General features: G+C 73.7%; 51 protein-coding genes and 1 pseudogene. 32 read left to right on the plus strand and 20 right to left on the minus strand.

From position 1 onward, the window contains the following. Positions 1-1,842: pseudogene (locus TR50_RS17580) on the minus strand (hypothetical protein); the annotation flags it as partial. A 178-nt stretch (positions 1,843-2,020) separates the two neighbouring features. Continuing rightward, complete coding sequence (locus TR50_RS17585; RefSeq protein WP_042421909.1) at positions 2,021-2,383, minus strand: hypothetical protein; 363 nt, start codon at positions 2,381-2,383, stop codon at positions 2,021-2,023. A gap of 149 nt (positions 2,384-2,532) precedes the next feature. On the opposite strand from TR50_RS17585, the gene TR50_RS42615 reads away from it, so the two are divergent. The 4 genes from TR50_RS42615 to TR50_RS17605 are packed head-to-tail and all read left to right on the plus strand — an operon-like array spanning position 2,533 to position 9,155. Beyond that, the gene (locus TR50_RS42615; protein WP_201776837.1) at positions 2,533-4,068 is read left to right on the plus strand and encodes a helix-turn-helix domain-containing protein; all 1,536 of its coding nucleotides are present in this window, start codon (positions 2,533-2,535) and stop codon (positions 4,066-4,068) included. A 25-nt stretch (positions 4,069-4,093) separates the two neighbouring features. Next, positions 4,094-4,717, plus strand: coding sequence for a toll/interleukin-1 receptor domain-containing protein (locus TR50_RS42620; RefSeq protein ID WP_052441062.1), 624 nt, complete (start codon positions 4,094-4,096; stop codon positions 4,715-4,717). Between the two features lie 44 nt (positions 4,718-4,761). Then, positions 4,762-5,547, plus strand: coding sequence for a hypothetical protein (locus tag TR50_RS17600; protein ID WP_152648454.1), 786 nt, complete (start codon positions 4,762-4,764; stop codon positions 5,545-5,547). 11 nt (positions 5,548-5,558) lie between these two features. Then, complete coding sequence (locus tag TR50_RS17605) at positions 5,559-9,155, plus strand: CHAT domain-containing protein (RefSeq protein WP_042421913.1); 3,597 nt, start codon at positions 5,559-5,561, stop codon at positions 9,153-9,155. A gap of 43 nt (positions 9,156-9,198) precedes the next feature. Here TR50_RS17605 and TR50_RS17610 read toward each other — a convergent pair whose 3' ends face one another. From TR50_RS17610 to TR50_RS17625, 4 genes are all read right to left on the minus strand, one after another. Next, the gene (locus TR50_RS17610; protein WP_042421914.1) at positions 9,199-9,843 is read right to left on the minus strand and encodes a MarC family protein; all 645 of its coding nucleotides are present in this window, start codon (positions 9,841-9,843) and stop codon (positions 9,199-9,201) included. A gap of 79 nt (positions 9,844-9,922) precedes the next feature. Further along, complete coding sequence (locus TR50_RS17615) at positions 9,923-10,180, minus strand: hypothetical protein (RefSeq protein WP_042421917.1); 258 nt, start codon at positions 10,178-10,180, stop codon at positions 9,923-9,925. A 58-nt stretch (positions 10,181-10,238) separates the two neighbouring features. Continuing rightward, positions 10,239-10,475 (minus strand): hypothetical protein, encoded by a 237-nt coding sequence (locus tag TR50_RS17620; RefSeq protein ID WP_042421919.1) that lies wholly within the window; start codon positions 10,473-10,475, stop codon positions 10,239-10,241. Between the two features lie 45 nt (positions 10,476-10,520). Continuing rightward, positions 10,521-11,090, minus strand: a complete 570-nt coding sequence (locus TR50_RS17625) for a hypothetical protein (RefSeq protein ID WP_236654459.1) — start codon at positions 11,088-11,090, stop codon at positions 10,521-10,523. A gap of 203 nt (positions 11,091-11,293) precedes the next feature. On the opposite strand from TR50_RS17625, the gene TR50_RS17630 reads away from it, so the two are divergent. The 7 genes from TR50_RS17630 to TR50_RS17660 all read left to right on the plus strand — a co-directional run bounded on the left by TR50_RS17630 (position 11,294) and on the right by TR50_RS17660 (position 20,526). After that, on the plus strand, positions 11,294-12,856 hold the full coding sequence (locus tag TR50_RS17630) for an MFS transporter (RefSeq protein WP_042421921.1): 1,563 nt from the start codon (positions 11,294-11,296) through the stop codon (positions 12,854-12,856). Positions 12,857-13,240: 384 nt separating this feature from the next. After that, the gene (locus TR50_RS17635) at positions 13,241-14,605 is read left to right on the plus strand and encodes a hypothetical protein (RefSeq protein WP_042421924.1); all 1,365 of its coding nucleotides are present in this window, start codon (positions 13,241-13,243) and stop codon (positions 14,603-14,605) included. A gap of 62 nt (positions 14,606-14,667) precedes the next feature. Next, the gene (locus TR50_RS17640; RefSeq protein WP_042421927.1) at positions 14,668-15,912 is read left to right on the plus strand and encodes an AAA family ATPase; all 1,245 of its coding nucleotides are present in this window, start codon (positions 14,668-14,670) and stop codon (positions 15,910-15,912) included. Then, a complete protein-coding gene (locus TR50_RS17645) occupies positions 15,909-17,144 on the plus strand; it encodes a vWA domain-containing protein (protein WP_042421929.1) in 1,236 nt (411 codons plus the stop codon). Before TR50_RS17640 ends, TR50_RS17645 begins: the two co-directional genes overlap by 4 nt. Positions 17,145-17,619: 475 nt before the next feature. After that, positions 17,620-18,258, plus strand: a complete 639-nt coding sequence (locus TR50_RS46740; protein ID WP_160311126.1) for a hemerythrin domain-containing protein — start codon at positions 17,620-17,622, stop codon at positions 18,256-18,258. A 99-nt stretch (positions 18,259-18,357) separates the two neighbouring features. After that, on the plus strand, positions 18,358-18,930 hold the full coding sequence (locus tag TR50_RS50095) for a hypothetical protein (RefSeq protein WP_369405749.1): 573 nt from the start codon (positions 18,358-18,360) through the stop codon (positions 18,928-18,930). Positions 18,931-19,128: 198 nt separating this feature from the next. Further along, complete coding sequence (locus TR50_RS17660) at positions 19,129-20,526, plus strand: aldehyde dehydrogenase family protein (protein WP_042421933.1); 1,398 nt, start codon at positions 19,129-19,131, stop codon at positions 20,524-20,526. Positions 20,527-20,554: 28 nt separating this feature from the next. Here the strand turns inward: TR50_RS17660 and TR50_RS17665 are convergent, their stop codons facing one another. Then, positions 20,555-21,682: an NADH:flavin oxidoreductase gene (locus TR50_RS17665; RefSeq protein ID WP_042421935.1), complete on the minus strand. Its 1,128-nt coding sequence runs from the start codon at positions 21,680-21,682 to the stop codon at positions 20,555-20,557. A 172-nt stretch (positions 21,683-21,854) separates the two neighbouring features. Here TR50_RS17665 and TR50_RS17670 point away from each other — a divergent pair, with 172 nt between their 5' ends. Continuing rightward, the gene (locus TR50_RS17670) at positions 21,855-22,442 is read left to right on the plus strand and encodes a YbaK/EbsC family protein (RefSeq protein WP_042421937.1); all 588 of its coding nucleotides are present in this window, start codon (positions 21,855-21,857) and stop codon (positions 22,440-22,442) included. Positions 22,443-22,566: 124 nt separating this feature from the next. Here TR50_RS17670 and TR50_RS50510 read toward each other — a convergent pair whose 3' ends face one another. After that, complete coding sequence (locus tag TR50_RS50510) at positions 22,567-22,644, minus strand: hypothetical protein (protein ID WP_500799094.1); 78 nt, start codon at positions 22,642-22,644, stop codon at positions 22,567-22,569. Between the two features lie 155 nt (positions 22,645-22,799). On the opposite strand from TR50_RS50510, the gene TR50_RS17675 reads away from it, so the two are divergent. After that, the gene (locus tag TR50_RS17675) at positions 22,800-23,258 is read left to right on the plus strand and encodes a GreA/GreB family elongation factor (RefSeq protein ID WP_042421938.1); all 459 of its coding nucleotides are present in this window, start codon (positions 22,800-22,802) and stop codon (positions 23,256-23,258) included. Between the two features lie 87 nt (positions 23,259-23,345). Next, positions 23,346-24,188: an SAM-dependent methyltransferase gene (locus TR50_RS17680; RefSeq protein ID WP_084700489.1), complete on the plus strand. Its 843-nt coding sequence runs from the start codon at positions 23,346-23,348 to the stop codon at positions 24,186-24,188. A gap of 69 nt (positions 24,189-24,257) precedes the next feature. Here TR50_RS17680 and katG read toward each other — a convergent pair whose 3' ends face one another. After that, the gene (gene katG / locus TR50_RS17685; RefSeq protein WP_042421940.1) at positions 24,258-26,483 is read right to left on the minus strand and encodes a catalase/peroxidase HPI; all 2,226 of its coding nucleotides are present in this window, start codon (positions 26,481-26,483) and stop codon (positions 24,258-24,260) included. Between the two features lie 116 nt (positions 26,484-26,599). Here katG and TR50_RS17690 point away from each other — a divergent pair, with 116 nt between their 5' ends. Further along, a complete protein-coding gene (locus TR50_RS17690) occupies positions 26,600-27,073 on the plus strand; it encodes a Fur family transcriptional regulator (RefSeq protein WP_042421942.1) in 474 nt (157 codons plus the stop codon). 56 nt (positions 27,074-27,129) lie between these two features. Here TR50_RS17690 and TR50_RS17695 read toward each other — a convergent pair whose 3' ends face one another. Then, the gene (locus TR50_RS17695) at positions 27,130-27,321 is read right to left on the minus strand and encodes a hypothetical protein (RefSeq protein ID WP_042421945.1); all 192 of its coding nucleotides are present in this window, start codon (positions 27,319-27,321) and stop codon (positions 27,130-27,132) included. 117 nt (positions 27,322-27,438) lie between these two features. Here TR50_RS17695 and TR50_RS17700 point away from each other — a divergent pair, with 117 nt between their 5' ends. Next, on the plus strand, positions 27,439-27,717 hold the full coding sequence (locus TR50_RS17700; protein ID WP_042421947.1) for a DUF2277 domain-containing protein: 279 nt from the start codon (positions 27,439-27,441) through the stop codon (positions 27,715-27,717). Between the two features lie 28 nt (positions 27,718-27,745). On the opposite strand, the gene hemC is transcribed toward TR50_RS17700, so the two are convergent. The 3 genes from hemC to TR50_RS17720 form a co-directional block, all read right to left on the minus strand. Next, on the minus strand, positions 27,746-28,675 hold the full coding sequence (gene hemC, locus TR50_RS17705) for a hydroxymethylbilane synthase (protein WP_042421949.1): 930 nt from the start codon (positions 28,673-28,675) through the stop codon (positions 27,746-27,748). Between the two features lie 401 nt (positions 28,676-29,076). Further along, a complete protein-coding gene (locus tag TR50_RS17715) occupies positions 29,077-29,439 on the minus strand; it encodes a DUF952 domain-containing protein (RefSeq protein ID WP_042421953.1) in 363 nt (120 codons plus the stop codon). 213 nt (positions 29,440-29,652) lie between these two features. Further along, positions 29,653-30,927: an FAD-dependent monooxygenase gene (locus TR50_RS17720; protein ID WP_042421955.1), complete on the minus strand. Its 1,275-nt coding sequence runs from the start codon at positions 30,925-30,927 to the stop codon at positions 29,653-29,655. Positions 30,928-31,167: 240 nt separating this feature from the next. On the opposite strand from TR50_RS17720, the gene TR50_RS17725 reads away from it, so the two are divergent. The 6 genes from TR50_RS17725 to TR50_RS17750 all read left to right on the plus strand — a co-directional run bounded on the left by TR50_RS17725 (position 31,168) and on the right by TR50_RS17750 (position 37,330). After that, entirely contained in the window at positions 31,168-31,452 is a 285-nt protein-coding gene (locus TR50_RS17725) for a hypothetical protein (protein WP_042421957.1), read from the plus strand. Between the two features lie 152 nt (positions 31,453-31,604). Next, the gene (locus tag TR50_RS17730) at positions 31,605-31,805 is read left to right on the plus strand and encodes a hypothetical protein (RefSeq protein ID WP_042421958.1); all 201 of its coding nucleotides are present in this window, start codon (positions 31,605-31,607) and stop codon (positions 31,803-31,805) included. A gap of 120 nt (positions 31,806-31,925) precedes the next feature. After that, positions 31,926-32,744, plus strand: a complete 819-nt coding sequence (locus TR50_RS17735) for an isocitrate lyase/PEP mutase family protein (protein ID WP_042421960.1) — start codon at positions 31,926-31,928, stop codon at positions 32,742-32,744. Positions 32,745-32,881: 137 nt separating this feature from the next. After that, on the plus strand, positions 32,882-35,443 hold the full coding sequence (locus TR50_RS17740) for an ATP-dependent Clp protease ATP-binding subunit (protein WP_042421962.1): 2,562 nt from the start codon (positions 32,882-32,884) through the stop codon (positions 35,441-35,443). A gap of 2 nt (positions 35,444-35,445) precedes the next feature. Continuing rightward, positions 35,446-36,192 (plus strand): uracil-DNA glycosylase, encoded by a 747-nt coding sequence (locus TR50_RS17745; protein ID WP_304941204.1) that lies wholly within the window; start codon positions 35,446-35,448, stop codon positions 36,190-36,192. A 154-nt stretch (positions 36,193-36,346) separates the two neighbouring features. Then, a complete protein-coding gene (locus TR50_RS17750) occupies positions 36,347-37,330 on the plus strand; it encodes a hypothetical protein (RefSeq protein ID WP_042421965.1) in 984 nt (327 codons plus the stop codon). Positions 37,331-37,396: 66 nt separating this feature from the next. On the opposite strand, the gene TR50_RS17755 is transcribed toward TR50_RS17750, so the two are convergent. After that, a complete protein-coding gene (locus TR50_RS17755; protein WP_042421967.1) occupies positions 37,397-38,173 on the minus strand; it encodes an AraC family transcriptional regulator in 777 nt (258 codons plus the stop codon). Between the two features lie 105 nt (positions 38,174-38,278). Between TR50_RS17755 and TR50_RS17760 the strand changes: the two genes are divergently transcribed. Further along, complete coding sequence (locus tag TR50_RS17760; RefSeq protein ID WP_042422102.1) at positions 38,279-39,151, plus strand: sulfite exporter TauE/SafE family protein; 873 nt, start codon at positions 38,279-38,281, stop codon at positions 39,149-39,151. Positions 39,152-39,155: 4 nt separating this feature from the next. On the opposite strand, the gene TR50_RS17765 is transcribed toward TR50_RS17760, so the two are convergent. Continuing rightward, complete coding sequence (locus TR50_RS17765; protein ID WP_042421973.1) at positions 39,156-40,007, minus strand: SAM-dependent methyltransferase; 852 nt, start codon at positions 40,005-40,007, stop codon at positions 39,156-39,158. A gap of 382 nt (positions 40,008-40,389) precedes the next feature. On the opposite strand from TR50_RS17765, the gene TR50_RS17770 reads away from it, so the two are divergent. The 5 genes from TR50_RS17770 (at position 40,390) to TR50_RS50385 (ending at position 42,734) form a co-directional block, all read left to right on the plus strand. Further along, a complete protein-coding gene (locus TR50_RS17770; RefSeq protein ID WP_042421975.1) occupies positions 40,390-40,650 on the plus strand; it encodes a hypothetical protein in 261 nt (86 codons plus the stop codon). Then, a complete protein-coding gene (locus TR50_RS17775; RefSeq protein ID WP_042421978.1) occupies positions 40,622-41,146 on the plus strand; it encodes a DUF6879 family protein in 525 nt (174 codons plus the stop codon). The genes TR50_RS17770 and TR50_RS17775 overlap by 29 nt, the downstream gene beginning before the upstream one ends. A gap of 21 nt (positions 41,147-41,167) precedes the next feature. Further along, entirely contained in the window at positions 41,168-42,016 is an 849-nt protein-coding gene (locus tag TR50_RS17780; RefSeq protein WP_042421980.1) for a helix-turn-helix domain-containing protein, read from the plus strand. Positions 42,017-42,121: 105 nt separating this feature from the next. Continuing rightward, positions 42,122-42,481 carry a hypothetical protein gene (locus TR50_RS17785; protein ID WP_042421982.1) on the plus strand — a complete coding sequence of 120 codons (360 nt, stop codon included), beginning with the start codon at positions 42,122-42,124 and terminating at the stop codon, positions 42,479-42,481. After that, positions 42,447-42,734, plus strand: a complete 288-nt coding sequence (locus TR50_RS50385; RefSeq protein WP_439654229.1) for a DUF6980 family protein — start codon at positions 42,447-42,449, stop codon at positions 42,732-42,734. Before TR50_RS17785 ends, TR50_RS50385 begins: the two co-directional genes overlap by 35 nt. Here the strand turns inward: TR50_RS50385 and TR50_RS17790 are convergent. Then, complete coding sequence (locus TR50_RS17790; protein WP_042421984.1) at positions 42,712-44,163, minus strand: aminotransferase class V-fold PLP-dependent enzyme; 1,452 nt, start codon at positions 44,161-44,163, stop codon at positions 42,712-42,714. The genes TR50_RS50385 and TR50_RS17790 overlap by 23 nt on opposite strands. A gap of 85 nt (positions 44,164-44,248) precedes the next feature. Between TR50_RS17790 and TR50_RS17795 the strand changes: the two genes are divergently transcribed. Together TR50_RS17795 and TR50_RS17800 are read left to right on the plus strand one after the other, a co-directional pair. Next, a complete protein-coding gene (locus TR50_RS17795) occupies positions 44,249-45,889 on the plus strand; it encodes an ABC transporter permease (RefSeq protein ID WP_042421986.1) in 1,641 nt (546 codons plus the stop codon). A 64-nt stretch (positions 45,890-45,953) separates the two neighbouring features. Beyond that, entirely contained in the window at positions 45,954-46,688 is a 735-nt protein-coding gene (locus TR50_RS17800; protein ID WP_042421988.1) for a class I SAM-dependent methyltransferase, read from the plus strand. Positions 46,689-46,695: 7 nt separating this feature from the next. Here the strand turns inward: TR50_RS17800 and TR50_RS17805 are convergent, their stop codons facing one another. The 3 genes from TR50_RS17805 to TR50_RS17815 all read right to left on the minus strand — a co-directional run bounded on the left by TR50_RS17805 (position 46,696) and on the right by TR50_RS17815 (position 50,045). Continuing rightward, a complete protein-coding gene (locus tag TR50_RS17805; protein WP_042421991.1) occupies positions 46,696-47,418 on the minus strand; it encodes an alpha/beta fold hydrolase in 723 nt (240 codons plus the stop codon). Between the two features lie 70 nt (positions 47,419-47,488). Next, the gene (locus TR50_RS17810; protein WP_042421993.1) at positions 47,489-48,520 is read right to left on the minus strand and encodes an alpha/beta hydrolase; all 1,032 of its coding nucleotides are present in this window, start codon (positions 48,518-48,520) and stop codon (positions 47,489-47,491) included. A 121-nt stretch (positions 48,521-48,641) separates the two neighbouring features. Then, complete coding sequence (locus TR50_RS17815; RefSeq protein ID WP_042421996.1) at positions 48,642-50,045, minus strand: MFS transporter; 1,404 nt, start codon at positions 50,043-50,045, stop codon at positions 48,642-48,644. 261 nt (positions 50,046-50,306) lie between these two features. On the opposite strand from TR50_RS17815, the gene TR50_RS17820 reads away from it, so the two are divergent. Continuing rightward, positions 50,307-50,840 (plus strand): hypothetical protein, encoded by a 534-nt coding sequence (locus TR50_RS17820; protein WP_236654460.1) that lies wholly within the window; start codon positions 50,307-50,309, stop codon positions 50,838-50,840. A 62-nt stretch (positions 50,841-50,902) separates the two neighbouring features. On the opposite strand, the gene TR50_RS17825 is transcribed toward TR50_RS17820, so the two are convergent. After that, complete coding sequence (locus tag TR50_RS17825; protein WP_042421999.1) at positions 50,903-51,304, minus strand: SHOCT domain-containing protein; 402 nt, start codon at positions 51,302-51,304, stop codon at positions 50,903-50,905. A gap of 296 nt (positions 51,305-51,600) precedes the next feature. On the opposite strand from TR50_RS17825, the gene TR50_RS17830 reads away from it, so the two are divergent. Further along, the coding region (locus TR50_RS17830; RefSeq protein WP_042422106.1) for a winged helix-turn-helix domain-containing protein at positions 51,601-53,966 on the plus strand (2,366 nt) is incomplete at its 3' end.

The raw sequence follows: 53,966 nt of genomic DNA on the forward strand, positions 1-53,966 counted from the left end.
TTGGGCGGCGGGTGTCGTTGGGGTCGGGGTGGGGCGTGGTGCGGCGTCCTGTCCGGGGCGGGATGCGGGGGGCTGCGCCCGGCCTGGCTCCGAGGCCCCGCCGGAATGTGGGCCCGAGGCCGCCTGGGCTGAGCCGTGGACCCGGTCCTGCGCGGGCTCCTGCGCTGCGCGCGGTGCAGGGGAATCGGCCGGGCGGGGCTCGGAGTCCTGGGCGGGGCGTGGCGGCCGGGTCTGCTTGGGGAGGGACCCGGCCGCGAGAGTAGGGGTGCGGGTGCCGTTGGGGGAGGCGGGGGCCGGGGGCGCGGGTCTCGCGTCGGGGTCGCCGGGCTCCGCGACCGCCGGGGCGGTTGCCGCCAGCGGGACGGCGGCGAGGCGTTCCAGCGCCTCGACGAGGGCTGCGACCGCCGTGCGGGACTCCGCGGCGGAGGCCAGCAGGCGCTGCTCGGAGGCGAGTTCGCGTTCGAAGCCGCGCTCGCGGGCGCGCTCCTGGCGTGCCAGGAGGCCGTCGAGGGTGTCGATGCGGTCGGCCAGAGCGCCGCTGCTGCGCTGCACCTCCGCGTAGAGGGAGGCGGCGAGCGCGGTGACCGCCGCCTCGTAGACGGTGCCGATGTGCTCGGCGCCGGAGTCCGCCGCGTCGGCGAGGCGGTCGGGCAGGGCGGCGACGTCGCGGCCGAGCGAACTCGCCGCGTCGCCGAGAACCGTGCTGGAGCCCTCCAACGCCGCTCGCGCCGAAGCGAGTTGGAGGCTCGCCTGTTCCGCCTGGCGTTCCGCCCGCTGATCCGCCTCGGTCAGCCGCTCGGCGAGGAGCCGGTCCATCTGCTCGGCCCGTTCCTGGGCCTGCTGCGCCAGGAGGTCCAGTTGGCGGGTGCCGCGCTCCGACGCCGTCGCCATCACGGCGTCGAAGCGGTCCGCCGCGCGTCCCGCCGCGTCGGTGAGGCTCTGGCCCATCGCGGTCGACGCCTCATCCGCCGCCCGGGACAGGGCCGACGCGGTGGCGCTCACGCTGTCGCCGAGCCGCGTGGTCTGCTGCTCCAGTTCGCGGGTCGCCGTCGTGGCCTGTTCGGCGCTGTCGGCGATCCGCCGGGTGTCGTCGGCGAGCGAGGTCGCGGCGGACCGGAGCGCCGTGCCCGCGAGGGCTATCTGTTCGGTGGCCTCCACCGTGCGGTCCAGCAGGGCGGCCGTCCGCGCGTCCGCGACCGCGGCGAGCTTGAGCAGTTCCCGCAGTTCGGCTGCCGAGTCCTGCAACTGCCGCACGAAGGTGACCGGTTCGGTGTGGGCGGCGGCGGTGGCGCGGGCCTCGGTCTCGGCGAGGGCGCCGGCCAGTTCGCGCAGCAGCTTGCGGTCGTCCTCCTGGTCGCGCTCCTCGACGGCCTGCCGCCACAGGGTCAGCGCGACCAGCGCGGCCAGCAGCACCACCGTGTACAGCACGAGGAAGTCGAAGCGCAGGAAGGCGATCAGGTGGCCGCCGAAGCCCTGCTGCCACAGTTCGAGGAAGGTGCCGGTCGGGTGCGCGGAGCGGTCGCGCTGCTCCGCCCGGTAGGCGAGGACCGCCGCGCCGAGGCCGGACCAGGTCAGCAGCAGCGGCAGGAAGACCAGGACCGAGGAGGCCAGCCCGGCCCTGCGGGCCCACACCGAGGATCTTCGGCTGCCTGGTGCGAGCGCCTCCGGCCCCGCGTGGGCCGCGGCGAGACCGCCGCTCGACCACTGCGACAGACCCGTTCCGGACTCGACCGCGCGGGCGAGTCGTCCCAGCAGGGGGCTCACCGCCGCCAGGCGCGGCTCCCGCGCCAGCGCGTCGAGTCTTCGTGCAAGTGTCCCGCTGTCCGGAACCTGAAGTGCCATCCTCACCGCCTCCCTCCGGAGGGCTCGGTCGTTGCCAGCGTAGAGACCCGATCGGGGAAATGTGAGGGATTTGCGTTGATCGCGTCACCGTTCCTTCAAATATGTTCATGAGCCGCTGCTGACACGGGAGTTGAAACCAGTCCCGGGCGATCCGGAGATGGTCGGACGCCCCGTGCGCTCAGCAGCCGGGAAGGGAGATGCCGGTGAGGTCGCTCAGGCGCTGCCGGGTCTCCTCGCTCAGCGTGGCCAGGGCGCCCAACCCCACGGTGAGCAGCACCTGTTGCAGCGCCTCCCGGACCGGCCTGGAATCGGTGTCGCGGCGGTCGGCGGCGGTCCACAGCAGTTCCAGTCGCACGCGCAGGTCCTCACGGGACGGCGCCGTCAGGTTCGCCCACAACGACCGGATCTGGCCCTGTAGTTCGTGGATGGCGGCGATGTCGGCGTCCACGCAGGACGCCGCCGGGGTCTGCGCGCGGCCGGGTGTCCGGTCCTCCGCCGCTTCGGGGTCGCCCGCGTCCTCGTGCGCGTTCTCGTGCTGCACGGCGTGTCCCTTCGCTCGTTCTCGGTGTCTCCAACGTAGGGAGCCGAGTTGGAGCCGGACAGCGTTGCCCGTCTCCACTCGCCGTGCCGGCGGGACCGGGCCGTGCGAAGGAGGCACGAGCGTCGAAAGCCGAACGTATGCTCATTTTCGTGAACCGATCGGATCGCGAATGCCCTGCGCCGCCAAGTGGCGGCCTGCGCGCACGACGTGAGGCCGCCGGTCTGAGCCTCCAGGGCCTCGCCGTGCGCAGCGGCTACAGCAGGTCGTACCTGAGCCGGGTAGAGACCGGACGCCGGGCGCCGACGCCCGCCGTCCTCCGGGTCTACACCGAGCTGCCCCTGGCGGAGACCGGACGCCGACGTCCGGCCGAGCCGCCCGGTCGGCCCGCCGCGGCCGGGCCGCGCCCGCGGCTGTCCGCGGACGGCGCGGAGCTCGGCATCACCTGGTTCGGTTCGGAGGTGCGGCGGCTGCGTATGGCGGCGGGCAAGTCCCTCGACGTCCTCGGTTGCGAAGTCTTCCTGTCCCGGCCCTACTTGGGGAAGATCGAGCAGGGCGACGCCCGCGGGAACTACCAGCTCGCGCTCTCCCTGGACGCGGCTCTCGGCGCGCAGGGCCGCCTCACCCGGCTCTTCCTGGAGGAGTGCGCGCGGGTCGGTCCGGTGGCCCCGGACACGGACATCCTCTTCCGCGGGCCCCGGTCCGAGCCCGAGCGTGCCACCGGGGCCGCCGCGGACCCGGCCGAGCGCGCCGCTGCGGCCGCCGCACGCCTGGAGGCGCTGCGGGTCCGCAGTCACCGGAGCGGACCGCACTCCATCGTGGGCGAGCTCGGCGACGGCGTCGTCGAACTCCACCGCCTCGTCGACGGCGCCGGCCACCGCCCGCCCTCTCCCGCCAACCCTGCCTGGCCGGTGATGCTCCGTTACGCCGAACTGCTCGGCTGGACGGCGCAGGAGACCGGACACGACGCGATAGCCCTGCGTTGGACGCATACGGTGGGCGACTGGGCGCGCGCGCTCGGGGATGCCGACGCGCTGGGCTACGCCCTGATCCGGCACTCCCAATGGGCCCGGCGGCGCGGGGACGCGGGGACGGCCGTCGAACTGGCCCGCCGGGCCGGATCCGTCCCCGGGATCGCGCCGCGCATCGAGCAGTTCGCCGCGCAGCGGGAGGCGCAGGCGTGCGCACTCGCACGCGACGAGACCGGGTTCCGCCAGGCCCTCGACCGCTACCACACGCTCCTGGCGGCGCCTGCGTCCGGCGGGTCGTCCGCGGAGCCCACGCCGTGGGGTCCTGCGCCGGACCCGGTCTTCGAGGGCTCCCGTCTCTTTGAGGCGACCTGCCTGGTGGACCTCGCCGACTTCCGCACCGCCGCGTCGCTGTTCGATCGGGGCATGAGCCGCCTCGGCGCGCCGCGCACCGGATACGCCCGGCTCGCCGTCCGGCAGGCCATCGCCTGTGCGCACGTCGGTGAACTCGACCAGGCCTGCCACGTCGTGCGGGAGTCCCTGCCGACGGTGTCCCGCCAGGGGTCGGCGTCCCTGCGCGGTGATCTCAAGCTGCTGATCCGGGTCCTGAACCGGCACCGCCGCTCGTCCGCCGTCCGTGCCCTGCTGCCGGACCTGACGTCCGTCGCACGCGTCACCGGCGGGACGCGCGCCGCCGCACCCGCCGCCGAAGGCCCCTGAGAAGACAACCGAGGAGCAGCCGTCCATGGCCGTCCGGAGGCACCTGATCTTCATCAACTACCGTGGATCCGACCAGAACTGGGCCACCGAGCTGGTCTACGCCCGGATGACGGAGGCGTTCGGCGTCGACGCGGTGTTCAAGGCCGGCAACGCGATCCGCGTCGGCGAGGCGTTTCCGCCGGTCCTGCGCCGACAGGCGGCCGCCTCCCCCGTCATGCTGGCCTGCATCGGCCCGGGTTGGCTCAGCGCGGGCCCACCCGGCGGCGGACGGAGCCTCGACTCGCCGGACGACTGGGTGCGGCGGGAGATCGCGATCTCGCTCGCGGCCGGGAACCACGTCGTGCCCCTGCTGATCGGCAACCACGACGAGGTGGGCGTCCCGGCCGCCGACAGCCTCCCCGAGGACATCAGACCCCTGGTGTACCACCAGGCCTGGCGTCTCGCGCCCGGCGCCGGTCTCGACGTCACCGTCCCCATGCTCGTCGACCGACTCGCCGAGCTCGTCCCGGAGTTGGGCGAGCGCCGAGCCGGGGTCGGCACCGGTGCTGCTGCCGACCCCGGTGCCGGCAGCGCGCCGCGACCGCGCGCGGCCGAGCCCGCACCGCTGAGCCGCGCCCTCGACGACGTGGACCACTACGGCGACTGGTGACAGCGCGACACCCCCGCAGCCACCCCACACCCTACGGAGCCGCGATGAGCACAGCAGCACGGAGACCAGGCGAACCGGCCGGGTTGCACGCCTTCCTCGTCGAAGCGGATCCGTCCCCCGTCGGCGGGGCCGAACGGGCCGACGGATCGGACAAGGCCGACGGAAACGCCGCGCCGCTGGCCGAGCGCGCCTTCTACTTCGACCCTGAGGCGCGCGGCGTCCGGTCGCGCTTCGTGGCCGCCGGCGGCGTCGCGTTCAACCGGGCCGTCCCCTACCGGGTGCCGATCGAGGACCTCGAACCGATGGCGCGCCGCCGCGAGAACGCCGACGAACTACGCCTGGAGCTGCTGAAGTTCCACTTCACCGTCCGTGAACTGCCGCGCGGCAGCAGCTACGAGACGGTCCGGATCCGCATCACCCTCGATCCGCCCCACCCCCTGATGCAGTTGCGACCACGCGACGAGAACGCCCAGAGGCAGCAGACGCAGTCCTTCAGCCAGGACGTCGAGCCGGCGCTGCTGAAGCTGATCCAGCTCAACCTCAAGTACAACTCCACGACGAGCGTCAACCTGACCGACACGCGGCCGGTGGTCACGGCGCTCGATCTCAACGCCGAGGGCTTCGGCTGGACGTACCAGGCGCAGAACGGCGCTCCGCTCTCGCCCGGACTGCGGCAGACGATCGCGGTCCTCGAACTCGCCCCGGGCACCCGCGAGATCACCGGTGTCTTCGACGCCGAAGCCACGGTGACGCGGCGGCTGCTCGGCCTCGTCGGCCGCAGTTCCACGGTGCCGGCGCAGCCGCCCGTCCCGTTCCGCATCACGCTGTGAACGGGTCGCGCGTGTCAGCGGCGGCGGAGGCGGGGGAGGAGGAGTTCCTCGCCCGGCTGCGGCGCATCGGCGAGGACCCCTCGGGCGAGGGCGCCGCGGATCCGGCCACCGCGCGCGCGGCCGGGCGGTTCCTCCGGCGTGAGTACCGGGAGCACGGCGGCGTGCGCCCGGCGGCGGCCTACCCGCTCGGGCTCTACTACCTGCGCCACAGCGTGGCGCGTGGAGTCTGGCCGCGCCGGCCGGCGCGCGAGATCGCCGTCGGACTGCTGACCCCGATCTTCTTCGCCGACGCGGAACCCGTCCCCGCCGACCTGCTTCCGGTGGTGCTCGCCGAGGCCCGGAAGCGCGCCGCACGCGCGCTGCGCGCCGCGCTGGGCACGGGCGATCCGGACCAGCTCGACGGGGTCGCCGCGCAGTGGCGACGCATCGCCGCCGTGACGCCCTACGACGCGGCGGAGGCCGTCGACGTCGCCGAAGGACTCGGCGTCGCCCTGGCCAACCTCTTCGACCACACCGGCGAGAGGGCCGAGCTCGACGACGTCGTCGCCTTCTGCCGTCCCGTGCTGGAGCATCTGCCGGCGGGAGCGTCGCCCGGCCCGGTGCGCGTCATCCTGGCTACCACGATCGCGGTGCGCTGCGAGCGGTTCGGCTCCTTCGACCTCGTGGGCGATCTGGACCAGTCCATCGCACTGATGCGCGCCGAGCTCGCGATCCGCGAAGGACGCGACAGACCGCCGCTGCTGTCGTCGCTGGCCGCCGTGTACCTGAGCCGGGCCGAGTCGGCCCAGGATCCCGCCGACGTCGACGAGGCCGTCGCTCTGGCCCGTCAGGCCGTCGAGCTGGCCGGGCCGCGCCACCCGCTGCGATCGTCACTCGAAGCGAGCATGACCGCGGCCCTGTTGGCGCGATACCACCTGTGCGGAGATCCGGCCGACCTCGCCGAGGCGCTCACCTTCAGCGCCGGGGCCGACACACCCGTCGGCACGGGTTCCGTCTCCTCGGTCTCGGGCGGGCGCATCGCCGCGGCGCTCGCTCTGGGGCAGAGCGCACTGGCGGACAGCGCGTCCCCGGACCTCGACCGCGCCGTCGAGCTGCTGCGCACCGCCGCGTCCGACCTTCCGGACGCCAGTCCGGTCAAACCGCAGCTGCTGCAGACCCTCAGCGCGGTGCTGCGGCACCGCCACATCGTCGGGAGCAGCGCGGCCGACCTGGACGCCGCCGTCGACGTCGCCCGGCTCGCGGTGACCGTGGAGCAGAACGCCGACCCGCGTAACCGGGCCAAGGCGCTGTCGTGGCTGAGCTGGTTGCTCGGGGCCCGGTACGAGGAGGCGGGTGATCCGCGCGACGCCGACGCCGCGGTCGCGGCGGGCCGGGAGGCCGTCACCCACGTTCCGGTGGAGGAACTGCCTGCCGCCTCCGCCTACTACTGGGGCCTGGTCCTGGCGCTGCGTTGCCAGCACCCCGGCCAGGCGGCCGAGACGCAGGAGGCGCTCCAGGTCCTGCGGCGGCTCGCCACGTCACCCGGAACGCCTCCCCGGTTCCGCTCCGGCGCCACGATCGGTCTGGCCCAGACGCTGCGTCAGCGCGCCGACCGCACCGAGGCCGACCTGGACGAGGCGGTGGAACTGCTACGGCGGGTGCGGGCCGAATGGGACGCGGAGACGTACCATCGCGCGCTCGTCGAGCACAAGCTCGCCGGCGCCCTCGCCGAGCGGTTCGCCGAGCGGGGGTCCCGGCAGGACGCTGCCGAGGGCCTGGCGCTGCTCACCCGGAGCCTGCACCTGACGCAGGTCCCGGTCGGCCTGCGGCTTGAGGCCGCCGTCACCGCGGCCGCGCTGGAGGAGAAGGTCGGCGCGCCGGGCTGGACCGCGCGGGCCGCGGACCGGCTGGCGGCGGCGGTGGACCTGCTGCCGCTGACGGCCGCCAGGACACTCCACCGTGCGGACCGGCAGCGCCTGCTGGGCGAGTCGTCCGGACTCGCCGCCCGCGCGGCCGCGTTCGCCCTGGCGGACGAGCGGCCCGGCGAGAGCCCCGGGCAGCGCGCCGCCCGGGCGCTCGGCCTGCTCGAAGCGGGCCGCACCGTGCTGCTGAACCAGGCCTACGACACCCGTGGCGACCTCGACGGCGTCCGGCGCGCCGCCCCCGGGCTGGCGCGCCGCTTCCTGGAGCTGCGCGAGCAGTTGGACCGGTCGGACCTGGAGACGCTCGGCGACGCAGCGGCGGCGCCCTCGTCCGGGGCCGTCGTCGGCACGGCAGACGCCGGCCGGGCGGGCACCGGCACGGCGGGCGTGGCCACGGCCGCGCAGGTGCTGTCCTTGGAGGAGGCCGCCGGTGACCGACGCCGGGCCGCTCTGGCGTTCGCCGAGGTCGTCGAGCAGATCAGGGCACTGCCCGGTCAGTCCGGTTTCATGCGCGCCCCCGACGCGGCGGAGCTGACCGCACAGGCGGCCCTCGGCCCGATCGCCGTGGTCAACGTCGCCGAACTGCGCAGCGACGCTTTCCTGGTGACCTCAGCCGGGATCCGGGCGCTGCGCCTGCCCGCCCTGACCGTCGACGCGGCGACCGAGGCCGCCGAACGTCTCCACCGGGCACAGGAGACGTCGGACTCCGACGAGATGTTCCGCGTACTCGGTTGGCTGTGGGACGCCGTCGCCGGGCCGGTCCTGGACGAGCTCGGCCTCGACCGCGCGCCGGGGCCGGACGGGCTGTGGCCCCGCGTCTGGTGGGTGGCCAGCGGCGTCCTGGCGAACATGCCGCTGCACGCGGCGGGGCGCTACGCCGCCGGATCGGCCGCGAACCCAGGCGGCGATGGGGACCGGCCGCCGGAGTCGGTGCTCGACCGGGTGGTGTCGTCCTACGCCCCCAACGTGCGCACCCTGCGGTACCTGCGCGAGCGCTCCGCCCGGTCCGCGGCCCGCTCCCGCCCCGACCGCGGGAACCTCGTCGTGGCCATGGGCAGCACGCCGGGCAGTCGGCTGCGCGATCTGCCCAACGCCGAGGCGGAGGCGGACTTCGTCGCCGGACTCCTGCCTAGGGCCGTCCTGCTCACGCACGGGACGGGAGCCGGCGGAACGCGGCCCGACGGGACGCGCACCGCAGCGCCGACCACCGCAGCGCCGAGCACCGCAGCGCCGACCACCGAGGCGCCGACCAGCGAACGCGTACTCGCCGAGCTCGGGCGCAGTCGGATCGCGCACTTCGCCTGCCACGCCGAGGCCGACACCGCGGACCCCTCGCGCAGCGGCCTGCTCCTGCTCGACGGGCCGCTGACCGTCTCGGCCCTCGGCGCGGAGGATCTCGAGTCGGTCGAGTTCGCCTTCCTGTCGGCCTGCGGCACCGCCCTCAACCGGGCTCGGGACCTGCTGGACGAGTCCATCCAGCTCGTCTCGGCGCTCCAACTCGCCGGCATCCCGCAGGTCGTCGGGACGCTCTGGGAGGTCGAGGACTTTCCCTCGCTCGCCGTGGTGCAGAGCTTCTACACCAGGCTGGGCGCGGAGTTCGACCCCTCCGCGGTCGCGCTGACGCTGCACGGGATCACCCGCCTCGTGCGCGACGAGTGGCCGGACGCCCCGGGGATCTGGGCGGCGCACATGCACGCCGGATGCTGACGCGCCCTGACGCGCGATCAGTGCACGCGCTCAGCACCGGTGCTCAGTGCACGTTCCCCCAGGCGCGGATCGCGCGGTCCAGGCCGGTGAGGAAGAGCTCCACGCCGACGGCCGCGAGGAGCAGGCCCAGCAGCCGGGAGCACATCTCCAGCGTGGTCGTGTGCACCTTGCGCAGCAGACCGGTCGTGGCGACCATGCAGACGGCGTCGATGAGAGCGACGGCGACGAAGGACGCCACGACGGTGGAGCGCCAGGCCCAGCCCTCCTTGCTGAGCGACTCCACCAGGACGGCGGTCACGGCCAGGGGGCTGACCACGTAGGGCAGGAGCAGCTCGCGGAAGCCGGAGACCAGCGGGTGCATCTCGTCCGCCTCCTCCTGGCTGTCCGCCCCCAGGTGCATCCCGAGGACCAGGCCCACCGCGTAGAGGAAGAAGATGATCCCGCCGGCCAACTCCAGTGACTCGGCGCTGATATGGAAGAAGTCCGTCACGTAGGGCGCCGTCCACGCGCACAGGGCGCCCAGCAGCGCCGACGCCGCCGAGGCGAGCAACGCCACGCGCCGCGCCTCCTGCGCGGTGCGCTCGCGCGCCACATGAGCGAACGTCAGCATCACCTTCGGCGGCCCCACGACCGCGAAGAAGGTGACGAAGGTGCTGGTGACGTTGAGCGGCCCGGTGATGGAGGACATGGCCCGATGATCCCGTACGCCGGACGCCTCGGCGCCCAGCGGCACGACCGGCGCACCGGCCGGAGCGGCGCGGGGCCGCTCAGGGGTCGGGTTCGCGCGGGCTGCCCTCGGCCCAGACCTCCTCCAGCGCCGCCAGCCGGTCCCAGCACTCCCCGCAGCGGCAAGCCGGCGTGACCGCGTGCACCTCGGTGACCGGTCTGACGTCGCCGACCAGCGGGAAGTACCGGCCGCACAAGGCGGTGGCCGAGCCCTGGCGGACGACGTGCCAGCGCACGTGCTCTCCCCCTTCGAGGGGATCGGCGGGCCGGTGCTGTGCGCGCAGTTCGTAGCCGCTCATCGTCTCCTCCCACCGTTCGACCGGCGGCCACCCGCCCGGGTCGGTGCCGTTCGCCGGATCAGTGCCACACGTCGGGTCCGCCGCCGTGCCACTCCACCAGGCGCGGATCGTCGAGGTCCTCGTCCTGGAGCCCGGCGCGGCGCATGAGGTACAGGACATCCTCCAGGCCGTGCGCGACACCGACGTGGGCGGTGACGATGTCCACGCGCCGGAACGGGTGCTCGTCCGCGTCGGTGACGGGGTGCACGACGACGTGCGCGGCTTGGCCGCTGCTCTCGGGCGGTGGCTCGCTCATACCCCCAGCCTGCTGCCATGGGCGTCCTCATGCATCCGCGCGGGCTCAGCGAGCCGGCCGCGGGGAGAACCGCTCCTGGGCGTGGCGGGCGGTGACCTTGGCGATTTCGTGCCAGAAGGGGACGGCGGTGAGGTAGGCGCCGAGCCCGGACAGGATGCCGAGCGAGAGGTCCACGCTGACGCGTCCCTCCTTGGCCCAGTAGACGTCCTGGAGGTCCAGCAGGAGCGCGAACTCGTCCGCGATCAGCGCGACGCCCGCGCCGTAGGCCGCGCCGACCCCCGGATGGCCGGTGAACTTCGCGTCGCCGCGGACGGCGACCAGCCCGACGCCCGCGAGCGTGGCGATGCCGATGTTGTAGTGATGCAGGTGGCGGCCCCCGGCTGAGATGTCGCCCCAGGGCAGCCAGCCCCCGCGGATCCCGTGCGTGATCAGGCGGACCGTGCCGAACGTCGCGCCGAACGAGACCCACGTGGCCAGCAGCGACCGCTGGACGGGGGACGTGTGCCGGTCCAGGGCCGCGCGCCAGCGGGCGGGCAGAGGGGAGCCCGGAGGGCATTCCTCCGGGCCCGGGGCGGACGGACTCCGCCCGTGGTCGCTTCCGGTCCCCTGGGACATGGCGTCTCCCTGTCCGTGCGCGGGCGGTCCGTGCGGGCGGGCCCTGCCTCGATGGTCTCCCCACCTGCGCCGCCGCGCAGGTCCGAGCGGCGGCGCACGCGATGCTCGCCTACCGTGAAAGGCATCCGAAGACGGTGGGGGAAGCCAGAGGCCAGACGTGTCAGACGTGTCAGACGTGTGCGACGACTCGCAGGAGTACAGCCTTGAGCAGCACAGCCGGCGGCACATCATCCCGATATCTGGTCCTCGCGGCGATGATCTTCGCCGTCGCGATGACGTTCATCGATCAGACCATCGTGTCGATCGCGGTGCCCGAGATCCAGCGCGAACTGGGCCTGTCCGCCACCGGCGTGCAGTGGGCGGTCAACGCGTACCTGCTGACCTTGGCCGCCTTCTTCGCCTTCGGCGGACGCCTGGCCGACACGGTGGGTCACCGCAGGATGGTCGTGCTCGGCGTGGTGGTCTTCGCCGGGGCCTCGGCCTGCTGCGGGTTCACTCCCAAGGGCGGGTTGGCGGAGGGCTGGCTGATCACCTTCCGCGCCGTCCAGGGCGTCGGCGGCGCGATCATGTTCCCCGCGGCGCTGGCGATCGTGGTCCAGAGCTTCGCCCTGCGGGAACGGGGCCGGGCCCTGGCCCTGTTCTTCGGCATCGCGGGCGGACTGACGGCCATCGGGCCGGTCCTGGGCGGCTACCTGACCCAGTGGACCTGGCGTGCCATCTTCTGGGTCAACCTGCCGGTGGCGGCGATCGCGCTGATCCTGATCGCCGTCTCCAAACCGGAGACCGAGAGCCGGCCGGCCCGGATGGACTACCGCGGCCTGGCGCTGATCGCGGGCGGGGTCGGGCTGAGCGTGTTCGGCTTCCAGCAGTCGCAGACGTGGGGCTGGTCGAACCCGGCCATCGGACTGTGCATCGCCCTGGGCGTACTGCTGCTGGTCGCCTTCGTGCTGGTCGAGAAGCGCACCGAGTCGCCGCTCATCCAGGTGGACATCTTCCGGATCCGGGCCTTCGCCGCGCAGAACCTCGTGCTCGGCATCTCCATGCTCGTCTTCGTCCCGGTCTTCTTCTTCTCCAGCGAGTACGCCCAGATCGCCCTCGGCGACTCCTCCTCGGAGGCCGGCATCTTCCTGCTCTACTTCTTCATCGGCTTCGTGATCGCGTCCCAGCTCGGTGGTCGCATGCTCGACCGGATCGGCGCGAAGCGACCGGTGGTCCTCGGCTGCGTGCTGGCCGCCGTCGGGTTCTACCTGTGGGCGCGCAACGCGACCACGCTCAGCTTCAGCTCGCAGCAGTGGGACGTCATCCTGGCCGGGGCCGGGATGGGCTTCATGCTCAGCCCCGCGAGCACGGACGCGGTCAACCGGGCGTCCCGGCTGTCCTACGGCGAGGCGACCGGCATCACCCAGACGGTCCGCAACTACGCCGCGAGTCTCGGGCTGGCGATCCTCGGGACCGTGCTCGTCACCGACCTGCGCTCCCAGGTCACCGACTCGCTGGTCGGGCAGGGCGTGCCGCCCGCACAGGCGGCCTCGCAGGCCGCGCACCTGTCGCAGCTCCAGGCCAGTGGCAGTTCGAGCACCGCCGCGATCCCGCACTTCTTCCGTGTCGACTTCGCCCACGCCACGCAGACCGTCCTGTACTGGATGGCCGCCATCATGGCGGTGGCCGCCCTCGCCGCGATCGTCGGCCTGCGGCCGGGCCTCCAGGCCGACAGGCCGGTCGAGGAGCCCGCCCCGATGACGGCCGAGCGGAACCAGGGCCCCTGACCCTCGCGTGCGGTGACGCTGACACGTCAGCCGCCGACCACGGCCGGCGGACGCCGGGAGCTGGGTGACTCGGCCGGGCGAGGACGGCACGCGGGCGTGGCCCGGTCGCCCGGCAGACCCGAACGCCCCGGGCGGCGTCCGTCGACCGGGCCGCGTCGAGACGCCGCTCCGGACCGTCGTCCCGGCACGGCCGACGACGTGAGCCCGTAGGGGGCGAGCCGCGCCGGGCGCCGCGCCCAGGCCGTGAAGGTTCCGCTGTCGCCGTGGCCGCCCGAGGCGGCGAAAACCGGTGGAGGCGCCGGGCGGTGCGCCGCTACGCTGCCCCGCGATGATGACTCCTTCCCACCACAGAATGGGGGTCCCGTCCGCGCAAGGTGAGTGCTGATGGCCACTCCACCCGCGAACGGGGACGTTCGAACCCCCTCCTGGCGGCTCCACCTGTGGAGGCGCGTACGCGAGTTCGCCGTGCCGCCGCCCATGATCGCGAGCGCGAGCGCACGCCGTTCCGTCGGCGACTGGGCGGGCGCGTGCGCGGCCGCCCGCGTGCACGTCGACCTCGACCTCCGGGACGTCGCCCGCCGACACGGTCGCGAGCTCGCCTCCCGGATCCGCGCCGACCTGCGGTCGCTCGCCCCCGACCTGCTGCGCTGGCACCTGCCGCGGAGCGCCCCGCACGGCTTGCTGCGGCCCGGACTGACCGTCAGCCTTGCACGCTACGCGCCGACCGACGTGGCCGCGCCGCTGCCGCTGCATCTCGTGGCCCGGACCCCGCCCGGGTGGGCCGACGCCGGGCAGTGGTTCAGCCTCGCGCTGTGGGACCCGGCCCGCCCGCACGTGGACGCGGGCCTGCACCCGCACCCGCATCCGAGCCGTCGGTTCCGCCTCGACCTGCACCGGCACCTGTGGGATGCGGGCGCGAGCCACGCGTTGCGGGCCCGCTCCGGAATCGACCGTCCTGACCGACCCGCCCTGGACCGGTGGGCGTCGGAGGCGGAGCTGCTGCTCCGCGCCGACGGTCGCGGAAGCGGACGCCTCGGGGTGCGGCTCGGCTCCCGAACGCTGCTCGTCCTCGGGCGGACCGCCGCCGCATCACCCGTCGTCTCGGCCTCCGCGGAGGCGGGCGATCACGCGCTGCCACTGCTCCCCGACGCGGCGACCTGGGCGACGCCCGACGTGGAGCTGCTCCGCGCGGGTTTGATCGAGCCGGAGGCGCTGCACCCGCTCGTGGCCGCCGCTTTGGCGCCGGGACGTCCCGCAGCCGCGCCTGAAACAGCCGCCGCCGCGGGCGAGAGGGAGCAGGCGCGCCCGCACACCGTCGAGTGCGGGGGAGCTCGGCACCGGATCGCCGTCGTCGACGGCGTGCTGGCGCCGTTGGACCACGACGCTGACGAGCTTCGTCGGGAGGAGTTGCTGGCCGCCCTGTCCGGCACACCGCTTCCCTGCCTGCGGGCCATCGACCAGGCGCACCGCGACCCGGCGTCACTGGACGACGTCCGGGGCCGACTCGACCACGGCGACGTCGACGGTGCGATCGCCCTCGTCACGTCCCTGCTCGGCCCCGACGCCGTGCTCCGCGACGGCGCGCTCAGGGACGAGTTGGCCGCGGCCGCGCTGCGACGGGTCGATCACGGCCTCTACCGCGCGGGCCTCGCCCCCTCGCAGGCCAGACCGCTGCCTCGCCCGGCCCGCCGGGACGACCCGCTTCGCCGCGCGCTGCGCACCCGCCCGCGCGACGGCCTCCGCCGCTGACCGACCGGTACCGCCCCCGCGCCCCGGGCGCTCCCACGCTTCGACCGAACAAAGGTGATCTCATGCCCTCCTCCGCTCCCGTCTCCCAACTCGACGTCGCAGACGAACTGCTGGCCCTGCTGACCGACAGCACCACGGAACCCCGAGACGACCGGCAACTCGAAGCGCTCACCCTGGCCGTGGCGGCGGACCTGCCCGTGCTGCTCTGGGGCGAGCCCGGAATCGGCAAGACCGCCGCCCTCACCCAGCTCGCCGCGGCGCTCGACCTGCCGCTGACCACGGTCATCGCCAGCGTCCACGAGCCCTCCGACTTCTCCGGGCTGCCGGTCGTCGGGGACGACCCCGCCCGGCAGGGCGTCCCGCTGGCCCCGCCCGACTGGGCGGTCCGCCTGGTCCGAGCGGGAAAGGGCCTGCTCTTCCTCGATGAGCTCTCCACCGCGCCCCCGGCGGTCCAGGCGGCGCTGCTGCGCCTGGTGCTGGAACGGCGCGTCGGCTCGCTGCAACTTCCGGCCGGTGTCCGCATCGTGGCCGCCGCCAACCCGCGTGCCTCGGCTGCCGACGGCTGGGAGCTCAGCCCACCCCTGGCCAACCGCTTCGTCCACCTCCAGTGGACGCACGACCACGACGTCGTGGTCCGCGGCCTCGGCGGCACCTGGCCACGGGCCGATCTTCCGCGTCTCGCCCCGGAGCGGTTGCCCGAAGCGGTGGCCCTGGCGCGGCGCGCGGTCTGCGGGCTGCTCGCCGTCCGGCCCGGGCTGGTGCACCGGCTCCCCGAGAACGAGACCCGCCGGGGCGGCGCCTGGCCCTCGCCGCGCAGTTGGGAGATGACGCTGCGTCTGATCGCCTTCGCCACCGCGGCCGGCTCGTCCAGGGATGTGCTCTCGCAGCTGGTCCGGGGCACGGTCGGCGACGGCCCCGGGCTGGAGTTGCTCTCCAGCATGGACCGGATGGACCTCCCAGACGCCGAGACGCTGCTCGCCGACCCGGAGGCGGCCGTGCTGCCCGAGCGCGGCGACCTGCGTCAGGCCGTGCTGGACGCCGTGGTCGCGGCGGTCCGCAGCCGTCCCGAGCCGGCCCGTTGGGACGCGGCCTGGCGGCTCCTGGTCCGGGCCGTGGAGACCGGCGCGCCGGACCTGGTCGTGGTCCCCGCGACCACGCTCGCCTCGCTGCGGCGGGAGGGTTGGAGCGTGCCACCCGTCATCGACGCGCTCGCCGGGGCCGTCTCGCTCTCCCGGCGTGCCGATCGCGCCGCGGCCGCCGCGCTCGCGAAGCCCGGCGCGGCCTCGGGAGCGGGGGCGGCCCGATGAGCGGTGCGACCCGCACGGCCCCGGCCCTGGACCTGGACAAGCTGTACGCCGCGCGTCTGCACGCGGCGCGGGCCCGGCCCTATCTCGCCACGGCGCTGTTCGCCCTCCAGTTGGTGGAGTCGCGCGGCACGCCCACCATGGCGGTCGACCGGTACTGGCGCTGCTACGCGTCGCCCGCCTTCGTGGACCGCACGCCGGAGGTGGAGCTCGCCGCCGTCTGGGTGCACGAGGTGTCCCACCTGCTGCGCGACCACCACGGCCGCAGCGACCGCTACGCCTGCGCCCACGGACTGACCAGTCCGGCCGAGCGCCTGCGGATGAACATCGCCGGAGACTTCGAGATCAACGACGACGCCTTCGGCGACGGCCTGGTCCGCCCCGAGGGCGCCGTCGTGCCCCGGATGGCACAGCTCCCCGAAGGCTGGTTGATGGAGTCCTACCTGGCCCACCTCCGGCTCGGCTCCTTCCCGCGCGACCTCGCGTGGCTCGACTGCGGCAGCGGCGCCGACGGGCTCGACCGTTCCTGGGACCTCGGCCCGGGCGGGGCGCACGGACTGAGCGAGCAGGAGCGCGACGCCGTGCGCTTCCGGGTCGCCCAGGGCATCGCGGCCAGGCCCGGCCGCGTCCCGCGCGGATGGCGGCGTTGGGCCGAGGAGGCGTTCCAACCGCCGCAGCCCTGGCGCGAGTTGCTCGGCGCGGCGCTGCGGGCGGCGGCCGTCGGCGGGGGAGCGGGCGACGACTACAGTTACGCCCGCCCCGCCCGCCGCGCGGCGAGCCTGCCCGGGGTCGTCCTGCCGGGCCTGCGCCGGATGCCGCCGCGCGTATGCGTCGTGATCGACACCTCGGGCTCCGTCAGCGACGTCGAGCTCGGCGCGGCGGTGCGCGAGGTCGCGGCGATCTGCCGAGCCGTGGGTGGCCGCAGGGACCTGGTCACCGCCGTGCCCTGCGACGCGGCGGCCCACACGGCTCAGCAGCTGTGCCGGTCCGAGGGGATCCCCCTCGTCGGTGGCGGAGGCACGGACCTGCGGGAGGGCTTCGCACGCGCCCTGCGTGCCCAGCCCGCCCCGGACGTCGTCGTGGCCCTCACCGACGGCCAGACCCCGTGGCCGAGCCGTCGGCCGCCCTGCCGCACCGTGATCGGCCTCTTCCCCCGCAGCGGCTACAACGAGGACACCGACTACGAGCCCGCCCTGCCGCCGCCCTGGGCTCGGGTGGTGGAGATCCGCAGCTGAGTGGGCGAGGCCCGGCGGTAGGACCGCCCTGCCCGGTGGCCCCATGCGGCGGGAATCGTCTCCGGGCGCGGTCCGGACCACCCGTTCCGGTCCGGCAGCTGCCCTCTGGCGTGGGGGCGCACCGTTCCTGCCCCGGGGCCCGCCTCCCAGCCGGAGGCCGTGGGAGAGGTGCCCCGCCGTCTCCCGCCTCCTGGGTGCCACGGCCCCAGGGCGCGGCCGAGGCCGCCCGCCCCAGTCCTGCCGCCCTGTCACGTCGGGGTGCATCGGCACCCGCCCCGGGTCTCGATTCCCGGCCGGAGGCCGTTGCCTGGACCCCGAGGCCCGTGGCATTCGGGCGCGTTCCGCTCCCGGCCAGGCCCTTCGCGTGCGGGCGGGACCGGAAAGGCGGAGGCTGGAAGGCAGACGCGCGCCGGAAGACCGTCGTGGCCGGGGTGTCGCGCGACGGCGTCGGGGCCGAGGAACGAGGGCGGATCCCATGACTGACACGCATTACCGATTGGACTGGTCCGGCTCGATCGGCTGGCGGGGTGGCCATGTCGACAGCGGGGACCTGCTGGACCAGCTCGAGGCGGAGCACGAGAAGATCCGCCTGATCTTCGGGGCCGTGCTCGGGACCCCCATCGGGGACCCGGACCGCAAGGCGCAGATGGACCGGGCCACGCCCGTGATCGTGCGGCACGGCGTGATCGAGGACGAGCTGCTCTACCCGCTCATGGCGCGGCTCCCCGAGGGCGCGGACGGGGCGATGTCCCAGGTGGCCCACGACGACCACGCGCGGGCCGAGGCGGCGCTGCACGTGCTCGGGGTGGTCAAGGCCGACGACCCGGCGTTCACCCGCGAGTTCGCGGTGCTGAACGAGCATCTGACCGGTCACATGTCATGGGAGGAGGCGCGCGTGTTCCCGACCGTCCGGGCCACGGTCGCGCAGTCGGAGCTCGACGAGCTCGGCGCGCGGGCCCGGGAGCTCAGGCGGCGGGGCCGCTCCACGCCGCAGCCGCCGCCCGGCGTCCGGCCGCCGGAGGACCACTTCCCGCCGGCGGAGAAGAGCTTCAGGGAGCGCATGCACGACCGGTTCACCCCGGCGGGCGGTTGGGGAGCCCTGCGCCCGCACTGAACCGTGCGTCGGATTTCGGGGGCTCACTTCGTCATGGGCGTTTGCGTCGGCCTGGCCGGGTCAGACGCGAGGGGACCACGACGAGGAAGGAGCCCTCGCATGCTGCTGCTCGGCCTGTTGCTGATCGCTGCGACCGCGGCGTTCACCGGCCTCGTGATCGCGGACAACCTGTCCGGCGGGCCGGTCCACCACGTGACGGTCCTCGGCCACACCATCGCCACCATGAACAGCCTGGAGATCTTCCTTTCCGGTCTCGCCCTGGCGCTGATCTTCTGCCTCGGTCTGGCCATGACGGGGACGGGCGGGATGCTGGCCAGGCGCCGCCGACTGAGGCTGCGCGAGGCGGGCCGCGTCGGCCGCCATGTCCGGACCGGTGACGCGGTCCCCACCACCCCGAACGGAACGGCGGCCACGGTCGGCCGACCGGTGGCCCCACCGGCTGCCCCGCCCGTCGCCCAGCCGGCCGCTCCGCCGGCCCAGCCGAGGACGAGCGAGCCGGGGACGGCGACGGCAGGGTCCCCCGGGGACACCGCGCCCGGCTCCACCACGGCAACGGTTCCGGAGCCGACCACGGCCCCCGAAGCGACCAAGGTCCCCGAGGCGACCACGGCCCCCGAGGCCACGACGACCTCTGCCCGGCCCCGCCGCCACATCCACCTGTTCGGGCACTGACCTGTTCGGGCACTGACGCACCGAGCCGGGCGTCGTGGCGTCGTCGCGAGCCACCGGAGGACGGCCACCGCGTCGCAGCGCGGTGGCCGTCCGCTGCCGCCTTGCGGATCAGCCCGTTCGGCCGGTTGCAGTCGGGCGCATCCTGATCGAGAGTCAAGGAGGTCAGGAAGCCACCGCAGAGGAGTGAGGGGAATCCGAATGACGATCGCGACCGTCGATCCGGCCACCGGCAGGACGCTGGCGACCTTCCCGGCGCTGGACGCGCACGGCGTCGAGGAGCGGCTCCGGCGCGCGGCCGAGACCTTCGAGGGCTACCGGACCACCGCCTTCGACCACCGGTCACAGCTGCTGCGCCGCGCCGCCGACAAGCTGACCGCCGACCGGGAGGAGGTGGCCCGCACCCTCGTCACCGAGATGGGCAAGCCGCTGGCGCAGGCCCGCGGCGAGGCGGACAAGTGCGCCAAAGCGATGCGGTGGTTCGCCGACCACGCGCCCGGTCTGCTCGCCGACCAGACCCCCGAGGCCGCGGACGTCGCGGACAGCGGGGCCCAGGCGGTGCGGGTCCGGTTCCGGCCGCTTGGGCCGGTGTTGGCGGTCATGCCCTGGAACTTCCCGCTGTGGCAGGTGATCCGTGCCGCCGCGCCCGCGCTGATGGCCGGGGACGTGCTGCTGCTCAAGCACGCCTCGAACGTCCCGCGCACCGCGCTCTACCTCCAGGAGCTCTTCGCCGACGCCGGTTACGAACCCGGTTGCTTCCAGACGCTGTTGATCTCCTCCGGCCAGGTCGCGGACGTGATCCGCGACGACCGGGTCGCGGCCGTCACGCTCACCGGAAGCGAGGGCGCGGGGCAGGCCGTCGCGACGGTCGCGGGCGAGCAGTTGAAGAAGTGCGTGCTGGAACTCGGCGGCAGCGACCCGTTCCTGGTGCTGCCTTCGGCGGACGTCGCCGCGGCGGCCCAAGTGGCGGTGCGGGCACGGGTGCAGAACAACGGTCAGTCCTGCATCGCGGCCAAGCGGTTCATCGTCCACGAGGCCGTCTTCGACGACTTCACCCGTGCCTTCGTCGACGGCATGCGGAGCCTGCGCGTCGGCGACCCGATGCAGGAGCACACCGACGTGGGCCCGTTGGCCACCGAGCAGGGCCGCACCGACATCGAGGAGCAGGTCGAGGACGCGCGCGGCAAGGGCGCGCGGGTCCTGTGCGGCGGGCGGCGGCCCCCGGAGCTGAGCGACGAGGGCTGGTACTACGAGCCGACGGTGCTCACCGACATCGACCCCGCGATGCGCCTGCACCACGAGGAGTGCTTCGGCCCGGTCGCCACCCTCTACCGGGTGCCGGACCTGGCCGCGGCGGTCGCGCTCGCCAACGACACGCCGTACGGGCTGAGTTCGAACGCGTGGACGCGCGACCCGGGCGAGCAGGGGGTGCTCGCCCGGGACCTGCAGGCCGGCGGCGTCTTCTTCAACGGCATGACCGCCTCGCACCCGGCGTTCCCCTTCGGCGGGGTCAAGCGCTCGGGCTACGGGCGTGAGCTGGACGGGTTGGGCATCCGGGAGTTCACCAACCCGACCACGCTCTGGTACGCCGCGGAGTGACGGTCGCCCCGCAGTGGGCCGGCTCCGGTCAGCTCAGGGACTTGAGCGACGCCGCGTCGTAGGGCTTCAGTTCGTCGAAGCGGCCGGCGAGGACCTTGGCGGCCCACTCCGGGTCCTGGAGCAGCGCGCGGCCGACGGCGACCATGTCGAACTCGTCGCGCTCCATGCGGTCGAGGAGGTTGTCGAGGCCCTGGACCGGGGAACCCTCGCCCATGAAGGCGCCGATGAAGTCCCCGTCGAGGCCGACCGAGCCGACGGTGATGGTCGGCTTGCCGGTGATCTTCTTGGTCCAGCCGGCCAGGTTGAGGTCCGAGCCCTCGAACTCCGGGAGCCAGTAGCGGCGGGTGGAGGCGTGGAAGGCGTCGACGCCCGCTGCCGCGAGCGGGGCGAGGATCGCCTCCAGCTGCTCGGGGGTCTCCGCGAGCCGGGCGTCGTAGGCCTCCTGCTTCCACTGCGAGAAGCGGAAGATCACCGGGAAGTCGGCGGAGACGTTCGCGCGGACCGCCGCGGCGATCTCGGCGGCGAACCTCGTGCGGGAGACCGGGTCGCCGCCGTAGGCGTCGGTGCGGCGGTTGGTGCCCGCCCAAAGGAACTGGTCGACGAGGTAGCCGTGGGCGCCGTGCAGCTCGACGCCGTCGAAGCCGGCGCGCTCGGCGGCGGCCGCGGCCTCGGCGAAGGCGCCGATGACGTCGTCCAGGTCCTCCTGGGTCATCGCCCTGCCGGTGCCCTCGGTGCCGTCGATGCGCAGCCCGGAGGGGCCGACGGCGGGGGCCTCGGCGAACGGCGGCTGGCCCTGCTTGCGCACCATGCCGATGTGCCACAGCTGCGGCACGATCGTGCCGCCGGCGGCGTGCACCGCGTCGGCGACCCGCGCCCACCCGGCCAACTGCTCCTCGCCGTGGAAGCGCGGCACGCGGTCGCTCTGACCGGCGGAGTCGTGGCCGACGTAGGTGCCCTCGGTGACGATCAGACCGACGCCGGCGGCGGCGCGGCGGGCGTAGTACGACCGGACGTCCTCGCCCGGGACGCCGCCCGGCGAGAACATGCGCGTCATCGGCGCCATCGCGATGCGGTTGGGGACGGTCAGACCGTTCAGGGCGACGGGCCTGGCAAGGATCTCGGCCGCGCGGGAGGCGGAGGACGCAACGGTGGTCATGTGGTTCCTCAAGGTGCCGGACATTTGATGTACGCAAGTATTTCGCGTAAGCCTGACAACCCCGGACGGGGGCCGTCCATTTCTCCGACCGGGCCACCCGTGCCGTGATCCCCGTCACATTCCTGGCCGCCCCGCGCCCCGGACCGGCTTCCGTGCTCGCTAGAGTCGAGCCGTGAGCGACCAGGTACAGACCCCCAGGGCCCCCTTCGGAAACTTCCCCACCGTCCGGCTCGCGCTCGACGCGTCAGCCGATCTCGTCACGCCCGTCGCCGCCGCCCTGCGGGACTGGGCGGACCGGGAGGCCGCCCGGTCCGTGCTGTGGGTGGACACCGATCCCGAGAAGGCGGACACCGCCGTCTTCTGCGCCGCCTACGAGGCCCCGCCGGAGCTCTCGGCCAACTGTGTCGTGGTCGCCGCCAAGCGCGGCGGGGAGACGACCCTGGCCGGCTGCCTGGTGCTGGCCACCACCCGTCTGGACGTGAACCAGGCCGTCCGCAAGCGCCTGGGCGCGCGCAAGGCCTCGTTCGCGCCGATGGACACCGCCGTCGCGGGGACGGGGATGGAGTACGGCGGGATCACCCCGCTCGGGCTGCCCGCGGAGTGGCCGCTGCTGGTCGACGAGGCCGTCGCCGCCGCGCCCTCCGTCCTGGTCGGCAGCGGTGCGCGCCGCGGCAAGCTGATCCTTCCCGGCTGGGCGGTCGCCCGGCTCCCCGGCGCCGAGGTGGTGCCGGGCCTCGCCGCGGCCGTCGAGGCGGTCTGAACGGTCCGAACGCGGCCGTCCCGGCGCCCGTCCCAGCGGCGGTTCCTGCGGCCGTCCCCACGTGCAGTCGTCCGGCCCGGCCGCCCGGGGGAAAGCGGGCGGCGGGGCCGGACGGTCCGGGGGCTCAGCAGCAGGGGCGCTTGCCGTGGTTCGCGCCGTGCTTCCTGCGCTGCTTCTTCCTGCGGCGCCGTTTGGACGACATGGCCACTCCTCTCGGTGCGGTGTCCCCGTTCCACGCTGGCACAGCAGCACGGGACCGGCACCTGCGCGCCCGGTTGCGGGCCTCTGACGGCGGGGTTTGAGTGGTGGGACGCCGCGCGGACCGTCGAGGGCGTCGCGGGCGCCGAGGAGGAGACCATGGCCGGTGAGCCGGAGCCGATCAGCCCGAAGGCGCGCGAGGCGATCGAGCGCGATCTGACGCAGCTGCGCGCGGAGCGGGCCTCCGTCGCCGCCACCCTGCACGACACCGACTCCACCGGGGACCGCGCCGACCAGGCCGACGAGCTCCAGCGTGCCGAGGAGCTGTCCCGGCTCGACGACCGGATCGAGGCCCTGACCCTGCGCCTGAAGCAGGCGACGATCGCCGGACCTCCCGGCACCGACGTGGTGGGGGTCGGCAGCACCGTCTCCGTGCGCTTCGCCGACGGCACGGTCGAGCAGGTCGAGATCGGCGAGGTCGCCGAGGAGTTGGACCGGACCCTGGTCACGGCGGACAGCCCCCTCGGCCGCGCGCTGCTCGGACGTCGGGTCGGCGACGTGGTGGAGTACGACACCCCGCAGGGCCGCGCCGAGGCCGCCGTCGTCTCCCTCGATTGAGCGGAGCGGGCGCCCGACTGAACTCCGGGCGTCCTCTAGACTGCGCAGCAGAGTTGATCGACTGTCATCACGAGGGGTGGGCGACGGATGTCCGAGGTGGAGCAGGAGCCGGGCGGCAGAGCGGACGCGGACGGCGGCCACGGGAGCGCCGCCGGCCACGGAGGCTTCGACCCGAACGTGCCGAGCACCGCCCGCATCTACGACTACCTCATCGGCGGCAAGGACAACTTCGCCGCCGACCGCGCCGCCGCCGAGCACCTGCTGACCGCGCAGCCCACCGCGCGGACCATCGCGCAGGCCAACCGGCGCTTCCTGCTGCGGGCCGTGGGCCTGCTGGCCCAGAGCGGCATCCGCCAGTACATCGACGTCGGCGCGGGCATCCCCACCAGCCCGAACGTGCACGAGATCGTGCGCGAGCACCAGCCGGACGCCCGCATCGTCTACGTCGACAACGACCCGGTCGTGCTCGCCCACACCCGCGCCCTGCGCGCCGAGACGGGCGTGACCGCGCTCGACGCGGACCTGCGCCGCCCGCAGGAGATCATGGACCGCGTCGAGGCGGCCGGGACGATCGACTTCTCGCAGCCCGTCGGGCTGCTGCTGATCTCGGTGATGCACTTCGTCCGCCGCGAGGAGGACCCGGGCGCCATGATCCGCGCCTATACCGAGCGCCTGGCCCCGGGCAGCCACCTCGCCCTGTCGATCGCCAGCGCCGGCCGGCTCTCTCAGGACGAGATCGAGAAGGCCGAGGCGATCTACGCCAACGCCTCCTCCCCGCTGGTGCTCCACTCGCCCGCCGCGGTCGCGGGCTGGCTCGAGCCGTACACCCTGCTGGAGCCCGGCCTCGTCTCCTACTACAAGTGGCGGGCGGACGAGAACGAGCCCGACGACACCGGCGCTCCGATCGCCGCCGTCGCCCGGATCGGCTGACCCTGCCCCGAAGCAGACGTGCGGGCCGGCCCGGAAGGGCCGGCCCGCACGGTCGTTCAGCGGAGAGGATCAGCGCCCGTCGTAGCGGTCCAGGTCCATGACCTTGGCCCAGGCGGCGACGAAGTCCGCGACGAACTTCTGCTGCGCGTCGTCACTCGCGTAGACCTCGGCCACGGCGCGCAGCTCGGAGTTGGAGCCGAAGACCAGGTCCGCACGGCTGCCGGTCCACCGGACCTCGCCGGAGGCGTCGCGGCCCTCGAAGGTGCCGGCGTCGGCCGCGACCGGGGCCCACGTGGTGTCCAGGTCCAGCAGGTTGACGAAGAAGTCGTTCGTCAGCGCGCCCGGCCGGTCGGTGAGGACGCCCAGGGACGACTGCCCCTGGTTCGCGCCCACCACGCGCAGGCCGCCGACCAGGACGGTCAGCTCCGGAGCCGACAGGTTCAGCAGGTTGGCCTTGTCCAGCAGCAGGTACTCGGCCGGGAGGCGGTTGGCCTTGCCGAGGTAGTTGCGGAAGCCGTCGGCCGTCGGCTCCAGGGCGGCGAAGGACTCGACGTCCGTCTGCTCCTGGGTCGCGTCGCCGCGGCCCGGCGTGAACGGCACCTCCACCGTCACCCCGGCGGCCTTGGCGGCCTGCTCCACGCCGACGCCGCCCGCGAGGACGATCACGTCGGCGAGCGAGACGTGCTTGCCGCCCGACAGCTCGGCGTTGAACGCCTGCTGGACGCCCTCCAGGGTGCGCAGCACCTGGGCGAGCTGGTCCGGGTCGTTGACCTCCCAACCGGCCTGCGGCTGGAGGCGGATGCGGGCGCCGTTCGCGCCGCCGCGCTTGTCGCTGCCGCGGAAGGAGGACGCGGAGGCCCAGGCGGTGGAGACCAGCTCGGCCACGGACAGGCCCGCGTCGGCGATCTTCTGCTTGAGCTTGGTGAGGTCGGCCGGGTCGACGTGCGAGCGGGTGTCGGCGGAGACCGGGTCCTGCCAGAGCAGCTCCTCGGCCGGGACCTCGGAGCCGAGGTAGCGGGCGATCGGGCCCATGTCGCGGTGGGTCAGCTTGAACCAGGCACGGGCGAAGGCGTCCGCGAAGGCGGCCGGGTCGTCCTTGAAGCGCCGGGAGATCGGCTCGTAGGCCGGGTCGAAGCGCAGCGACAGGTCGGTCGTCAGCATGACCGGCTGGTGCGACTTCGACGCGTCGTGCGCGTCCGGCACGGTGCCGGCGCCCGCGTTGTCCTTCGGCCGCCACTGGTTGGCGCCCGCGGGGCTCTGGAAGAGCTCCCACTCGTAGCCGAAGAGGATCTCGAAGAAGCTGTTGTCCCACGTGGTGGGGGTGTTGGTCCAGGTGCCCTCGAGGCCGGAGGTGATGGCGTCGCCGCCCTTGCCGGTGCGGTAGGAGGACTTCCAGCCGAGGCCCTGCTGCTCCAGCGGAGCGCCCTCGGGGTCGGCGCCGACGTTGTCCGCCGGGCCCGCGCCGTGGGTCTTGCCGAAGGTGTGGCCGCCGGCGATGAGGGCGACGGTCTCCTCGTCGTTCATCGCCATGCGACGGAAGGTCTCGCGGATGTCGCGCGCGGCGGCGATCGGGTCCGGGTTGCCGTTGGGGCCCTCGGGGTTGACGTAGATCAGGCCCATCTGGACCGCGCCCAGGGGCTCCTCGAGCTCACGGTCGCCGGTGTAGCGCTCGTCGCCGAGCCAGGTGGTCTCCGGGCCCCAGTACACGTCCTCGTCCGGCTCCCACACGTCGGCGCGGCCGCCGGCGAAGCCGAAGGTGTCGAAGCCCATCTCCTCCAGGGCGACGTTCCCCGCGAGGATCATCAGGTCGGCCCAGGACAGGGACTTGCCGTACTTCTTCTTCACCGGCCACAGCAGGCGGCGGGCCTTGTCCAGGTTGCCGTTGTCCGGCCAGGAGTTGAGCGGGGCGAAGCGCTGCTGGCCCGCGCCCGCGCCGCCGCGGCCGTCGCTGATGCGGTAGGTGCCCGCGGAGTGCCAGGCCATGCGGATCATGAACGGCCCGTAGTTGCCGAAGTCCGCCGGCCACCAGTCCTTCGAGTCGGTCAGCACCTCGGCGACGTCCTGCTTGACGGCCGCCAGGTCCAGCGCCGAGAACGCGGCCGCGTAGTCGAAGTCCTCGCCCAGCGGGTTCGCCACGGCCGGGTTCTTGGCCAGGATCTTCAGGTTCAGCTGCTGCGGCCACCACTGACGGTTTCCGCCGCCCTGCGTGGGGTGGGGTGCGCGCCCGTGCGCGACCGGGCAACCGCCCGAGCTCCCCCCGTTGGCGTCGACGTTGACGTCAAGGTTCTCAGACATGACCATCCTTGCGGGCTAGGGGAGTGAGACCGGATTCGACCCTACCTTAGACACTGTCTAAGTCAACAGGTGCACTAATCTCGAACATCGTCCGACCGGCTGCTACGCTCGCAGACATGAGCGACCTGCTGGCACGACTCAGAGCGCGCAGTTGGCGGCTCACCGCGCAGCGGCGCGTCGTCGCGCAGGTGCTGGACGGGGACCACGTCCACTTCACCGCCGACGAGATCCACGCCCGCGCGGCCGCGCTGCTCCCCGAGATCAGCCGGGCCACGGTCTACAACACGCTGGGCGAGCTCGTCGCGCTCGGCGAGGTGGTCGAGGTCAGCACGGACGGCCGGGCCAAGCGCTACGACCCGAACGCCCACCACGCCCACCAGCACCTGGTCTGCGAGTCCTGCGGCACGATCCGCGACGTCCATCCCCTGGGCGACCCGCTGGCCGGCCTCCCCGCGGCCGAGCGCTACGGGTTCACCGTCTCCGGCGTCGCGGTCACCTACCGCGGCCTCTGCCCCGACTGCGCGGCCGGGGCCGCGCCGCCCGCGCGCACCGGGTCCACCGGTACGGGGTCCACACGCACGGAAGCCTGACCCGACCGGCGCGGTGCGCGGGTCGGACCAGGCTTCGGGAGTCAGAGCAGCGAGCGTCAGGGCAGCAGACGCTCGACGGCGGCGGCGCCTTGCTCCTCCAGGGCCTTGCGGGCCTTCTCGATCAGTGCCGGGGTGGGTTCGCGACCGCTGGCGCGGACCAGGTCTTCCGGGTCGACCGGGTGTTCCGCTCCGGTGTGGAGCAACCGGTCCGGCGTGGGTCGCTCGTCGTCGCCCTCGGGCTGGGACATCTGGAACCTCCTGCCCTGTATGAACAGACTTGCCTTTCCCTGCACTGTAGACCTCCGGCATCCCCACCGCACCGTGCATCCGGCCCGCGCCGCACCGTCGCGGCCTACGCTGGAGCCATGTGCCGATCGATCAAGACGCTCCGGGCCCCGGTCACACCCGACCCGCAGGAGGCCGACATCCAGGCGGCCGCACTCCAGTACGTGCGCAAGGTCTCCGGCTTCCGCGCGCCCGCGGCCCACAACCGCGAGGCGTTCGACGCCGCGGTCGAGGCCGTCGCCGACGCGACGCGCGAACTGCTGGACTCCCTGGTCGTCCGGGGCGCGCACGCCCATGCGCACGCGCACGCCCATGACGGGGACGGCCACGAGCACGCGCCGGAGACGGTCCCCGCCTGACGCGTTCCCCGGCGGTCCCGGCGCGGGGTCAGTGCGGGATCTCGTCGATCATCTCCCGTGCGCCCTGGCGCAGCAGCGCCAGCGCGGTGGCCATGCCGAGCTCCTCCGGCGACAGCGCACCCGCCCACTCGTGTGCCTCGATGACGCGTTTGCCGTCCGGGGTGAAGACGCGTGCCCGCAGCGAGAGCCGTCCGTCCTCCTCGGCCCGCGCGTAGCCGGCGATGGGGGAGTTGCAGTGCCCCTGGAGTGCGTGCAGCATCATCCGCTCCGCCGCGGCCTCGCGCCACGTCGGCGCGTGGCTGAGCGCGGCGACCGCGTCGACCGTCGCGCTGTCGTCCGCGCGGCACTGGAGCGCCAGGACGCCCGCGCCGATCGGCGGACACATCGCGTCCGGCTCCAGGACCTCGGCGATGCGGTGCGCCTGCCCGATCCGCTCCAGGCCGGAGACGGCCAGCAGCAGGGCGTCGTACTCGCCCGCGTCGAGCTTGGCGAGGCGCGAGTTGGCGTTGCCGCGGATCGGCACGCACTCCAGCTCCGGGTACGCGGCGGCGAGTTGGGCGATCCGCCGGACCGAGCTGGTGCCGACCCTGGCGCCCGCGGGCAACTGGTCGAGCCGCAGGCCGAGCGGCTGGACGACGGCGTCGCGGATGTCGTCGCGCGGCAGGTAGGCGGCGACGGCGGTGCCCTCCGGCAGCGGACGGTCGCCGGGCATGTCCTTGAGGCAGTGCACGGCCAGGTCCGCCTCGCCCGCGAGCAGCGCGGCGTCCACCTCCTTGGTGAACGCCCCCTTCCCGCCGAGCGCGGACAGCGCGCCGAGCCACCGGTCCCCGGACGTGGTGACGGGCACGACCTCGGTCACGAGCCGCGGATGCCGCTCGGCCAGCAGTGATCGCACCCGCTCCACCTGCGCGAGAGCCATGGGGGAGGAGCGCGTCACGATCCGGATCAGCTGAGGCATGGCACGAGACGATACTCCGTCAGTTCCGGTTCTTCGGACGCCACCGGGCCGATCTGACCTGCCGCTCGGCCGCCGCATGCCACCATCGCGGCGGTGAGGGGCCCGTGACCTGCGATGTCGGCTGCTCGGGGTGAAGCCCGAGGGGACGCAGGGCGTCACCGCGCACGCACACCGAGAAGCAGCCGAACCAGTGCCCGTCCGCGCCCTTCCCGCACATCAGGTTGATCCGGACGTCGTCCGGCTCGAACGGCATCCAGTCGATGCCGCGCTCACGCAGTCAAGCGGTGAGCGCCTCGACGGGGCGCGGGCTGCCCGGGAGGTTGTCATAGCCGAGGAGGGTGATCCACTCGATGCCGGTCACCAGGACATCATGCCGACCCCGGGCGCGCGGAGGCGAGCGGTTATCCGCGCTCCGTCAGGCCGGTGGCGCGGCCGTCGGCGTCCCAGGCGACCTCGAGGACACCGGTGACGGCGTCGCGGTTCAGCGGACCGAAGACGTGCGGAAAGAGCGTGCCGGCGGCGACACCCGGCGGCGGGGCCGGGGCGGCGGCCTCGAAGACGCACTCGGCGGTCAGGCGCGACTCGTCGACGAGGAGCGCGAGCAGTGGCCTCGGGGCGTCCCGGTAGAAGGCGTCGACGACGGCGAGGGTCGTCGCGACGTCGGGCGAACAGTGGACGAAGCCCTCGTCCGCGAGGGAGGCCGGGGCGTAGGCGCTGTCGGGCGCGGCGTCCCAGTCGGCGAGGGGCACGACGTGGTAGATCATGGGCCCATTCCAGCACGCGACGCGCACGCGGTCGCGCAGGGCGGGGGCCCGGGGGGTGGAGCCGCCGTGGGGTCGCCCCTCTGAACCGCGGTCGGCCGCCCACGGGTCGACGGCACCTTCCCCCCGTTTCGCTCGCCCGTCGGCTCCGGGCGACCCCTTCACCCTGAGGCACTGAGGCTCTGTGGCTCTGCGGCTCTGCGGCCTAGCGCGGCCCTACGGCCGCAGCGGTCGGCCGCCGACGCCCGCGCCGCTGTTCTCATGCCACCACGCCTCGAAGGACCGCTGGTCCATGGACGCCCAGTCGGGGGTGCGCAGCACGTGGGCGCGGCCCAGGCTGCGGCCGAGCTCCAGGATCGCGCGGCCCACGGGGGCGCGTTCCGCGTCGTAGGCGGCGAGGGCCGCAGGGAGGGAGTCGTGCTCCAGGAGTGCGCGGCCGAGGACGGTCGCGTCCTGGAGCGCCTTGAGCGCGCCGCTGCCGGTGTGCGGGCGGGCGATGGCGGCGGCGTCGCCGAGCAGCGCCAGCCGTCCGTGGGCGTACCGGGGCGCGGCCGCGTCGTGGATCGGCTGGAGGAGCCGGTCCTCCTCGGGCGTGCCCCGCACGAGGTCACGCCAGTACCCCGGGAAGTACCGTTCCACCAAGCGGTGCTGATGGTCGGTCAGTTCCCTCGTCAGCTCGGCCGAGGGGCTCGCCTCGGGATCGGCCAGCCGCTCGGCGAGGTGCGCGGGCGGGGTCGCGTAGAAGACCCAGTTGACCCGGACGCCGTCGTCGCTGCTGCCGCCGTCCCCGTCGCGGGCTGCCTCCCCGTCTGCCGCACCGTCCTCGCCGCTCGGGCTGCCGGGGATCCGGTAGGAGATCATGTGGCCGCCCGGGAAAGCCACCGTGGTGGCGGTGTCCTCGGGGAACGCCTCCGCGGGGCCGGGGAGTTGCGCAGCGGCGACGGTGCCGCGCCAGGCGAGGTAGCCGCCCCAGGCGGGCGCGGAGGAAGCCGCGGGGAGCATCGCGGCGCGGACCGTCGAACGGTGCCCGTCCGCGCCGACGACCAGGTCGAACCGCTCCTCGGTGCCGTCGGCGAGGACGACCGCCGCTCCGTCGGCGTCCGGGTGGACGGCGCGGACGGCGACGCCGCCGCGGTAGTCGACGTCGTCGGGCAGCCGCCGGCGCAGCTCCTGCCAGAGCGAGCCCCACCGGTAGGAGCGGAACGGGAAGGGCAGCGACGCGATCTCGCGTCCCGCCCGGCGCGCGCCGTCCCGGACCACCCACGGACGTCGCGTGAGCGGGACCCACGGCATCCGGGCGTCCAGGTAGCCGGCCGCCTCGAGCTCGGCGTAGCGCTCGTTCTGGATCGCCAGGCCCACGCCCCGGTCCTGGAGCCGCCCGGACGCACGTTCCAGCACGACGACCTCGCCCGCTCCCGCCCGGTGCAGCGCCCGCGCCGCCGCGCAGCCCGCGATGCTCCCGCCGACGACCGCCACCCGTTCCCCGTGCACACGCCCCCCTCGATGTCCGCCGGTGGCCGCTCGTCCACGCCGAGCGTGCCGAGCAGGCCGAGTGTGAGCAAGCCGAGTATGGCGTGCCGGGGCGGCCGGCGACGGTCATCCGCGCATCGGGGCGTAACCGTGCCGACCTCACTAGACTTGGGCAGACACCGCTCCGGCTCCCGTCCGGACCGGGGCGGCGGCAGGCGCGAGCACCAAGCGCGCGGCACGCGCGCGGAGAGGAGAGCCGCGATGGCCGCTCGTCAGTCCAAGAAGCTGCGCCGGAGCGCGGAGGACCTGCTGCGCAGGACCGGAATGACCGGCACGCAGTCGATGAACGACTGGATGCCCCAGCCCATGCAGCCCGGCATGACCGGACGTGTCGGCGCCGGGCCGATGGCCCCCGCCTTCGCCCACCACGCCGCCGGCGACCGCCGGACGCAGTGGTCCGGCTCCCGTATGGCCGCCGCGCACGACATCGTGCCCGGACACCGGCACCGCGGAGCGGAGCAGCATTCGGCCCTCAGCGGGAGGTGAGGCTCCAGGCAGCGCCGGTTCCACGGTCGTTGGTCACGTTCCGTGACCCTTCGAGATGCGATCGTGGACCGGCGCTGTCAGGGTGAAGCCATGCGCCGGAGATTCCGCCCGGACCCGGGCACGGCGCCTCACCCCCTTCGGGAGAGAACACCATGACGAAGGTCAAGAACCAGCCCCGCAAGCAGAAGCAGTCGGCGGCTCCCACCCCGAGCCGCGCGCAGGCGCACGACAAGGCGATGCTCGCGGACATGAAGGCCGGTCAGCAGATGCCGGGCATGGAACCGATGGACGCCTCCGGCGACATGCCGATGCGCCACACGCGCAAGAAGGAGAAGCGCTTCGGCCACAACTGACTTGTGGCGGCTCCGGGTTGACCCGGGGGCCGCGTAACCTGCCTGCCGGCCCGACCGCGTCCCCGCGGCCGGGCCGGTTCGGTTCCCGTCGTTGTCGGTGGCGTGTGATGGGATGAGCGCATGACCAAGGTTGCTGTCGAACTCGTCGAGAAGGCCCGTCACCTCCACTCACTCCACCAGCCGGGTCGCCCCCTGGTGCTGCCCAACGCGTGGGACGTCGCCTCCGCGCGCATCGTCGAGGCGGCGGGCGCGGCGGCGGTCGCCACCACCAGCGCCGGGATCGCCTGGTCGCTCGGCAGCGCCGACGGCGGTCGGCTGACCAGGGAGGCAGGCGTCGCCGCGGCCGCGCGCATCGTCGAGGCCGTCTCGATCCCGGTGACGGCCGACATCGAGCGCGGCTACGCCGAGGACCTGCCCGGCGTTGCCGAGACGATCCGGGCGATCGTCGAGGCCGGCGTGGTCGGCGTCAACATCGAGGATTCGCTCGGGCCGGTCGAGCAGGGCGCCGCGCGGATCGCCGCCGCGCGCGAGGCCGCGGACGCGCTGGGCGTACCGCTGTTCATCAACGCCCGCATCGACACGCACCGCCTCCCGGCGCAGGAGCGCGGCCGCCACCACGAGGAGACGGTCACCCGGGCGGCCGCGTACGCGGAGGCCGGGGCGAGCGGCGTCTTCGTCTTCGGCGCGCTGAGCGCGGAGGCGGTGGCCGCGCTGGCCAAGGAGATCACGCTGCCGCTGAACGTGACGGTCGCCGCGGACACCCTCCCGGTCCCGACCCTCGCGGCGGCGGGCGCGGCCCGCATCAGCGCGGGCGCGTCGATCGCGGAGGCGGCGTACGCCCTGACGGACAGGGCGGCGCGGGAGATCCTCTCGCAGGGGACGGCGGCCGCGACGAAGGCCGATCTGGGCTGGGTCGAGCTGAACGCGCTGCTCTCGTGATCACCTGAGGCTCCACCCGTCCAGAGCCCCGCGCCCCTGGATGGGTGCAACACGCCCGGCTGCGCGGGTGGACCCTGGGATTCGGGGGTTGAATGGGAGCCGTCATGCCGACTCGGGGGTGAGGAGGCAGTACTTCCATGTCCATGTCCACCTTCGGCTCCTACGGTGGTCAAGACCCGTTCTCCGATCTGCTCAACCGCTTCTTCGGGATGTCCCCCGCCTCCTCGCCGCCCGCGGTGCAGCGTGTGCCGATCGGCAAGCTGCTGACCGAGCCCGCGCGGGAGCTGATCGGGCGGGCGCAGCAGAGGGCCGCGGAGGACGGCAGTGAGGATCTGGACACCGAGCACCTGCTGTGGGCCGCGTGCCTGGTCGAGCCCGCGCGTTCGCTGCTCGCCCAGGCGGGCGTCGACCCCGACGAGCTCGCGCAGGCGATCGAGAAGGTGCTGCCCGGCCTCGCGGGGACTCCCTCCGCCGAGCCGAGCCTGACTCCCGCCGCGAAGCGCGTGCTGATCGCCGCGCACGCCCGCTCGCAGGCCGGCGGTGGCTCCTACATCGGACCCGAGCACATCCTGGCCGCCCTGCTGGACGATCCGGACTCCGGCGCCGGGCACCTGCTCGGCAGCACCGGCGTCGACGTGCCCCGGCTGCGCGGGGATTCGGACCGGGCCGCGGCCGGCGACCGCGCGCCGTCGAAGTCCGGGGGAGACACCCCCACGCTCGACCAGTACGGCCGCGACCTCACCGACGAGGCCAAGGCCGGCAAGCTCGACCCGGTCGTCGGACGCGCCGAGGAGATCGAGCAGACCATCGAGATCCTCTCCCGGCGGTCGAAGAACAACCCGGTGCTCATCGGCGAGCCGGGCGTCGGCAAGACCGCGATCGTCGAGGGGCTGGCTCAGCGCATCGTCGCCGACGAGGTGCCGGAGACGCTGCGCGGCAAGCGCGTCGTCGCGCTCGACCTGGCCGGCATGGTGGCCGGAGCCAAGTACCGCGGCGAGTTCGAGGAGCGGCTGAAGAACGTCATCGACGAGGTCCAGGAGTCGACCGACTCGCTGGTGCTGTTCATCGACGAGTTGCACACCGTCGTCGGCGCGGGCGCCGGCGGCGAGGGCGCGATGGACGCGGGCAACATGCTCAAGCCCGCGCTGTCGCGCGGCGAGCTGCACGTCATCGGCGCGACCACGATCGACGAGTACCGCAAGTACATCGAGAAGGACGCCGCCCTGGAGCGGCGCTTCCAGCCGGTGTTGATCCCCGAGCCGAGCGTCGAGGAGACGGTGCAGATCCTGCTGGGCCTGCGTGACGCGTACGAGGCGCACCACCAGGTGCGGTTCACCGACGAGGCGCTGCGGGCCGCCGCCGAGCTGTCCGACCGCTACGTATCCGACCGGTTCCTGCCGGACAAGGCCATCGACCTGATGGACCAGGCGGGCGCGCGGGTGCGGCTCAAGTCGCTGAGCCGCTCGACGGAGGCGGGCGACCGCGAGGACCGGATCGCCAAGCTGAGGCGCGAGAAGGACCAGGCCATCGCCGCCGAGGACTTCGAGGCCGCGAAGCGGCTCAAGGACCAGCTCGCCGAAGCCGAGGGCGAGTTGGCGGGCATCGCCGAGCGGCGCGAGGGCGTGATGGCGGTGACGGTCGACGACATCGCCGAGGTCGTCTCCCGCCGCACCGGCATCCCCGTCACCCAGCTCACCCAGGACGAGAAGGCCAAGCTCCTCAAGCTGGAGCAGGAGCTGCACGCGCGCGTGGTCGGCCAGGACGAGGCGGTCGTCGCGATCTCCGAGGCGGTGCGCCGCAACCGGGCGGGCATGGGCGACCCGAACCGCCCCGTCGGCTCGTTCCTCTTCCTCGGCCCGACCGGCGTCGGCAAGACGGAGCTGGCCAAGGCGCTGGCGGAGCTGCTCTTCGGCGACGAGGACCGGCTGGTCCGCTTCGACATGAGCGAGTTCCAGGAGAAGCACACGGTCTCCCGTCTGGTCGGCGCGCCGCCCGGATACGTCGGCTACGAGGAGGCGGGGCAGCTGACCGAGAAGGTCCGCCGCAAGCCCTACAGCGTGCTGCTCTTCGACGAGGTCGAGAAGGCCCACCCGGACGTCTTCAACACGCTGCTCCAGGTGCTCGACGACGGCCGGCTGACGGACGCGCAGGGCCGCACGGTCGACTTCCGCCACACCGTCGTCATCCTGACCAGCAACATCGGCGCGCATCGGATCCTGGCCCACCACGGCGACACCGACAGCATCCGCGAGCAGCTGATGGCGGATCTGCAGGGCCACTTCCCGCCCGAGTTCCTCAACCGCATCGACGACACGATCATCTTCCACGCCCTCACCAAGCAGGAGCTGAACAACATCGTGGACCTGCTGCTGCGGGGCAGCGAGCGGCGGGTGCAGTCGCAGGGCCTGCAGCTGGAGGTCACCCAGGCCGCCCGGGACCTGCTCGTCGCCCACGGCCACCAGCCGGAGTTCGGCGCGCGCCCGCTGCGCCGCACCATCCAGTCCGAGCTGGACAACCGCATCGCCTCGCTGCTGCTCGGCGGAGACGCGTCCCCGGGCGACACGATCGTCGCGGACGTCCGGGGCGACGCCCTGGTCTGCACGGTCAAGAAGCCTGACGCGGCGGGCGCGGCGACCGACGCCGCCGCCGAGGCCGCTCCCGAGACCGCTGCGAAGCCCGAGGAGTCCGGGCAGGGGTGAACCTGCCGGACCGGGTGACCGAGCCCCGCGAGGAGGCGCCGAAGGCGCGGGACCTCGCGGGGCTCGACGCTGCCGTGAGCCGCTGCTACGCCTGCCCGCGCCTGGTCGACTGGCGCGAGGAGGTGGGCCGGGTCCGGCGACGGTCCTTCGCCGCCGACGACTACTGGGCCCGAGCCGTGCCGGGCTTCGGACCGGCCGACGCGTCACTGCTGCTGGTGGGCCTGGCTCCGGCCGCGCACGGCGGCAACCGCACCGGCCGCATGTTCACCGGCGACCGCTCGGGCGACGTCCTGGTGGCCGCCCTGCACGAGCTCGGCCTGGCCTCCCAGCCCACCTCCGTCAGCCGCGACGACGGACTGCGCCTGCACGGTGTTCGATTCACCGCCCCCGTGCACTGCGCCCCGCCCGACAACCGGCCCACGACGGGCGAACGCGACACCTGCCGCCCCTGGCTGATGCGCGAACTCGCCCTGCTCCGACCGACGGTGCGCGCGGTCGTCGCCCTCGGCGCCTTCGGCTGGCAGGCCGTTCTGCCGGTGCTGGACGCGTCCGGCTGGATCGTGCCGCGCCCGCGTCCCGTGTTCGGCCACGGGGCCCGCGCCGTGCTCGAACCCGCGGGCGAAGGGCGGGCGTTGACGTTGTTCGGCTGCTACCACGTCAGCCAGCAGAACACCTTCACCGGCAGGCTCACCCCCGCCATGCTGCGCGAAGTCCTCGCCGCAGCGTGGGCGTCGGCGGGCGGCGGGTAGGAGGGCGGCGGGTCGGCGGGCGGCGGGTCGGCTGCCAACTCGGCCTGAGCACTGGCCCTCGATGCGCCGGGGGTGTGCGGCCCACGGCCGTTCACCCCGATACCCTCGACCGGTGGCGCGCGCGGGGGCGTGCGCACGGAAGGGGAAGTCGCCGATGTCGTTCAACCCACCCGGTCCGGTGCCGGGACCGCAGCCGCCGCGGGGCGGAGCCGACCGAGCCGGTGGCGCGGGGGCCGCGGTCGCCCTGGTCGGCGCCGGGGCGATGCTCCTGATGGAGGCTCTGCTCCTGCTGCTCACGCTGGTCGACGCGCCGGGCCACCTGGACGCGCTGCTCAACCTGTTCGGGCTCGGGGACCACTGGATCGACGCCCCGACCCAGTTCACGGCCGGTGACGTCGCGATCTGCGCGGTGCTGGGCGCGGGAATCATCGGCTCCCAGGGCGGGCGCACGTGGGGCCGGGCAGCGATCGGGGCGACCATGGGCCTGGTCGGCTACCCGGTGGCCACCTCGCTGCTGGACGCGCTGCGGACCTCCGACGGGCGTCATGCCTTCACCCTGGGGCACAACCTCTGGTTCTACCTGATCATGATCATCGAGCTTCTCATCGCCGTCGGCACGCTGGTGGCCATCCTCGTGTCCTCGCGGACCGGGGCGCAGGCGGGCGCGACTCCGGTGGGCGCGGGTCCGATGCCGGCTCAGGCCCCGATGCCGGGTCAGGGCCCGATGTCCGTGCCGGGACAGCAGCCCTACCCGCAGCCCGGCCCGGTCCACGCCTACCCGCAGCAGCCCGCACCGGGCTACGCCCCTCCGCCGGCCCAGCCGGGCTACCCCGCGCAGCCGATGCCGTATCAGCAGGCCCCACATCAGCAGGCCCCGCATCAGCCGGGCCCGGTGCAGCAGCCCGGCGGGATCGTGCCGAGCCCGGTTCAGCCGCCGGGCCCGGTGCAGCAGCCCGGCCAGGGCGGGCAGCCCGCGCCGGGCTACTCCCCGCCGCCGGTTCCGCCGCAGGCGGGGCCGATCCAGCAGCCCACGCCGACTCAGGAGGCCATGGCCTACCGCCCGACCCAGTACGGGCCCCCTCCCGGCGGCCCGAAGGGCGGCGGGCAGGGCAACCCGCCGGTGCCGCCGGGCGCCTGACGCGCCTGGCAGGCCTGACGTGCCATCACCGTGTGGGGTCGGACGAGGAGGTCCGGCCCCACACGGCTATGCCGCCCCGCCCGGGGTCCGGTAGGCCGTGGGCGGGCGGCCGAGCAGCCTGCCGAAGGCGGCCGTGTAGGCGGCCGGGTTGTCGTACCCGAGCAGCGCGGCGATCCGGGCGACGGGCACGCCCGCGGCGAGGTGCTGGAGCGAGTGCAGGATGCAGGCCCGCTGCCGCCACTGCGAGAAGCTGAGGCCGGTGCCGCGCTGGAAGAGGCGCGCGAGCGTGCGCTCGCTGACGTTGAGCTCCGCGCACCAGCGCGCCGGAGCGTCGTGGACGTGCGGCCGCCGCAGGAACGCCTCGCACAGGGGGCGCAGCCGTGGATCGGACGGCAGCGGCACGTCCAGCGGCAGCGGCGTGAGGCTCCGCAGCTCGTGCAGGATCAGCGCGGCGACCGCCGCGTCCCGGCTGTGCTCGGCGTAGCGCGGTTCCATCTCCACGGCCGCCAGGATGAGCGCCCGCAGCAGTGGCGACACGTCGACCACCTGGCAGCGGTCGGGGAACCACGGCACGGCGGCCGGTTCGATGTAGAGGCTGCGGGTGCTGACGCCCGTCATCGCGACCTGGTGCCCGACCGTCGGCGGGATCAGCACGGCTCGCGCCGTCGGCACCGTCCAGCTGCCGTCCGCGGTCTCGACGTGCATCAGGCCCGTCGCCGCGTACAGGACCTGAGCGCGACGGTGTGCGTGCCGGGGCAGCAGGTGGTCCGGCGGGTAGTCGGTGCCGATGGCCACCACGGGCCGGTCGAGGTCGTCGACCTCCGCGATCGGGATGTTGCGCACCCGGCGAGCGTACGGGCCGCCGAGCGGTCCTGTCTGCTGCGCGTAGGAAGGTGACCGATCTTCGATTGCCCGACACCGGCGCCGCTCCCTAGCGTCGGAGCAGTGATCGACTCCTCGCTCCTCACCCTCCTCCTCTTCGGCTGCCTCACCGGCGTCACGACGGTGCTGTTCGGCTTCGGCGGCGGCTTCGTCACCGTCCCCGTCGTCTACGGCGTGCTGAGCCTCGACGCCCGCCCGGGCACGGACGCGGACGCGATGCACGTCGCGGTGGCGACCTCGGCGGCCGTCATGGTCGTCAACGCCGCCGCCGCATCGCTGGCCCAGTGGCGGCAGGGACGGCTGCGCCGCGCCTACCTCTGGCCGCTGGCGGGCTTCGTCGCGATCGGCGCAGCCGTGGGCGCGTTCGCGGCGACCCTGATCGGGGCCACGCAGCTGCGCCTGCTGTTCGCGGCCTATCTGTTGGTGACCATCGCCGACGCGCTGCTGCGCAAGGGCTTCGTCGCTGTCGCCGAGCCGGAGCGGCCGAGGCCGCTGGGCCGTGGCACGGTCACCTTCGGCGGGACCGGCATCGGCCTCGTCGCGGCCGGACTCGGCGTCGGCGGCAGTGTCATGACGGTCCCGCTGCTGCGGCGCCGCGGCCTGCCCATGGCCGAGGCCACCGCTATGGCCAACCCGCTCAGCGTCCCGGTCGCGGCGGCCGCGACCCTGGTCTACGCCGTCGCCGCCCCGGCCCATCCTGCCGTCGGCGGGGCCGCCGGCCGCCTCGGCTACGTCGACCTCGGCGCGGGGGCCGCGCTGCTGCTCGGCTCACTGCCCACCATCGCCCTGCTGCGGCGCGTCACCGGCCGCGTGCCGGACCGGATCCACTCCGTCGCCTACGTCGCCCTGCTGGTGATCGTGCTGCTCGTGATGTCGGTGTCGGCGTCGGCACAAGCGTCGGCGCAAGCGTCGGCGTCCGTGCTGGCCTCCGGGATCTGACGGGTCAACGCTTGACGGCGACCCCGCCCAGGAAGCCGCGCGTGGCGCGCAGCTCGCCGACCGACGCGTCAGCGCCCCAGGCCGCGCACGGGACCAGGCCGGGCCGGAGCAGCTCCAGGCCGTCGAAGAACATCTCGATGTCCTTCGAGGCGCGCGGGGCGAGCCGGTCCACCGTCTCCCGGTAGAGGGCGGTGACCTCGACGGCCCGCTCGCGGTCCTCGTCGTCGACCCACCGTGAGTCGTGGCACACGTGGCTGACGATCAGCCTGCTGCCCGGCGCCAGCGGCTCCAGGAGGCGGCGCACGGCGGCGTGCGGTTCGTCCGCGTCCTGGAGGAAGTGCAGGACCGCGCCGAGCACCAGGGCCACCGGCTCGCCCTCGCCCGTCAGCTCCGCGACCGGTGCCGCGGCGAGGATCGCGTCCGGGTCGCGCAGGTCCGCCTGGAGGACCGCCGTGGCGGGCACGCCGGGGTGGGCGGCGAGCGCACGGGCGTGGGTGACCACCAGCGGGTCGCGGTCGACGTAGACCACGCGCGCGTCCGGGCGGACCTCCAGGGCGATCTCGTGGGTGTTGTCCGGCGCCGGAATGCCGGTGCCGACGTCCAGGAACCGGGAGATCCCGGCTTCGGCCGCACCGCGGACGGCACGGGCGAGGAACGCCCGGTTGAGCCGCATCGCGTCCCGGCTCTCCGGCACCAGACGCTGCAGCGCGTGGGCGGCCTCGCGGTCGACGGCGAAGTGGTCCTTCCCGCCGATCAGGTAGTTGTAGATCCGCGCCGGGTGCGGCCGGTCCAGTTCGAGGGCGGCCGAAGGCGCCCGTGTTCCGTCGTCTCCCGGCCAGGCGGCCTGTCGCCCCATCTCGGAGCCCCCGTTCTCCGTCCCCGTCCCCGTCGCGCCGTGCGCGTACGGTGCATCCCCGAACCACCCTACGCGCCTCGAACGCGGATGCGCAGGGAACGGACACTTACGAAACCGACACGGCGTCACCAGCGGGGCACTGTCGGCCGGCCGCACAGGCCCGCCCGGCCCGCCCGGGCCTGCCCGGCGCATCGGGCTCGCGTCGGGGGACACCCGGCGTGAGGCTTCGGCTATGAGCACCGTATTCCAAAGCGGGCTACGGCGGTGGGCGCATTGCTCGTTGAAGGCTGGTCGGGAAGCATCCGTGCGCCCTTGACGCTCTGTGCGAGAGCAGAGGATCGTCCTGCAAGATGCCGCAAGCCGCTACCCGTTGGAGGCAGCAATGGCCCTGGAGTTCATGGGCATTGACCCGGACACGCAGCAGCAGGGTTCTCCGACCGTGTGGTTGGACTGCGGAAAGGAAGAACTGGTGCTCCAGGGGTGGAAGCCCAGCGCCGAGCTGGAAGCAGAGTGCTCGACCAGCACTGCTCCGGGACACGCTCTGGGCATCCCTGAGCACGAACAGGTGATCCGCATCCCGTTCCGCATGATCCCGACGCTCAGGAAGGCGTGCGATGCCGCAGAAGGCTCCGACCTTCACTGAGCTGCTGATGTCTGCCGAGCACGCAGCGGTGCACCTGGAGATGCGCGACTCCTACGCCGTGGCCGACGAGGCCGAAGACTTCGAGCGGTGGAAGGCGACCGGGGAGCGTGACTGCGACCCGACCTCGGAGTACTGGACGCCTTGGGTTGATTTGATTCGGCGCACGGTGTCCCGTGGCGTCTCCGTTCGTCGGGCTCGCATCGTCTCCGAGCCGGTCAGCGAGTACGTCAGTTGGCTCCACGCCGGGACATGGATCAACATCCATGCCGGCGAACAGGTGCGCTGGCTGCCTCGTGCCCGCACGTCCTCACTCGCTCTCCCCGGAAACGACTTCTGGTTGTTCGACCAGACCGCCGTTCTCTTCAACATCTTTGACGGCAGGGGTGACTGGGTGGACACCGAGTACAGGACGGATCGGGGAGCGGTCGACCTGGCGCACACGGCCTTTGGATCCGTGTGGGAGTTGGCCACCCCACACGAGAAGTTCGCTGTCTGAGCGATACGAAGAACTCGCCTCATGTCCGTTGCATCCTCGTCCAGTGCGCAGGCCGCCCGGGAAGCCCTCGCGGCCAGGCTGCGTGACCTGCGTCTGGACGCAGGGCTCAAAGGCGCTGACATCGCGGAGCGGTGCGGATGGAGTGCGTCCAAGTCCTCCCGGATCGAGAGCGCCAGGACCGCGCCCACGGACGACGACGTTCGTGCATGGTGTCGGGCCTGCGATGCCCTCGGCGAAGCCGAGGATCTGGTCGCGGCCAACCGCCAGGCCGACCAGATGTACGTGCGCTGGCGGAGGTTGCAGCGCCATGGGATGCGCAGGTCACAGGAGGAGGTCCTCCCCCTCTACGACCGCACCCGCGCGTTCCGCGTCTACTGTTCCAACGTGGTTCCGGGGATGCTCCAGACGCAGGCGTACGCGTCGGCTCTCCTCTCGACCATCGCCCAGTTCCAGGGCAATCCCAACGACTCCGAGGCGGCAGCCGCCACGCGCCTTGAGCGATTCCGGGTCATCCAGGAGGGTGACCACAGATTCGCGCTCCTGCTCGAGGAGACGGTTCTCCGCTACAGGATCGGCGATCCATCGGTGATGGCGGGCCAGCTCGGTTACCTGCTCGCAGTGATGGGACTGCCCAACGTCAGCCTTGGAATCATCCCCTTCGACGCACCACGGCCGATGTGGCCACTCGAAGCCTTCTACGGGTTTGATGACGGCCTCGTTGTCGTGGAGACATTGACGGCCCGGCTGGATGTGACCGCGCCCAGCGAGATCGGCGCCTACCTGCGCGCCTTCGGCGTCTTGGCCAAGATCGCCGTCTATGGTGCGGATGCGCGGGCGCTGATCGCCTCCGCCCTCGAGACCCACGGCTGACCGGTGTGCAAGAGCGTGCAACTTCATTGCTGGCCGTTCAGGCCGGTTCCTACGCTCGACGCGGGTCGAAATCACTGGTTCTGATTCAGCGGTTCGGGGTGACACATGGCCGATCAGGCCGAGGTCCGGCATGGCTCTCTCGTAGAGCGCGAGCGGGCCTACCGTCAGGATGCTGACGAAGCAGCGGCACTTCTCGAAGCGGCGCTCGAACTGGCCGGGCTACCGCCCCTGCCGAGCCTCTACGGCCTCGCCGTGTCCATCGGCGGCGTGGTCAACCTGGGCGGCTACAACACCAGGGCGACCCGGATGCTCGCCGAGTGGATCGCCGAGCACGCCAGGTGCCGGCACCGGGTCCTGACCGGGGAAGCAGTGGGGACAGCAGAGCTGATCCTGAGCATCCCCAGGGGAGCCGATCTGTCAGAAGACCTCCGTGGGCGGAAGAGGGTCATCGAGGGACAGGTGTGACGAGGCTTGCCCGGACGCGCTCATCCGATTCAGTGCCAAGTTCTGGGAGCACGGGCTGATCGTCCACGACGGTGGTGCATCGAGCATGGTGATCGACTTCTGCCCTTGGTGCGGACAACGCCTCCCCGAGTCCCCATGCGGGATCGCTGGTTCGACGAACTGGAGCGTAGTGGGATCGATCCTGCAGTCGACCACAGCGTGGCCCCGCCGCTGCACCGGGCGGAGCGGGCTCAGCAGCGCAGGCGGGGATTGAGGCGGACGGCTGCGGCGGAGGCGGGGCGGTCGCGGTAGGTGTCCTCGACGAAGCCGAGGAGGACCGCGAGGTCCTCCGGGGAGGAGGGGACGCCGAGGGAGACGCGGACCGCGCCGCCGGAGGGGAGACCCAGGCGGGTGAGGTAGTCGTCGAGGGTTCCCGACATGCGGCCGATGCGGCGGCCGCGCAGCAGGCGGCGGGAGATGGCGAACGCCTCCTCGCCCGCGCCGGGGTTGCAGAAGCAGCCGGTGCGCAGCGAGATGCCGCGCGCGGAGGAGTCGCGGCCGACCGCGCGCTCGTCGACGACGTGGCCGTCGGGGTCGAGGATGTTGAGCGCGATCGTGCCGCCCCGGCGGTCGGTGTCCTCGGGCCCGTAGACGCGCACCAGCGGAGCGCCGTTCGAGTGGCGCAGGTCCCGCAGCGCGTCGAGGAGGCGGCCGGTCAGCCCGGTGACGTGTGCGGAGACGGCCGGCAGGCCGATCGCGTCGAGGTGGTCGAGCCCCGTGGCCACGTCCGGGACGGCCAGGAAGTTGAGCGTGCCGTCCTCGAACGCCGACTCGTCCTCGGCCATCCGGTGCCAGCCGCCCTGCGCGCTGACGACGTGGATGGTTCCGCCGGAGAACCACGGCCGGCGCAGCAGCTCCAGCGCGTCCCGGCGGGCGACCAGGCAGCCGACGCCGGTGGGATAGCCGAAGACCTTGTACCAGCTGACGGTGACGAAGTCCGGCTTGACCTCGGAGAGGTCGAGCGCGGCCGTCGGCAGGTACGCGGCGGCGTCGAGCAGCACCGCGTAGCCGTGCGCGTGGGCGGCTTCGATCCACTCCAGCGGGTGCCGGACGCCGGTGAAGTTGCTCTGCGCCGGGTACGCCAGCAGGCCCGCGCGCCCGAGCGGCGCGCCGCGCCCTGCGCGTGCGGATCCGCCCGCCAGCGCGGCGGCCATCGCGTCGTCGCCGATCCGCAGGTCCGGTGTGGTGAACGGGACGTGGACGACGCGCGCGCGGCCCGCCCTGGCGAACTCGCGCAGGCCGTTGACGGAGTTGTGGTTGTCCAGCGGCAGCACGAAGCGGCTGCCGCGCCGGAACGGGAACGCCTCGCCGACGAGGCGGCACGCGCCGGTCGCGTTGGGTGTGAAGATCGCCGCGTACTCCGCGGGATCCGCGTTCAGGTGCCGCAGCACGCGCGCCCGGGTCCGCTCGACCAACTCGGTGGACGCGGCGGACGTCGGGTTGTCGGAGTGCGGATTGCCGAAGCAGTCCCCGCTGATCCGGGCGGCGTGGGCGGCGAGTTGGGACCGGGAGGGCAGCCCGGCGCCGGTGTGGTCGAGGTAGGTGTGTCCGTGCTCGTCGAGGTAGCCGTACTCGTCCGCGCGCAGACGCGCGAACCTCCCGGCGTCCGACCCCAACTGAGCAGGTGTCAACTCAGTGGTCATGTACGAAATCCCCCGTGTTCTCGCGGTGACTCCCGCTGTCCTACAGTGTGGACCGGTGCGGTGGGCGGCGACAGGGGGAGAAGGTATGGGCGCCGAGGGCCTGCGGATCGAAGCCCGCGGACTCGCCGTCCGGCTGCGGGACGGCCGGGAGCTGCTGAGCGGCGTGGACGTCGAGGTGCCGCCGGGGGCGATGCTGGCCGTCGCCGGGCCGAGCGGGGCGGGGAAGACCACGCTGCTGGAGGAGTTGGCTGCCGGGCACCCGGCCGGCACGATCGGCTTCGTCCCCCAGGACGACATCGTGCATCTGGACCTGACGCTCTCGCGGACGCTCGGTTACGCGGCCAGGCTGCGCCTGCCGGCCGGGAGTTCGCGCGACGAGGTGGCCTCGGCCGTCGCGCGGGTGCTGGCCGCTCTGGGGCTGGGGGAGTTGGCGGGGCGGCGGGTCGGGGCGCTCTCGGGCGGCGAGCGCAAGCGGGCCAGCATCGCGGTCGAGCTGCTGACGCGGCCGCGCGCCCTCTTCCTGGACGAGCCGACCTCGGGCCTGGACCCGGCGGCCGGCGCCCGACTGCTCGGAGTGCTGCGGGCGTTGGCGGAGTCCGGCACGACGGTCGTGCTCACCACGCACAACCCCTCGGACCTCGCCCACGCCGACGAGGTGGCGTTCCTCGCGGGCGGGCGACTGCTGTTCCAGGGCCCGCCCGAGGGGCTCTGCGCGGCGTTCGGCGTCGCGACCGTCGAGGAGGTCTACGGCGTCGATCCGGCGACCGCGCCGATCCCCTCCACCCCCTCCACGGCGTCGAAGTCAGCTCCGCGGAGCGTGGCCGACGCGCCCGAAGCCACGACGGTCCGCACGAGGACGTCCACGACACCCGTCACGGCGACGGCACCGCCGGTCGGCGCGCTGCGCCAGTGGTGGCTGCTGACGCAGCGCGCCGCGGCCATCCTCACCCGCAACCGCCTCTCCGCCGCCGTGGTCGTGGGATCCCCGGTCATGATCGCCGCGATGTTCGCGATGCTCTTCCGGCCGCACGCCTTCACGCCGGGCTCGGACAACCCCGGCAGCTCCGCGATGATCATGTTCTGGATCGCCTTCGGCGCCTTCTTCTTCGGCCTCACCTACGGGCTCCTGCAGATCTGCACGGAACTGCCGATCGTGCGCCGCGAGCGCCGCACCGTGCTGCGCCTCGGGCCCTACCTGGCCTCGAAGATCACGCTGCTGCTCCCCGTCCTCGCCGCCGCCGACGCGCTGCTGCTGCTCGTCCTGCGCGTCACGGACCGGCTGCCCGGCGCGGCCGCGAGCGTCTACGGCTCCCTGTTCGTCACCACGCTGCTGGCCTCCGCCGCCGCGCTGACGCTCGGCCTGCTCGCCTCGGCCGCCGTCTCCGACCCCGGCCAGGCCACGCTGATGCTGCCGCTGCTCTGCTTCCCGCAGGTGCTCTTCTCCGGCGCCTTCGTGCCGGTCCCGCAGATGGGCGCGGTCGGCTCGGCCCTGAGCTGGGCGATGACGAACCGGTGGGCGTACGAGGCGCTGGGACGCGGCATCGGCCTCGACGCCCTCTGGGCCCGCGGCTCCTCGCCGCTCGGCCTGCCGCTGCTCGCCTCCTACGGCCGGACCTTCGCCGGCTCGGCCGTCGAGGGCTGGGTCTGGCTCGGCGGCTACGCCGTGCTCTTCCTCGCCGGGGCGTGGCTCGTCCTGGCGCGCAAGTGCCGCCGTACGCACCGGTAGAGACCGGGGGACGACGACCTCAAGGCCGGGAACCGCGGATGATCGCGCACGCGTCCCTCGCACCATGACTTCTGACGAACAGCCGACGAGGGTCAGCGTCTACGACAGCTTCGCCGAGGGGTACACGGCCGAGAACGAAGCCAATCTCGTCAACGGCTACTACCAGCGGCCCGCGATGCTGGCCCTGGCGGGAGACGTGTCCGGCCGCCGGATCCTCGACGCCGGCTGTGGCTCGGGCCCGCTGTTCGCCTCGCTGCGCGAGCGCGGCGCCCTCATGAGCGGTTTCGACGCGAGTGCCGGGATGCTGGAGCTGGCCCGGCGTCGGCTCGGCGACGACGCGGACCTGCGCCTGGCCGATCTGGGCGGCCCGCTTCCCTACCCGGACGACACGTTCGACGACGTCGTCGCGGCCCTGGTGCTGCACTACCTGGAGGACTGGGGGCCGGCGCTCGCCGAACTGCGGCGCGTGCTGAGGCCCGGTGGTCGGCTGCTCGTCTCGGTGGACCACCCCTTCGCCATGCACCTGATGCACCGCCAGGCCGGCCGTGAGGCCGACTACCCGTACTTCGGCACCACCAACTGGGTCGAGGAGTGGAGCTTCGGCGGCCAGAGCGGGATGGTGAGCATCTGGCACCGGCCGCTGCACGCCATGTCCGAGGCCTTCACCGCGGCCGGCTTCCGGATCACGGGCATCAGCGAGCCCGAACCCGACCCCGCCGCGCGCGAGGTGTTCCCCGAGGAGCTCGCGGCGAAGCCGCGCTTCCTGTGCTTCCTCTTCTTCGTGCTGCAGGCCCCCTGACGGGGCCCTAGGAGCGGGTGGCGGCGGAGCGCAGCAGGTGGTCCGCCAGGTCACGGGGGCGGCTGAGTGCGGCGAGGTGGCCGCCGGGGATCTCCTCGACCTCCAGCCCGAGGCGTTCGCGCACCACGCGGCGCTGGAACTCCAGCGGGAAGAAGCGGTCGTCGCGCCCCTGGAGGAAGCGGGTCGGCACGTCCGGCCACTCCTTCAGCGGCCAGGGCTGCTCGAACAGCGCGGCGGGCGGCGCGGAGGCCCCGACGGACAGGGCCTCCTGCGTCACCTCCGGGGGGACGTCGTGGAAGAAGTCGACGCGCAGGTCGAAGGCGGGGACCGCGCCGCGGCCGGTGGCGGCCGCGTACGCGGACCGGGCCTCGGCCTGGCCGATGTTCTCCCACCACTGCCCCGCGGTCTCCCCGGGGACCGGGACCATCGCGTTCAGCAGCACCAGCTCGGAGACCGGCACGGGCAGCCGCTCGCAGACCAGGGGCGCGGAGAAACCCGCGAGCGACTGGGCGACCAGGACCAGCGGCGTGGAGGCGCGTTCGCCGCCCTCCTCGAAAGCAGCCGTCACCGCCGCGACGACGGCGTCGGCGAGCTCGTCGAGCCCGGCGGAGGGCTCGTCCGGCAGGTCCATGGTGATCGCGTCGTGGCCGCGCGCCCGCAGCTCGGGCACGAGCCGGTGCCAGAACCAGGCGCGGCCGTCCGCGCCGGGAACGAGCGTGAAGGTCGCCATCGTCCTCATCCTCCCGTCGGTGAGCCGCTTCCGGGAGGGACGCTACCCGCCGCCACTGACAAGGCCCGGCTCATCGCGTGACGACCCGCCGCAGCCAGCGGAGCCGGGCCTCGCGGGCGGCCTGACTGAGGCTCGCCTGCGGGGCGACGGTGTCGAAGCCGTGGAAGGCGCCGGGCCACACGTGCAGTTCCGCCTCCCCGCCCGCGCGCCACAGCGCGTCGGCGTAGGCGACGACCTCGTCCCTGAAGGTCTCGGCCGAGCCGACCTCGAGGTAGGCGGGCGGCAGACCGGCCAGATCGGTGGCGCGGGCCGGGGCGACGTACGGTGACACGTCGGGCGCGCCGTGACGCTCGCCCAGCAGGGCCTGCCACGCGGTCGCGTTCGAGGCGCGGTCCCAGGGGTCGACGCCGGCCATCTGGCGGGCGGAGAAGCTGTCGTTGCGGTCGTCCAGCATCGGGCTCAGCAGCAGCTGGCCGATCGCGGGCGGCCCGCCGCGGTCGCGGGTCAGCAGCGCGAGCGCGGCCGCGAGTCCGCCGCCCGCGCTCTTGCCGCCGAGCACGATGCGCTCCGGATCGAGCCCCAGCCCGTCCGCGTGCCCCGCCGCCCAGAGCAGCCCCGCGAGGCAGTCCTCCACCGGCTCCAGGTACCGGGCCGCGGGCGCGAGTCGGTACTCGACGGAGAGCACGGCGAGCCCGAGCGGGAGCGCCCACTCCCGCAGCACCCGCGGCAGCACCGACCAGGCGTTGCCGGAGACCATCCCACCGCCGTGCAGGTAGTACAGCAGCGGCAGCGGTCCGGTGACCCCGGCGGGCCGCGCGCTCACGAGCGTCAGCCCGGCGCCGTCGCCGCCGACGTGCGGTACGCCCGGCACGCGCGGCGCACCCGGCACCCGGGACCCACCCGGCACGCGCGGCACGTGCAACTCCTCGACGTCGAACAGCCCGTCGGCCCGCAGCTCGCGCACGGTCGGCCGGGGCCGTGTCGCCGCGTCCCGGGCCTGCCAGTCCGCCAGCCCCTCCGGGGTGAGCGACTCCGGCACGCCCAGGGCCGCCAGCACGGCCCCCAACTCCGGGTCGAAGGGCGGGACCGCACCGAAACGCACGCGAGGACTCCCGTTCGGCCGAGGGACGCCCGGCGGGCGTCCCGACCCGCCCAGCCTGCCATCGACCGGCGGCGGTCGGCACCGTCAGCGGTCGGGGCGTGCTCAGCCGGCCGGGGCGTGCTCAGCCGACCGGGATGTGCTCAGTCCGACGGGGCGGGGCCTCGCGCGGCAGCAGCCAGGCCGCGCCGAGGCCGACCAGGCCGATCAGGGCCAGCGCGAGCATCGCCGCGGCGTAGCCGTTCTTGGTCAGTTCGGAGACCAGGATCGTGCCCGCGATGGCCGTGCCGAGCGAGGAGCCGAGGTTGGAGACGCTGCGGGAGAGCCCCGAGATCTCGCCCTGTTGGCTGTCGGGGAAGCTGGACTGCACGACGTTCACCGAGGGCGTCAGCATCCCGCCGAGGCCGAGCCCGACCAGCAGCAGGCCGGGGGTGAACGCCCAGACGTCGTTGAACGCGCGGACCAGGGTGAGCAGCAGCACGATGCCGGCGACGGTGACGACGAACCCGGCCACGATCAGGGTGCGTTGGGCGAAGCGCTTGGCCAGGCGCTCGGCGGCGAGGGAGGAGACGAGCAGGCCGAGGGTGGCGGCGGTGAAGACGCCGCCGGTCGCGATGGCGCTGTAGCCGCGGACCACCTGGAGGTAGGCGCCGACGGTGAACGACGCGCCCATCAGCACCAGCCACTGGATGTTCTGCGTGACCATGCCCAGGTTGGAGACGCGGTTACGGAACAGGTCCATGGACAGCAGCGGCTCTCGTCCGGACCGCTCGCAGTACGTGATCCAGCGGAAGAACCCGCCCAGCACCAGCGCGCCGGCGACCAGCAGGGAGATCATCAGCCAGGTGTTGTTGTCGGCGGCGAGGATCCCGGTCACCACCAGCACCAGCCCCAGCGCCGACAGGACCGCGCCGACGGTGTCGAACGACTGGGTCGGGTCGGCGGGCAGCGGGTCCTTCAAGTTCCGGGTGAGGAACACGATCACCACGATGACCAGGACCTGGAAGCCGAAGTTGGCCCGCCAGCTGATCGCCGTGGTCAGCAGTCCGCCGATGAGCGGTCCCGCGGCCGCGCCGATGCCGCCGAGCGCCATGATGGCACCGAAGGCCCTGGCCCGGTTGGTGGTCCCGGTGAACAGCAATGTGGTCAGGATGTAGACCGGGGGGATCAGCAGCGCGGTGCCGACGCCCTCCAGGATCGAGTTGCCGAGGATCAGCACACCGAGCCCGGGAGCGGCGGCGCTGAGTACGGCCCCGATCCCGTAGGTCGTCAGACCGATCATCAGGCAGCGCTTGCGGCCGTAGCGGTTGGTGAGCTTCCCGCCCGGGATCATCAGCGCGGCCATCACCAGAAGGAAGACGGTGATGGCGACCTGGACGCCCTGCGCGGTGGTGTGCAGGTCGGTGCTGATGTCGTTGATCATCACGTTCATGCTGGACCCGGCGAAGCTGCAGATGAACTGCGCCAGGGCCAGCGGGATCAGCACGCGCCGTCCGGCCGCCGTCGGCAGGGTCAGGGTGTCGGTCATCGTCGCCCTCTCCGTCCGAAACCGCCCGCGCTGCCACCGTAAGGAGGGCGGCCCCGGCGCGAATCACCCCGGGTGGGTGAGAGCGGCCACAACCGGCCGTGAACCGGCCGCCGCCGACGGCCGGTTCACCTGCGCGGGGTGATTCGAGGCCCACCGCGGCAGGCGATCATGAAGGGACTGGGCTTTCGCACCCTGGGCCTTCGAACCCTGGGCCTTCGAACCCTGGGAAAGAGACCGGGCCGTTGGAAGAGGAGGGCGCCCGTGACAGCCTCCGAACCGCCCCGAAGCCCCTCCGCCCGCGGCCTGCCGGAGTCGGTGCCCGGTGCGGACCGGGGCCGTACGGACTACGCCGGCGCGGTCTACGGCTCGCTGCTCGCCGCATCCGTGATCGCCGCGTCCGACGTCAAGGGACCCCACGCACGGCTGTCGATCATCGTGCTGCTGGTCGTCACCGGACTGGTGTTCTGGCTCGCCCACGTCTACGCCCACGTGGCGGGCGAGCGGGAGGCCGGGAAGACGGTCAGCTGGCAGCAGGCCCGCAGGATCGGGCGGCACGAGTGGTCCATCGTCGAGGCCGCGGTCCTGCCGGCCCTGGCGGTGCTGGTCAGCCCCTGGCTGGGGAAGGCCGACGAGGCATGGTTGGCCCTCGGTGTCGCGATCACCCAGCAGGTGGTCTGGGCGACGCTCGGGGCCCGCCGGGCCGGGGCGTCGAAGCAGCAGATCGCGGTCGAGGCCGCGGTCAACCTCGCCCTCGGGCTGCTGATCGTGGTGGCCAAGGTCGCCGTGGGCCACTGAGAAACCGAAGCCGGGTCGGGGCACCCAGGGGGTGCGCCGACCCGGCTTTCGGGTATCGGGCGTCAGGCTGCCAGGACGTGGTCCTTGGCGCTCTGGTACTCGGCCTCGGTGAGGTCGCCGTGCTGTCGCAGCTCCGCGAGCTGGGCGAGTTCCTCGGCCTGGCTCCTCGGCTTCGCGTCCGAGGTGGTGGCGGCTTCCTGGACGTAGGCCCGGAAGTCCTGTTCGGCCTGCTGGGACCGCATCATGTCGCGCTCGCCCATGCCCTTGCCGCGTGCGATGAGGTAGACGAAGACGCCGAGGAACGGCAGGCACAGGACGAAGACCGACCAGCCGGCCTTCCCCCAGCCGCTCACGGAGTCGTCCCGGAACAGGTCCACGAAGACCCGGAACAGCAGGAAGAACCACATGATCCACAGGAAGACCCACATGGTCGTGAAGAACACATTGAGCAGCGGGTAGTTCATCGCCCTCTCCTCGCTCGGCGAACGGGTGCTGCCTCCACTTCCGCACGCCAAGCCGCCGCACGCACCACCCGTTCCGGGTGAATCCCGGCTCGACCGGCGTTCCGGCACGGGTGATGTCACCATGGTCCAGGGACCGGGTGAGCCGGAACGGGCGAGCCGGGTTCCCTTCCTCCGGCTGGGGCCGTTGGTCCCGGCCGCGGAGCCCATGAGGCCCTTCGAGGGCGGTGCGCGCACGACGAGACTCGTGGTGAAACGGTCGCGGACGTCCGTCCGCCCTGAGCCTGGCGGTGAGCACCATGCCCCGTCCCTTCAGCAGCTCGCCGAGCGGCGACCCGATCATGGTCGCCCGGTTCGCCGTTCCCGTCCTCCCGGCGACGTACGTGCGCCGTCCCGGGCTGGTGCGGCGGCTGGCGCAGGGCGTGCGGGGGCCGCTGGTCCTGGTCACCGGGCCGGCCGGGGCGGGCAAGACGCTGCTGGTCGCCGACTGGTTCCGCAGTGAGCGCGGCACGGGCCGCGCGGCCTGGCTGACCCTGGAGCGGCCGGACGACGAGCCAGGCCTGTTCTGGGCCTACGTCCTCCAGGCGTTGCAGCACCACGGCGTGGCGCTGCCCGCGGACATCACCGCCCCGGCCGACGCCGGAGAGGCCGACGAGGCCCTGCTCGGCCGCCTGGCCGCGCACCTACAGGCTCAGGAGCGGCCCGTGGTGCTGGTGCTGGACGAGTACGAGCGGATCGGCTCACCGGAGATCGCCGCCGGGCTGCACGAGCTGCTGCGCCACGCGGGCTCCGGCCTGAGGCTCGTCCTGGTCAGCCGCGCCGAGCCGCTGCTGCCGCTGCACCGCTACCGCGTCTCGGGCGAGTTGACGTCGGTGCGGGCCGCCGACCTCGCCTTCTCGGGCGACGACGCGGTCGCCCTGTTCGGGGCGCACGGGCTCACCGTCCCCGACGCGTCGGTCCGCGCCCTCACCGCGCGGATGGGCGGCTGGGCGGCGGGCCTGCGCCTGGCCGCGCTCGCGGCCCAGGAGGCGCCCGACGCGGAGGCGTGCCTGCGCGACTTCGAGGCCGGGCAGAGCACCATCGCCGACTTCCTCACCAACGAGGTCTTCACCACGCAGCCGGCCGAGACCCAGGACCTGCTGCTGCGCACCTGCATCCTCGACCAGGTCCACCCGGACCTGGCGGACGCGCTCACCGGACGCCTGGACGGTGCCAGGATCCTCGCCGACCTGCACCGCGCCAACGCCTTCGTCACCCCGGTCGGCCACTCCTGGTACCGGCACCACCCGCTGTTCGCCGAGATCGTGCGGATCCGCCTGCACGTCTGGCAGCCGGGACTGGAACGCGAGCTGCACGCGCGCGCGGCGCGCTGGCTCGGCGAGCACGGACAGACCGTCTCCGCGCTCGCCCACGCCGCCGAGGCCGAGGACTGGGAGTTCGCCTCGGCGCTGCTCATCCGGAGTCTCGCGATCGGGCGGCTGCTGGAGGGCCGCGACGCCGAGCGGCTGTTCCAACTGTTCGCCGTCATGCCGCAGGAGACTCCGGGGCCGGCCCCGGCGCTGGTCCGCGCGGCCCTCGCGCTGGCCCGGGAGGACCCCGACCAGGCGGTCGGACATCTGCGCCGCGCCGAGGCGGCGCTTCGGGACGGTGACGTGGCGCGGCCCACCGTGGCCGCCGTTCAGCCCGCCTACGCCGCGCAGCCTGTCGACGTCGAGCAGACCACCGCGTTGCGTCTCACCGGCGCCTGTCTGCGGGTGCTCGCGGCCAGGCTGCACGGCTCCGCCGAGTCGGCCGAGGCCGCCGCCGGCGAGGCGGCCGAGCTGCGGGCGCGGCTGCCCCGGGAGCTGGTCGACGAACACCCGGAGCTCTCCGCCCACCTGATGGGCGACCTCGGCGCGGTCCTGCTGCGGGACGGCCGGTTCGCCGAGGCACGGCGCGCGCTGGCCGCCGCGGCCGAGGCGCCCGACGTCCCGGGGACGGCGCAGCTGCGGCACGAGTCGCTCAGCTGGCTCGGTCTCCTCGACGTCCTCGACGGCCGCCTGGCCCGCGCGGAGGCGCGGGCGCGGACCGCCGTGACCGAGGCTGAACGCTCCGGGCTCCGGCCCGGCACCGGAACCCGGGCCGGACAACTGGTCCTCGCGGAGGTCGCGATCGACCGCGGCGAGCTCGAGGCGGCCGACGTCGAACTGCGGCGCGCGGACGCGGCAGCGGGCGACCGCGCGGATCCGGTGGTCACCCAGGAGCTGTCCGTCGCCCGCTCCCGCCTGATGCTCGCCAAGGGCGAGCCGGACGCGGCGCTGCACGCGCTTCAGGAGGGCGAGAAGGCCGTCCCGGAAGGGGCGGGCTCGCCCTGGCTGGCGGACCGGGTGGCCGCCACCGCCTCGGCGGCGCTCCTGGCGGCGGGTCGCCCGGACGCGGCGATCGACGCCCTGTGCGACGCGGACCCGCAGGCGCCGGAACCGGCCGTCGCCTCGGCGCGCGCCCGCCTGGCCTGCGGCCAGCCGGAGACGGCCCTGCGCGACCTCGGCGAGCTCGGGCCGCGCCGCGGCCCCGGATCGGTGGTCGACGTCCAGGCGCTGCTCACCCGCGCCCAGGCGGCGGACGCGCTCGGCGACCCGGCCGGGTCGCGGCGGTTGGTGCAGCGGGCGCTGGCCGCCGCCGACGG

Source organism: Streptacidiphilus anmyonensis (assembly GCF_000787855.1).
Lineage (GTDB): Bacteria > Actinomycetota > Actinomycetes > Streptomycetales > Streptomycetaceae > Streptacidiphilus > Streptacidiphilus anmyonensis.

What these genes read in the sequence shown, in the direction of transcription:
- TR50_RS17800 (WP_042421988.1), top strand. Translation starts at nt 45,954, where the DNA reads ATGACTTCTGACGAACAGCCGACGAGGGTCAGCGTCTACGACAGCTTC.
- TR50_RS17615 (WP_042421917.1), bottom strand. Translation starts at nt 10,180, where the DNA reads ATGAGCGGCTACGAACTGCGCGCACAGCACCGGCCCGCCGATCCCCTC.
- TR50_RS17775 (WP_042421978.1), top strand. Translation starts at nt 40,622, where the DNA reads ATGCCGCAGAAGGCTCCGACCTTCACTGAGCTGCTGATGTCTGCCGAG.
- TR50_RS50095 (WP_369405749.1), top strand. Translation starts at nt 18,358, where the DNA reads ATGCTGCTGCTCGGCCTGTTGCTGATCGCTGCGACCGCGGCGTTCACC.
- TR50_RS17620 (WP_042421919.1), bottom strand. Translation starts at nt 10,475, where the DNA reads ATGAGCGAGCCACCGCCCGAGAGCAGCGGCCAAGCCGCGCACGTCGTC.
- TR50_RS17600 (WP_152648454.1), top strand. Translation starts at nt 4,762, where the DNA reads ATGAGCACAGCAGCACGGAGACCAGGCGAACCGGCCGGGTTGCACGCC.
- TR50_RS50510 (WP_500799094.1), bottom strand. Translation starts at nt 22,644, where the DNA reads ATGTCGTCCAAACGGCGCCGCAGGAAGAAGCAGCGCAGGAAGCACGGC.
- TR50_RS17660 (WP_042421933.1), top strand. Translation starts at nt 19,129, where the DNA reads ATGACGATCGCGACCGTCGATCCGGCCACCGGCAGGACGCTGGCGACC.
- TR50_RS17610 (WP_042421914.1), bottom strand. Translation starts at nt 9,843, where the DNA reads ATGTCCTCCATCACCGGGCCGCTCAACGTCACCAGCACCTTCGTCACC.
- TR50_RS17770 (WP_042421975.1), top strand. Translation starts at nt 40,390, where the DNA reads ATGGCCCTGGAGTTCATGGGCATTGACCCGGACACGCAGCAGCAGGGT.
- TR50_RS17645 (WP_042421929.1), top strand. Translation starts at nt 15,909, where the DNA reads ATGAGCGGTGCGACCCGCACGGCCCCGGCCCTGGACCTGGACAAGCTG.
- TR50_RS17785 (WP_042421982.1), top strand. Translation starts at nt 42,122, where the DNA reads ATGGCCGATCAGGCCGAGGTCCGGCATGGCTCTCTCGTAGAGCGCGAG.
- TR50_RS17805 (WP_042421991.1), bottom strand. Translation starts at nt 47,418, where the DNA reads ATGGCGACCTTCACGCTCGTTCCCGGCGCGGACGGCCGCGCCTGGTTC.
- TR50_RS17730 (WP_042421958.1), top strand. Translation starts at nt 31,605, where the DNA reads ATGACGAAGGTCAAGAACCAGCCCCGCAAGCAGAAGCAGTCGGCGGCT.
- TR50_RS46740 (WP_160311126.1), top strand. Translation starts at nt 17,620, where the DNA reads ATGACTGACACGCATTACCGATTGGACTGGTCCGGCTCGATCGGCTGG.
- TR50_RS42620 (WP_052441062.1), top strand. Translation starts at nt 4,094, where the DNA reads ATGGCCGTCCGGAGGCACCTGATCTTCATCAACTACCGTGGATCCGAC.
- TR50_RS17690 (WP_042421942.1), top strand. Translation starts at nt 26,600, where the DNA reads ATGAGCGACCTGCTGGCACGACTCAGAGCGCGCAGTTGGCGGCTCACC.
- TR50_RS17675 (WP_042421938.1), top strand. Translation starts at nt 22,800, where the DNA reads ATGGCCGGTGAGCCGGAGCCGATCAGCCCGAAGGCGCGCGAGGCGATC.
- TR50_RS17695 (WP_042421945.1), bottom strand. Translation starts at nt 27,321, where the DNA reads ATGTCCCAGCCCGAGGGCGACGACGAGCGACCCACGCCGGACCGGTTG.
- TR50_RS17700 (WP_042421947.1), top strand. Translation starts at nt 27,439, where the DNA reads ATGTGCCGATCGATCAAGACGCTCCGGGCCCCGGTCACACCCGACCCG.
- TR50_RS17625 (WP_236654459.1), bottom strand. Translation starts at nt 11,090, where the DNA reads ATGTCCCAGGGGACCGGAAGCGACCACGGGCGGAGTCCGTCCGCCCCG.
- TR50_RS17740 (WP_042421962.1), top strand. Translation starts at nt 32,882, where the DNA reads ATGTCCATGTCCACCTTCGGCTCCTACGGTGGTCAAGACCCGTTCTCC.
- TR50_RS17715 (WP_042421953.1), bottom strand. Translation starts at nt 29,439, where the DNA reads ATGATCTACCACGTCGTGCCCCTCGCCGACTGGGACGCCGCGCCCGAC.
- TR50_RS17680 (WP_084700489.1), top strand. Translation starts at nt 23,346, where the DNA reads ATGTCCGAGGTGGAGCAGGAGCCGGGCGGCAGAGCGGACGCGGACGGC.
- hemC (WP_042421949.1), bottom strand. Translation starts at nt 28,675, where the DNA reads ATGCCTCAGCTGATCCGGATCGTGACGCGCTCCTCCCCCATGGCTCTC.
- TR50_RS17815 (WP_042421996.1), bottom strand. Translation starts at nt 50,045, where the DNA reads ATGACCGACACCCTGACCCTGCCGACGGCGGCCGGACGGCGCGTGCTG.
- TR50_RS17735 (WP_042421960.1), top strand. Translation starts at nt 31,926, where the DNA reads ATGACCAAGGTTGCTGTCGAACTCGTCGAGAAGGCCCGTCACCTCCAC.
- TR50_RS17765 (WP_042421973.1), bottom strand. Translation starts at nt 40,007, where the DNA reads ATGGGGCGACAGGCCGCCTGGCCGGGAGACGACGGAACACGGGCGCCT.
- TR50_RS17725 (WP_042421957.1), top strand. Translation starts at nt 31,168, where the DNA reads ATGGCCGCTCGTCAGTCCAAGAAGCTGCGCCGGAGCGCGGAGGACCTG.
- katG (WP_042421940.1), bottom strand. Translation starts at nt 26,483, where the DNA reads ATGTCTGAGAACCTTGACGTCAACGTCGACGCCAACGGGGGGAGCTCG.
- TR50_RS17790 (WP_042421984.1), bottom strand. Translation starts at nt 44,163, where the DNA reads ATGACCACTGAGTTGACACCTGCTCAGTTGGGGTCGGACGCCGGGAGG.
- TR50_RS17665 (WP_042421935.1), bottom strand. Translation starts at nt 21,682, where the DNA reads ATGACCACCGTTGCGTCCTCCGCCTCCCGCGCGGCCGAGATCCTTGCC.
- TR50_RS17780 (WP_042421980.1), top strand. Translation starts at nt 41,168, where the DNA reads ATGTCCGTTGCATCCTCGTCCAGTGCGCAGGCCGCCCGGGAAGCCCTC.
- TR50_RS17825 (WP_042421999.1), bottom strand. Translation starts at nt 51,304, where the DNA reads ATGAACTACCCGCTGCTCAATGTGTTCTTCACGACCATGTGGGTCTTC.
- TR50_RS17640 (WP_042421927.1), top strand. Translation starts at nt 14,668, where the DNA reads ATGCCCTCCTCCGCTCCCGTCTCCCAACTCGACGTCGCAGACGAACTG.
- TR50_RS17750 (WP_042421965.1), top strand. Translation starts at nt 36,347, where the DNA reads ATGTCGTTCAACCCACCCGGTCCGGTGCCGGGACCGCAGCCGCCGCGG.
- TR50_RS17795 (WP_042421986.1), top strand. Translation starts at nt 44,249, where the DNA reads ATGGGCGCCGAGGGCCTGCGGATCGAAGCCCGCGGACTCGCCGTCCGG.
- TR50_RS17635 (WP_042421924.1), top strand. Translation starts at nt 13,241, where the DNA reads ATGGCCACTCCACCCGCGAACGGGGACGTTCGAACCCCCTCCTGGCGG.